The sequence below is a fragment of the Streptomyces boluensis genome, from assembly GCF_009908195.1.
Classification (GTDB): Bacteria; Actinomycetota; Actinomycetes; order Streptomycetales; family Streptomycetaceae; genus Streptomyces; species Streptomyces boluensis.
In genome coordinates this window covers 1-57,671 of the sequence record NZ_JAAAHS010000001.1, presented here as the reverse complement: position 1 = coordinate 57,671, position 57,671 = coordinate 1, and the positions used below count along the sequence as shown (strand labels likewise).

Genomic DNA, 57,671 nt, shown 5'->3' with positions numbered 1-57,671 from the left:
CCAGGGCGAGGGCGTAGAAGACCAGGCCGAAGAGCACGGAGTTGCCGAGGATGGCCGCGTAGCCGTGTTGTTCCACGTCGACGAAGGGGTACGGGTAGCGGGCCACCGAGCCAGGGGGCAGGAGAGCGCCGCGGGTGAGGGCGAAGATCAGGTAGGCCAGGGGGTAGAGCATCCACAGGCCCGAGTGGCGCGGGCGGAGGCCGCCGGGGTGGGTCAGGAGGAGCCAGATCAGGGCGGTGCCGATCGGCGTGACCGTGTGGAGGAGGTCGTTGGCCGCGGCGTGCAGGCCGGTCAGGGTCTCCGGGCCGTCGGTCGTCGCGAAATCGCTGGCTGAGTTGGCCAGGACCAGGTGGTAGACGAGGCCGGTGATCGAGATGAAGAGGGTCGTGCCCGCGGTGATCCACGGCGCCAGCGCCGGGCGCCCGGTCCAGGCGCGGTGGGCCGACGCGGCCAGTACCGCGGCGACCAGCACGTTGCTCTGGATCGTGAAATAGCTGAGCACCCGCAGCGGGCTGCCGAGGAACAGGTCGATGACGATGCCGGTCGCGGCGGCCAGGGCGATCAGCGCGCAGGCCCCGGCGACCAGCGGTCTGCGTACGGGGGGCCTGCGCACCGGCGGAGCGACCGCTTCCGAGGGCCTGGAGGCTCCGGCGTCAGCGTCAGCGTCCTCGTCCTCGGCAAAAGGGGTGATCATGCCCCAACCGTAAGCAAAGGTGCCGTGACAGGCCGCCGGAGAGCCGCCTCAGCGAACGACGCGCGAGACGGGCGATCCGTGTGAGCCGTGCAGACCGTCGCGCGGTACGAGGGTGAGGAGCGTGACCTCCGGCGGGCAGGCGAAGCGGACCGGGGTGTACCGGTTGGTGCCGCAGCCCGCGGAGACGTGCAGATACGACTCGTTGCCCCCGGCCGCGTGCCGTGACAGGCCCTTCACGCGCTCCGTGTCCAGGTCGCAGTTGGTGACCAGGGCGCCGTAGAAGGGGATGCAGAGCTGGCCGCCGTGGGTGTGGCCGGCGAGGACCAGGGGATAGCCGTCCGCGGTGAACGCGTCGAGGGAGCGGATGTACGGGGCGTGCACCACGCCGAGCGAGAAGTCGGCGCCCGCCTCCGGACCGCCCGCCACGCGCGCGTACCGGTCCCTCTTGATGTGCGGGTCGTCCAGGCCGGTGAGGCCGATCTCGTAACCGTCGATCTTCAGCGAGCCGCGGGTGTTGTTGAGGCCGACCCAGCCCGCGGCGTCGAACGCGTCGCGCAGATCTTCCCACGGGTTGTGGACGACGCCGACGGCGGGCGCGTTGCCGTTGAGGCCGTGCTTGCCCTGGAGCTTCTCGATCAAGTACAGGGCGGGGTTGCGGAGTTTGGGGCCGTAGTAGTCGTTGGAGCCGAAGACGTACGCGCCGGGGAACTCCATGAGCGGGCCGAGCGCGTCCAGCGCCTCCGGTACGCCCTCCGGGTCGGACAGGTTGTCGCCGGTGTTGATGACGAAGTCGGGGCGCAGGCCGGCGAGCGACTGGAGCCAGCGCTGCTTCTTGCGCTGGCCGCTCACCATGTGGATGTCGGAGACCTGGAGCACACGCAAGGGGCGCATCCCGGGCGGCAGTACCGGCACCGTGACCCGGCGGAGCCGGAAGGAGCGGGCCTCGAACCCGGCCGCGTACACCACACCGGCGGCTCCGGCCGCGGTGATTCCCAGAGGTACTCCGTATCGCGCGCGCATGCGCCCATCGTCGCAGAAGCCGTACCGCCGAGAAATCGGCGGGCGCCATCAGCCGCGCACCTGCGACACTTGGGCCATGACCACGCTCAAGTCCAGGCTGCACGACGACCTCACCACGGCGATCAGGCAGCGCGACGAACTGCGCTCCTCCACGCTTCGGCTGACCCTGACCGCGATCACCAAGGAGGAGGTCTCGGGCAAGTCGTCCCGTGAGCTCTCCGACGACGAGGTGCAGAAGGTGATCACCCGCGAGGCGAAGAAGCGCCGCGAGGCCGCCGACGCCTTCGCGCAGGGCGGGCGTGCCGAGCAGGCGGAGCGGGAGAAGGCCGAGGGCGAGGTGCTCGCGGAGTACCTGCCGAAGCAGCTCAGCGACGACGAGCTCACGGAGATCGTCACGCAGGCCGTGGCGGAGGCGAAGGCCGCCGGAGCCGAAGGGCCGCGCGCCATGGGCCAGGTCATGAAGATCGTGAACCCGAAGGTCGCGGGCCTGGCCGAGGGCGGCCGGGTGGCCGCGGTGGTCAAGAGCCTCCTCGCCGGCTGAACCGGCCGACAAATACACACGCTGAACCGGCCGACGGATACACACGCGGAACCGGTCCGCGCGGATACGTGAAAGTGGGCGCCCCCTGAGCAGGGGGCGCCCACTTTCACGTCAAGGTCAAGGCCGCGCAGCGAGCCTCATCGGCCCTGTGGCCACCGGCCGTTGCCGCCGCCGTTCCCGCCGTTGCCTCCGCCGCCGAGGACGTCCGGGGGCAACGTGATGTCGGGCCACGGGTCGCCGCCGCCGTCACCGCCGCCCGGCTTCGTCGGCTTCTCGTCCTCCTCGTGGTCGCCCTCGTCCTTGTCCTTGGGCTTGTCCTTCGGGATGTTGATGAGGTTGAAGTCCGGGGCGGGCTTGCCCATCAGGGCGCCCGACATGGCCGCCTTCCAGATGGGGCCGGGGACCTCACCGCCGTAGACCTTGTCGTAGTAGCTGCCGCCGATGGTGATGTCGGTCATCTGCCGCTTGTGGTGCGGGTCGCCGACCCAGACGGCGCCCGACATGTTCGGCGTGTAGCCGACGAACCAGGCCGCGTAACGGAAGTCGGTGGTTCCGGTCTTGCCCGCGCTCGGCCGGCTGCCGAGTCCGGCCTGCTTTCCGGTGCCGTCCTCGACCACACCCTTGAGCAGGGTGTTGACCGTGTCGGCGGTCTTCGGCGACATGGCCCGGTTGCACTTGCTCTGCGGCACCGGCATCGACTTGCCGTCGGCGTCGACGACCGCCTCGATCGCGATGGGCGTGCAGTACGTGCCCCGGCTGGCGAACGTGGCGTACGCCGACGCCATCGTCAGCGGCGACATCTCCTGGGTGCCGAGCGCGATGGACGGGGCCTGCGCGATCTGATTGCCGTCGGCGCGGTTGACGCCCATCTTCTCGGCCATGGAGGTCACCGGGCAGATGCCGATGTCGCTGATCAGCTCCACGAAGTAGGTGTTGACCGACTTCGCGGTCGCCTCCCGCATGCCGTAGGGGCCGACCTCTTCCTCGTTCTCGTTGGTGAGCTTCTCGTTCTGGGTGTTGGTCCAGTTGCCGGAGCAGGTGTTCACCGGGCTCGGATACGGCATCTCGTACGGCGAACCGTACTTCTGCGTCGGTGACTTGCCCTGCTCGATGGCCGCCGCGGCGACGATCGGCTTGAAGGTGGAGCCGGGCTGGTAGCCCGCGCCGCCGCCCATGCGCTTGTCCACGGAGAGGTTGATGGCCATCTCGTTGGGCCCGTAGCCGTACGGCCGGGACTGGCCCATGCCGAGGACCTTGCCGGTGCCGGGCTCGACGATGGAGACCGCGGTGGCCACCTGGTCGGACTGGTTGACGTTGTCCTTTATCGACGCCTGAACCGATTCCTGGGTCTGCGGGTCGAGTGTCGTCCTGACCTTCAGGCCGCCCTGGTTCCAGATCTTCGCGCGGTCCTTGCGGGTCTTGCCGAAGGTGGGGTCGCTCACGAAGGCGTTGTGGACGTAGTCGCAGAAGAAGCCGGCGCCGCGCACCGCGGTGATGCAGCCCTCCTTGGGCCTGCTGACCTGGAGGCCGAGCGGCTTCTTCTTCGCCGCGGCGGCCTCCTCCTGCGAGATGTCGCGGGTGGCGGCCATGCGCTGGAGCACGATGTTCCGCCGCTTCGTGGCCTCTTCCGAGTCGTTGACCGGGTCGTACCGGCTCGGGGACTGGACGATGCCGGCGAGCAGCGCGGCCTCCTGCAGCTTCAGGTCCTTGGCGGGCTTGGAGAAGTACCGCTGGGACGCGGCCTCGACGCCGTACGCCTGCTGTCCGAAGAACGTGATGTTGAGGTAGTTCTCCAGGATCTTCTTCTTGCCCAGCTCCTGCTCGACCTGGATCGCGTACTTCAACTCGCGGATCTTGCGGCCGAGGGTTTGCTGAGTGGCCTCCGCGACCTTCGTCGGGTCGTTGCCCGCCTCCTCGACGAAGACGTTCTTCACGTACTGCTGGGTGAGCGTGGACGCGCCCTGAGAGACGCTGCCCGACTGCGCGTTCTGGTTCACCGCGCGCAGGATGCCCTTGAGGTCGACCGCGCCGTGCTCGTAGAACCGTGAGTCCTCGATCGCGACGATCGCCTTCTGCATGTACGGCGAGATGTCCTTGAGGTCCACGAGCGTGCGGTCACGCGAGAAGACCGTGGCGATCGTGCCGCCCTTGTTGTCGAGGATCGTGGTGCGCTGACTGAGCGGTGGCCGCTTGAGGTTGGCGGGGATCTCGTCGAACTCCTCGACGGATCCCTTCGCGGCGAGTCCGAGCGCACCTGCCGCGGGCAGGGCGATACCGGCCAGCACAGCACCCGCGAGGGCGCTGACGCCGAGGAACTTGGCGGCCTGCTGAGTCGGCGACAGGCCTCCGCCCGAGCGCTTGTTTCCCATGGGGGCAGCCTAATCCGTACCCGCGTGCCTTCCGAGGCACGGTCGCTTCTCGGGATGTTCGGGCGGAACGGCGATGTGAGGCACGGACGTTCCGAATCGCCGGACAGGCGTAACGCCTTGGCCTAAGCTGGATTTCAGCTTCTTCAGCTGTCAATGCAGCGCGGTTCCGCATCAAGGCGCGTACGAGCACATCGAGACCGAGACCCTGAATCCTGAGTCCTCAGGACTCCGAGACCTCAAGACCTTGAGTTCTCAACGACCTTGAGTGGAGCCCGGCCCGTTCGGGTCGCTTCCGCCGTCCCCGAATCCGGCGGAGCGGGTGCCCGAATTCGCCTTGTACGTCACCGGAATTCCGGTGTGACTCAACTGAACTGTCCCAGTTTGCTGGGGATAGTCACGCATGTCGTCAGCTCACTCCGTCGGGTGATCTGCCGCTTACGCATAGTCCGTTCGGGCCATCCAGAATTGGGCCCGAAGGGGGTGTTGCGCTGTGCCCACCTTCCGTAACGTCCTCAACTGGCGGCGGTGAATATGCCGCTGCCGCCGTGGGGGAGCCTCGATTCGGGAGAGGACGGCGCCGGTATGGGCTGGGTAACCGACTGGAGTGCGCAGGCGGCCTGCCGCACTACCGATCCAGATGAACTGTTCGTTCAAGGAGCCGCGCAGAACCGCGCCAAGGCGGTGTGCACCGGATGCCCGGTGCGCACGGAATGCCTGGCCGATGCGCTGGACAATCGCGTCGAATTCGGCGTGTGGGGTGGGATGACGGAGCGGGAGCGCCGCGCACTGTTGCGCAGACGTCCCACCGTCACCTCGTGGCGCAGACTCCTTGAGACCGCGCGCAGCGAGTACGAACGCAGCGCGGGAATCCTTCCTGTGGGCGTGGACGATCTCGACGACCTTGACGAGGTCCACGAGCAGGAGCACTACGAGTACGAGACGTACGCCGCCGTGGGGTAGCCGATCAGGTGTGAACGGCCGGCCCGGGCGGGCTCGGCTCGGCAGGAGCTAGGGGACGTCTCCCCTAGGCGGCTCCCGCCGGGCGGATTCCGGACGCGAGCCGGTCGCCGATGTCGCGCAGCCCTGCGAGGTCATGGACATCGCCGGGCAGAGCGGCCACCTCGGTCACGGGCACCTCGGGGTGCAGCGCGGTGAAGCGGTCACGTGTGCGCTGTTCGCGAGCGAGCAAGTGCATGCGCTCGGCGTGCAACCGCAGGAGTCCGGCGGCCAGTTGGCGTGCGTCGGACGGCTGCGTCTGATCGCTCGAAGCACGGTCGCTCGAAGCCTGATCGCTCGAAGTCTGGTCGTTCATGGTCTCGTCGTGCTGTGTCGCGGGGGCGGAAACCGGGGGCTCGGGAGAAACCGAGGGCTCGGAAGAAGCCGTGGATGTGGGCGGTTCGGGAGAGCTACGCAATGCTTCTTTCCCGGCCTCCTGATCCACAATGCCGGGCTCGTCAAGATTTTCCGCAGCGGCGAGCGCCCGCTCGGCCGAAAGCCGGGCGGCGCCGCTGCCGTGCACCCGGTTCAACACAAGCCCGGCCAGCGGCATTTCCTCCGCGGCCAGCCGCTCCACGAAGTACGCGGCCTCGCGCAGCGCGTCCCGCTCCGGGGCCGCCACCACGAGGAACGCCGTGCCCGGCGCCTGAAGCAGCCGGTACGTGGCGTCCGCCCGCGTGCGGAAGCCGCCGAACATGGTGTCCATCGCGGCCACGAACGTCTGCACGTCCCGCAGGAACTGGCCGCCGAGCAGCTTGCCCAGGGTGCCGGTCATCACCGACATCCCGACGTTCAGGAACTTCATGCCGGCCCGGCCGCCCACCTTCGCGGGCGCCATCAGGACGCGGATGAACTTGCCGTCGAGGAACGAACCCAGGTTCTTCGGGGCGTCCAGGAAGTCCAGGGCCGAGCGGGACGGCGGGGTGTCGACGACGATCAGGTCCCACTCGTCGCGGGCCCGCAACTGGCCCAGCTTCTCCATCGCCATGTACTCCTGCGTGCCCGCGAAGCCCGCCGAAAGCGACTGGTAGAAGGGGTTGTTGAGGATCGCGTCCGCCCGCTCGGAGTCCGCGTGCGCCTCGACGATCTCGTCGAAGGTGCGCTTCATGTCGAGCATCATGGCGTGCAGTTCGCCCGTACCGTCCACGCCCGTCACCTTGCGCGGGGTGTTGTCGAGCGAGTCGATGCCCATGGACTGGGCGAGCCTGCGCGCCGGGTCGATGGTGAGCACCACGACCTTGCGGCCGCGCTCCGCCGCCCGCAGCCCGAGCGCCGCGGCCGTCGTGGTCTTGCCGACGCCACCCGCGCCGCAGCACACGATGATCCGGGTCCCCGGGTCGTCGATCAGCGGATCGACGTCGAGGGCCGGTACCGGATCCAGCGTCATGCGACCCCCTGCTTGCGCAAGTCCGTGGCCAGGCGGTAGAGCCCGGCCAGATCGATGCCTTCGGTGAGCAGCTCCAACTCCTGCACAGGCAGGCCCACTTCGCCGAGCAGCGCCCGCTGCCCGCGCTCCAGGGCGACCCGCTCCTCGTACTCCGCGGCCTGTGCGAGCAGCGGGTCCACCAGCTGCTCCGCGAGCCCGCCCTTGCGCGCCCCGCCGAGGCCGACACCGGAGAGCGCCTTCGCGAGGTCCGTACGGCGTACGTCGGTGGGTACGGGGCCTTCGAGTACCGCGGGCCGCACCATGTTCACCAGGATCCGGCCCACCGGGAGGTTCGCGTCCCGCAGTTCACCGATGCCGTCGACGGTCTCCTGCACCGGCATCTCCTCGAGCAGGGTGACCAAGTGCACCGCTGTCTCGGGGGACTTGAGGACCCGCATCACGGCCTGTGCCTGGTTGTGTATGGGGCCGATCTTGGCGAGCCCGGCCACCTCGTCGTTCACGTTCAGGAAGCGCGTGATGCGGCCGGTCGGGGGCGCGTCCATGACCACGTAGTCGTACGCGTACCGCCCCTTCTTGTCCTTGCGGCGGACCGCCTCGCAGGCCTTGCCGGTGAGGAGGACGTCGCGGACGCCGGGGGCGATGGTGGTGGCGAAGTCGATCGCGCCGAGCTTCTTCAGGGCACGGCCCGCGCTGCCGAGGCGGTAGAACATCTGGAGGTAGTCGAGGAGCGCCAGCTCGGCGTCGATCGCCAGCGCGTACACCTCGCCGCCGCCGGGGGCGACCGCGACCTTCCGCTCCCCGTACGGCAGCGCCTCGGCCTCGAATAGCTGCGCGATGCCCTGCCTGCCCTCGACCTCGACGAGGAGAGTCCGCTTGCCCTCGGTCGCGAGCGCGAGCGCGAGAGCGGCGGCCACCGTGGTCTTACCGGTACCGCCCTTGCCACTGACGACCTGGAACCTGCTCACGCATTCGAGCCTAATTCCTTTGCGTGCACTGCGGAGGCTTCGGGTGCGATCACCGTCGCGTTCGGGCAGTGAGGTCCGTTACGCCGCCTCGTGGAACCGTGCCCAGGGCTCCGGCGCGGGGCTGTCCGAGGCAGGCATTACAGTCGCCGTATGACCAAGTGGGAATACGCGACCGTGCCCCTTCTCGTGCACGCGACGAAGCAGATTCTGGACACCTGGGGCGAGGACGGCTGGGAGCTCGTCCAGGTCGTCCCCGGCCCCAACAACCCCGAGCAGCTGGTGGCCTACCTCAAGCGGGAGCGGCAGGCATGAGCGGCGCGGTAGAGGCGAAGCTCGCCGAGCTCGGCCTGACGCTGCCGGACGTCGTCCCGCCGCTCGCGGCGTACCAACCGGCCGTGACGACCGGGCCGTACGTCTACACCGCGGGCCAGCTGCCCATGGTGGACGGCAAGCTTCCGCGGGTCGGCAAGGTCGGCGCCGAAGTCACCCCGGAGGACGCCAAGGACCTGGCCCGCACCTGCGCGCTGAACGCCCTCGCGGCGGTCAAGTCGGTCGCGGGTGACCTGGACCGGATCAAGCGCGTCGTGAAGGTCGTCGGATTCGTCGCCTCGGCCGCGGACTTCACGGGCCAGCCCGCCGTGCTCAACGGCGCGAGCGAGCTGCTCGGCGAGGTCCTCGGTGACAAGGGCGTGCACGCGCGCAGCGCCGTCGGCGTCGCCGTGCTGCCCCTTGACGCACCGGTCGAGGTCGAGATCCAGGTCGAGCTCGAGGATGCGGCGGCGTAACGCCGACCGGACCGTATGGCGAGGGGCGACCGTGATCCACGGTCGCCCCTCGAACATCCGCGCCGCACCGGATAGCCTCCGCCCATGTCGAATGGGCAGTGGTATCCCCCCGAGTGGCCGGACCGCATTCGTGCTCTCGCGGACGGCACCCTGACGCCGGTGACACCGCGCCGGGCGGCCACGGTCATGCTCCTCAAGGACACCGCCGACGGCCCCGCCGTCCACATGCTGCGCAGACGCGCCTCCATGGCCTTCGCCGGGGGCGCGTACGCGTATCCGGGCGGCGGTGTCGACCCGCGCGACGACGAACGGCTCGTCGCCTGGGCCGGACCGAGCCGCGAGGAGTGGGCGGAGCGCCTGGGCGTCACCGCGGCCGAGGCGCAGGCCGTCGTGTGCGCCGCGGTGCGCGAGACGTACGAGGAGGCGGGCGTCCTGCTCGCCGGGCCGACGGCCGACTCGGTGGTCACCGACACCACGGGAGCCGACTGGGAGGCCGACCGCGCGGCCCTCGTCGCGCGCGAGCTCTCCTTCGCGGAGTTCCTCGACCGGCGCGGCCTGGTGCTGCGCGGCGACCTGCTCGGGGCGTGGACGCGGTGGATCACCCCCGAGTTCGAACCCAGGCGGTACGACACCTGGTTCTTCGTCGCCGCGCTCCCGGAGGGTCAGCGCACCCGCAACGCCTCGACGGAGGCCGACCGTACGGTGTGGATCAGACCCGCCGACGCGGCCGCCGGGTACGACCGCGGTGAGCTGCTGATGATGCCGCCGACCGTCGCGACGCTGCGCCAGCTCGGCCCGTACCCGACGGCAGCCGACGCGCTCGCCGCCGCGGCCGGCCGCGACCTGACCCCCGTACTGGCCCAGGCCCGCCTGGAGAACGGTGAGTTGGTGCTCGCCTGGCCCGGCCACGAAGAGTTCACCAAGCACCTCCCGGCCGCGCCGAGCGGCCCGAACGCCCAGGGAACCTCCGCATGACCGAAGCCGCCGCCCTGCCCGGACAGCCGCGTGGCGGGGTGCTCTCCGGCCCCGCCACGGCCCGTGCCGTCAACGTGCTCGCCCCCAACGCCTCGGCGATGACGCTCGACGGCACCAACACCTGGATCGTCGCCGAGCCCGACTCCGACCTCGCCGTGGTCATCGACCCCGGCCCGCTGGACGACGGCCACCTCCGGCACGTGATCGAGACCGCCGAGCGGGCGGGCCGACGGGTCGGTCTGACGCTTCTGACGCACGGTCACCCCGACCACGCGGAGGGCGCGGCCCGCTTCGCCGAACTGACCCGTACGAAGGTCAGGGCCCTCGACCCGGCGCTGCGCCTGGGCGACGAGGGGCTCGGGGCGGGCGACGTGATCACCGTGGGCGGACTCGAACTCCGCGTCGTACCGACCCCCGGGCACACCGAGGACTCGCTCAGCTTCCATCTGCCCGCCGACCGGGCCGTGTTGACCGGCGACACGATCCTGGGGCGCGGCACCACGGTCGTCGCCCACCCCGACGGTCGCCTCGGCGACTACCTCGACTCACTGCGGCGGTTGCGCTCCCTGACGGTGGACGACGGCGTGCACACGGTGCTGCCGGGCCACGGTCCGGTCCTGGACGACGCCCAGGGCGCCGTCGACTTCTACCTCGCCCACCGCGCCAACCGCCTCGCCCAGGTCGAGACGGCCGTGGAGAACGGCTACCGCACGCCGACCGAAGTGGTGGCCCGCGTCTACGCGGACGTGGACCGCTCCCTGTGGCCCGCGGCGGAACTGTCGGTACGGGCACAGCTGGAGTACTTGCGGGAGCACGGCTTGATCTGAGGCCGCGTGGCGCTCCGCAGGGGGGCGCCTGTTCAGGGGCGCGGGGAACTGCGCGAAAGCCCGGCCACGACGCGCCGTCAGAGGAACGACGGCCGGGACGGCATACGTGCGAGGGGTCCCGCCGAACGACCGGCGGGACCCCTCGTACGTACAAAAAGAACCGCGACTAGCGCGACCGCTTCGCCAGACGCTCCACGTCGAGCAGAATCACGGCGCGAGCCTCCAGGCGGAGCCACCCGCGGCCCGCGAAGTCCGCGAGGGCCTTGTTGACCGTCTCGCGGGAAGCGCCGACCAGCTGGGCCAGCTCCTCCTGCGTGAGGTCGTGCACGACGTGGATGCCCTCCTCGGACTGCACGCCGAAGCGACGCGACAGGTCGAGGAGCGCGCGGGCGACACGGCCCGGCACGTCGGAGAAGACCAGGTCGGACATCTGGTCGTTGGTCTTGCGCAGGCGCCGGGCGACGGCGCGCAGCAGCGCGGTGGCCACCTCGGGGCGGGCGTTCAGCCAGGGCTGGAGGTCGCCGTGGCCGAGGCCGAGGAGCTTGACCTCGGTGAGGGCGGATGCGGTGGCGGTGCGCGGGCCCGGGTCGAACAGCGACAGCTCGCCGATCAGCTCTCCGGGGCCGAGGACGGCGAGCATGTTCTCGCGTCCATCGGGGGAGGTGCGGTGCAGCTTCACCTTGCCCTCGGTGACCACGTACAGGCGGTCACCGGGGTCGCCCTCGTGGAACAGCGCTTCGCTGCGTGCGAGGGTCACCTCGCTCATGGAGGCGCGCAGCTCCGCAGCCTGCTCGTCATCGAGCGCCGCAAAGAGCGGGGCGCGCCGCAGAACGTCGTCCACGAGTTCTCTCCTATGTCGACCTGCTCAGGGGACCGTGGTCCCCATGATGCCGGACGGTCCAAACAGTGTGATCAGTCACAAGTTTGCCGTACCGGCGTGGCGTCCTGTGCGACAGGGGGCCCAATCGGGGGCTGTTCACCAGGGTCAGGGGCGGATGTCGGTGGCTGGCTTTACTCTGGCCGAGTGTCCAACAAGCCGGTGAGAGCGCAGGCCGAGGGGGCTGGGGCGGTGGTGGAGCACGGTGATTCTGCTGTGGGCGAACAGTCGTCAGCTACCGCAGAGAAAGCCGCAAAACGGACAACCGGGGAGGGTGTGGAGTCGGTGGCGCAAGCGCCCGCTAAGCGGAACCAGACGGCAACGAAGAAGACGGTAGCGAAGAAGACCGCGGCAGCGAAGACGGCGGCAAGAAATTCGGCTCCGTCGGCCAACTCGGTGACAGCCGCTGAGCCGACTCGTACGGAGACGGCAGGCGCGAAGAAATCCGCTGCGAAGCCTCAGGCCAAGTCGACAATCAAGCCCAAGTCGACAGGCAGCTCGTCGCGCGCCACCAAGGCCAAGGCCGAACCCGCCGAAACTGCCAAGCCGAACCAGAAGCAGAAGCCGAAGCAGACGCCGAAGCAGACGCCGAAGCAGACGCCGAAGACCTCCGCCACCGCCAAGAAGCCCGCCTCCAAGAAGCCCGCCGCCAAGGCGCCCGCGGTGCGGATCTCTCAGCCGGAGTCCCGTCTCTCGCTCGTCCGTCGCGCCCGCCGCATCAACCGCGAGCTCGCCGAGGTCTATCCGTACGCACACCCGGAGTTGGACTTCGAGAACCCCTTCCAGTTGCTCGTCGCCACGGTGCTCTCCGCCCAGACCACCGACCTGAGGGTGAACCAGACGACGCCGCGCCTCTTCGCCGCGTACCCGACCCCCGAGGACCTGGCCGCGGCCAACCCGGAGGAGGTCGAGGAGCTGATCAGGCCGACCGGGTTCTTCCGCGCGAAGACCAAATCGATCATGGGGCTCGCGGCCGCGCTGCGGGACCGGCACGGGGGTGAGGTGCCCGGCCGCCTGGAGGACTTGGTGAAGCTCCCGGGAGTCGGCCGCAAGACGGCGAACGTAGTCCTGGGCAATGCCTTCGGTGTCCCCGGCATCACGGTCGACACCCACTTCGGCCGCCTCGTGCGCCGCTGGAAGTGGACCGACTCCGACGACCCGGAGAAGATCGAGGCGCTGGTCTGCGACATCTTCCCGAAGAGTGACTGGACGATGCTGTCGCACCGGATCATCTTCCACGGCCGCCGCATCTGCCACGCCCGCAGACCGGCCTGCGGAGCCTGCCCCATCGCCCACCTCTGTCCGTCGTACGGCGAGGGCGAGACGGACCCGGAGAAGGCGGAGAAGCTCCTCAAGTACGAGAAGGGCGGCCTGCCGGGCCAGCGCCTGAAGCCCCCGCCGGACTACCCGGGCCGCCCCGCCGCCCAGTCCGCGGCCGGATGACCCGCCCCCGAGCGGCGGCGCACCGGAGCGCCGGGACCAGGCCCTGGCACGCGCACACCAAACCCGGATACGCCGGCAGCAGACGCGGATACGCCGGCAGCAGATCCGGAACCGAAGAAGCCCAGGGGCGGAACGCAGGGGACGCCCCTCGACGTTGTGCAGGCATGGATGGACGGGGGTGCCCATGACCCATGGGCGGCATACAAGCGATACGTACGGCGACGCGGTGGCGGTGACCGACGAGGGCCTGCCCGACTGGCTGATGCCGGTGGCCCGCGCGGCCGCCTCGGTACGGCCACAGGAGTTGAGCCGCTTCCTGCCGCCGGAGAGCGGTGAGGGGCGGCAGTCCGCCGTGCTCATCCTGTTCGGCGAGGGCACCCCGGAGACCGGGCCCGAGCTGCTCCTGATGGAGCGCTCCAGCGCGCTTCGCTCGCACGCGGGCCAGCCCTCCTTCCCCGGCGGCTCCCTCGACCCGGAGGACGGCGACCCGCACACCACGGGCCCGCTGCGCGCCGCCCTGCGCGAGGCGGAGGAGGAGACCGGCCTCGACCCGGCGGGCGTGCAGATCTTCGGCGTGCTGCCGAAGCTGTACATCCCGGTGAGCGGCTTCGTCGTCACGCCGGTGCTCGCCTGGTGGCGGGAGCCGAGCCCGGTCGGGGTGGTCGATCCGGCGGAGACCGCCCGGGTCTTCACGGTTCCCGTGGCACATCTCACGGACCCGGCGAACCGCGTCACGTCCGTGCACCCGCGCGGTCACAAGGGTGCGGCGTTCCTCGTGGGATCCGCGCTGGTCTGGGGTTTTACGGCCGGACTCATCGACCGCATCATGCACTTCGCCGGCTGGGAGAGACCCTGGGACCGCTCGAAGGAGGTCCCCCTCGACTGGCACGCATGACAGGCTTGGCCCTCGTCCATGGGGGCGGAGCCGGTCCGCGGCGCGGGACGAGGTCGAATTGATGCGAGGCGAGGTCTGAATCGGTGAACGTGCTCGACATACTGCTGCTCGTCGCCGCCGTGTGGTTCGCCATCGTCGGATACCGCCAGGGCTTCGTCGTCGGCATCCTCTCGGTGATCGGCTTCATCGGTGGCGGTCTCGTCGCGGTGTACCTGCTGCCGGTGCTCTGGGGTGCCCTCACCGACGACCAGGAAGTGAGCACCACGGCCGCCGTGGTCGCCGTCGTCGTGGTCATCGTCTGCGCCTCCATCGGCCAGGCCTTCACCACACACCTGGGCAACAAGCTCCGCAGATACATCACCTGGTCCCCGGCCCGCGCCCTGGACGCCACCGGCGGCGCCCTGGTCAACGTCCTGGCGATGCTCCTCGTCGCCTGGCTGATCGGCTCCGCCCTGGCCGGCACGACCCTGCCGACGCTCGGCAAGGAAGTGCGTAACTCCAAGGTGCTGCAGGGCGTCTCCACGGCGCTGCCCAGCCAGGCCAGCACCTGGTTCGCGGACTTCTCCTCGGTCCTCGCGCAGAACGGCTTCCCGCAGGTCTTCAGCCCGTTCTCCAACGAGCCGATCACCGAGGTCCAGGCGCCCGACCCGAAGCTGCGCAACAGCCCGGTCGCGGACCGCGCCAAGGACTCCATCGTCAAGGTGATGGGCACGGCGACCAGTTGCAACAAGGTCCTGGAAGGCACCGGTTTCGTCTTCGACGAGCGCCGCGTGATGACCAACGCGCACGTGGTCGGCGGTGTCGACGAGCCCACCGTCCAGATCGGCGGCGAAGGCCGGCGGTATGACGCGAAGGTCGTGCTCTACGACTGGGAGCGCGACATCGCCGTACTGGACGTGCCGAACCTGCGGGCGGATCCGCTGGAGTTCACCGAGCAGGACGCGGCGAGCGGCGACAGCGCGATCGTCGCGGGCTTCCCGGAGAACGGCGGGTACGACGTCCGCTCGGCCCGGGTCCGCGGCCGTATCAACGCCAACGGCCCGGACATCTACCACCGCGGCACGGTGCGCCGCGATGTGTACTCGCTGTTCGCGACGGTGCGTCAGGGCAACTCCGGCGGTCCGCTGCTCACCCCGGACGGCAAGGTGTACGGAGTGGTCTTCGCCAAGTCCCTCGACGACCCGGAGACCGGGTACGCGCTGACGGTCGACGAGGTCCGCAACGACATCCGGCTCGGCCGCACGGCGAACCAGCAGGTCGACACGGAAGGCTGCGCCCTGTGACCCGGGGCCGCCCGAAGACGCCGTGAACGGTAACCGGTAAGGCGTGAGCGGTAACCGGTAAGGCGCAAGCACCAAGCCGGAAGCCGCAGAGCGCGACGCCGTAGAACCGTAAGGCTCGGCTCCGGTGGTTCACGGGCTCTGGATGGGCCCGCCGGGTGTGCCCCGGCGGGCCGGGCCCGGTTCAGTCGCGGGTGTGCCGCAGCCGGGCGGAGACCCAGCGGGCTCTGCGCCGCAGGATGCGCGGAATTCCCACGCCCGCTTGCGCGGGGTGCTCGGGCGGGCCCGACGAGCCGCCCCTCTGATGCGTGCTCAGCGCTGCGGCCGAGCGGCGATTTCGTGCTGCGTCACTGTAGTCGTGCGTCCAGCCCATACCCGGACGTGTGCCCGTGGCTCATGGTCGGTAACCGCCCGCACGGCCCTCAATCGGCCTATGCGCCAGGCAAGTGGCCGTTCGAGGAACGGCAGTTCGCTTCCGGATCGTGGCAGTGCCACGACCGGCCCCAGGCGGCGGCTACCGGTCCGGCCCCAGGGGGCGGCTATCGGTCCGGTTCCGGGTCCTTCAGCCAGTTCACCAGCTCCGTGGAGAACGCGACCGGGTCCTCCTCGTGCGGAAAGTGCCCGAGCCCGTCGAACAGCCGCCAGCGGTACGGCGCTTCCACGTACTCCCCCGAGCCCGCAGCGCTCCGCGTCCGCATCACCGGGTCGAGGGAGCCGTGCAGATGCAGCGTCGGCACCCGCACCGGACGCTTCATGCGCCGGTTGAACTGGATGCCGTCGGGCCGTGCGAGGGACCGCACCATCCACCGGTACGGCTCGATCGAGCAGTGTGCCGTCGACGGAATGCACATCGCCCGGCGGTACGTCTCCACCGCCTCGTCCTCCGGGAGCCGCGGCCCCGACCAGTCCCGGATGAGCTCGCCGACCAAGGCCCCGTCGTCCGCGACGAGTTGACGCTCCGGCAGCCACGGCCGCTGGAAGCCCCACACGTACGAACCCGCCGCGGTCTGCTTGAAGTCGGCGAGCATCGCCGAGCGCCAGCGGCGCGGGTGCGGCATCGACGAGACGGCAAGGCGGCGCACCAGCTTGGGCCGCATCACGGCCGCCGTCCACGCCAGATAGCCGCCGAGGTCGTGGCCGACGAGCGCGGCGTCCGGCTCACCGAGGGAGCGCACCACACCGGTGATGTCGAGCGCGAGGTTCGCCGGGTCGTACCCGCGCGGGGTGCGGTCGCTGCCGCCGACCCCGCGCAGGTCCATGGCGACCGCGCGGAAGCCCGCGTCGGCGAGCGCCGTGAGCTGGTGCCGCCAGGTCCACCAGAACTGCGGGAAGCCGTGCAGCAGCAGCACGAGCGGCCCTTCGCCGACCTCCGCGATGTGGAAACGCGCGCCGTTGGCGGCCACGTCCCGGTGGAGCACTTCCCGGTCGCCGGGGATGCCGATCCGTACGACCGAAGGGGGCGGACCGGAGGCGGTGGGAGGTGTGGCGGGTTCCGTCATGAGGACGAGCGTGCCACAGCCGCGGTGTCGGCCGGCTTCTCGATGCTCAGGCCCGTGGTCGAAGCGGTGACCGGACGCGGATGCGGCTTGACGTTCTGCAGCACGGCGGCCGTCTCCTTGGCCGAAGCGACCGTCTTCTGCGGCCCCTTGCCCTTCTTGGCCTTCTTGGCGAACGCGACGCCGATCAGCGCGAGCAGCACCGCGACGAGGACATTGGCCGCGAAGGAGAGCAGGAAGCAGACCGACAGGTGCCAGCCGCTCCAGGACTGGATGCCGTACGCGAGGGCGAAGCTCAGCATCGGCAGCGAGAAGATCAGTACGGCCCCGGCCGCGAGGAACGCGCCGCTGCCGATCCCGGCGCGCTTGACGTCCTGCCGCAACTGCGCCTTGGCCAGCGCGATTTCGTCGTGCACCAGCGCGGACATCTCGGCGGTCGCCGAGGCGACCAGCTGCCCGAGGCTGCGGTCGGCGCCATCGGCTGCGCTCATCGTGGTCTCCCTCTGCTCTTCTGGCTCTGTTCCGGACGGTGGCGCCGCGTGCCGGTGGCGCTCTGCGCGCGCGGCGGCCTTCTGTCAGATCATGCCGGACTGTCGTCGCGGCCGCTTCCCCCGGTGGGCAGTTCGGAGAGACGACGGTGTTCGGCGGCCTTCTTCTCGTAGATCTCGGCCATCCGGAGGTGGTACTCCGGGTTGTCCTGCTCGTAGATGTCCGGAATGCCGTCGAGGTCCTCGTCGCGCTCCTCTTCCTCCCACATCCGGCGGTACTTGGCGTTCCGCAGCTTGAGCAGGAAGCCCGCGAGTACGGCCGCGATCAGGGAGCCCATGAGCACGGCCGCCTTGATCTCGTCCGTCATGGCCTGGTCGCCCTGGAAGGCGAGTTCGCCGATGAGCAGGGAGACGGTGAAGCCGATACCGGCGAGCGAGGCGATCGCGAAGACATCGGGCCAGGCCAGCTCGTCGCTGAGCGAGGCACGGGTGAAGCGGGCGGCGAGCCAGGTGCCGCCGAAGATGCCGACGGCCTTGCCGACGACCAGGCCGAGTACGACGCCGAGCGTCTCGGGCTGGGTGAACACGTCCGACAGCGCGCCGCCGGAGACCGCCACCCCGGCGGAGAACAGCGCGAACAGCGGCACCGCGAGCCCGGCCGAGAGCGGCCGCACCAGGTGCTCGATGTGCTCGCCGGGGGAGTGCTCCTCGCCGTCCCGCCTGGAGCAGCGCAGCATCAGGCCCATGGCGACACCGGCGATGGTGGAGTGGACGCCGCTGTTGTACATCAGCCCCCAGATGACCACGGCGAGCGGCACGTAGATGTACCAGCCGCGTACGCCCTTGCGGAGCAGCAGCCAGAAGACCGCGAGGCCGATGAACGCGCCGCCCAGGGCGGCGAAGTTCAGCTCGCTGGTGAAGAACACCGCGATGATCAGGATGGCGAACAGGTCGTCGACGACGGCGAGGGTGAGCAGGAACGCCCGCATCGCCGACGGCAGCGAGGTGCCGAGCACCGCGAGCACGGCGAGCGCGAACGCGATGTCGGTGGCGGTCGGTACGGCCCAGCCGTCCGTCGATCCGCTGCCGACGACATTGGTGAGGACGTAGACGAGAGCCGGGACGGCCATGCCGCAGATCGCGGCGACCACCGGCAGGATCGCGGCCTTGGGGTCGCGGAGGTCTCCGGCGACCAGTTCGCGCTTGAGCTCGATGCCCGCGACGAAGAAGAAGATCGCCAGTAGTCCGTCGGCCGCCCAGTGCTGGAGGCTCAGGTCGAGGCCGAGCGCCCCGGGGCCTATGTGGAACTCGCGGACCGTCGCGTAGCTGTCGCTGAGGGGGGTGTTCGCCCAGATCAGGGCGGCGACCGCGGCGATCAGGAGGAGCACTCCGCCGACGGTCTCGGTGCGCAGGGCTTCGGCCACGAAGGTCCGCTCGGGGAGCGAGAGCCGACCGAAAACCTTGCTGCTGTCCCTGTCCCTGCCTCTGTCTCTGCTGTTACTGCTCTTGCTGTTCTGCGGTGCGGGCGCGGGCACGGAGAAGACCTCCCGGTCTCGTTCGGCAACTGGGGTCGCTGAAGCGATTGCCGACCAGACTTCCCGGCGCACCATTTGTGTCGTTTTCGGTTGTCGCGTTCTTGACGCGGCCACCACTCTACCGGGCGGTCCTACAGGTGCATCGGGTGATCATCACCCTACGTACAAAGAGGGCACCCGGCGCGTTGCCGGGTGCCCTCTGGGGTACGTGCGCGGGTGCTGCGTCAGTCCTCGGAGCCCGCCGAGGGGAGTTTCGTCTGGATCAGGTCCATCACGGACGAGTCGGTCAGCGTGGTCACGTCACCGAGCTCCCGGTTCTCCGCGACGTCCCGGAGGAGGCGCCGCATGATCTTGCCGGAGCGGGTCTTGGGCAGCTCCGCGACCGGCAGGATCCGCTTGGGCTTGGCGATCGGGCCGAGGGTCGCGCCCACGTGGTTGCGCAGCTCGCCCACCAGGGCCGTGTCGTCCGCGGCCTTGGCGGCGTCGCCGCGCAGGATCACGAAGGCCACGATGGCCTGGCCGGTGGTCTCGTCGGCGGCGCCCACCACGGCGGCCTCCGCGACCGAGGGGTGCGAGACGAGCGCCGACTCCACCTCGGTGGTCGAGATGTTGTGGCCGGACACCAGCATCACGTCGTCCACCCGGCCGAGCAGCCAGATGTCGCCGTCGTCGTCCTTCTTCGCCCCGTCACCGGCGAAGTACTTGCCGTCGAAACGCGACCAGTACGTGTCGAGGAAGCGCTGGTCGTCGCCCCAGATGGTGCGGAGCATCGACGGCCACGGCTCGGTCAGGACGAGATAGCCACCGCCGCCGTCCGGCACCTCGCGCGCCTCGTCGTCGACGACGGTCGCCGAGATTCCGGGCAGCGCGCGCTGCGCGGATCCGGGCTTGGTCTCGGTCACGCCGGGCAGCGGCGAGATCATCATGGCGCCGGTCTCGGTCTGCCACCAGGTGTCCACGATGGGGCAGTTGTCGGCGCCGATGTTCTTCCGATACCACATCCACGCCTCGGGGTTGATCGGCTCACCGACCGACCCCAGGACCCGAAGGCTGCTCAGGTCGAACTTCGCGGGGATGTCGTCGCCCCACTTCATGAACGTACGGATCGCCGTCGGCGCCGTGTAGAGGATCGTGACGCCGTACTTCTGCACGATCTCCCAGAACCTGCCCTGGTGCGGGGTGTCCGGGGTGCCCTCGTACATGACCTGCGTCGCGCCGTTCGCCAGCGGCCCGTAGACGATGTACGAGTGGCCGGTGACCCAGCCGACGTCGGCCGTGCACCAGTAGACGTCCGACTCGGGCTTCAGGTCGAAGACCGCGTGGTGGGTGTACGCGGCCTGGGTGAGGTAGCCGCCCGAGGTGTGCAGGATGCCCTTCGGCTTACCTGTCGTACCCGAGGTGTAGAGGATGAACAGCGGCTGCTCCGCTTCGAAGGCCTCAGGGGTGTGCTCGGCGCTCTGCCGCGCGACCGCGTCGTGCCACCAGACATCGCGGCCCTCGGTCCACGCGACGTCCTGGCCCGTACGCCGCACCACGAGGACGTGCTCGACGTTGTCCACGCGCGCGATGGCGTCGTCCACGGCGGGCTTGAGGGCGGCGGGCTTACCGCGGCGGTAGCCACCGTCGGAGGTGATGACGACCTTGGCGTCGGCGTCCTCGATGCGCTTCGCGATCGCGTCGGCGGAGAAGCCGCCGAAGACCACGGAGTGCGCGGCGCCGATCCGGGCGCAGGCCAGCATGGCGACGGCCGTCTCCGGGATCATCGGCATGTAGACGGCGACCCGGTCGCCCTTCTGAACTCCCAGCTCGAGCAGGGCGTTTGCGGCCCGCGAGACCTCGTCCTTGAGCTCGGCGTAGGTGATCGCACGGCTGTCGCCGGGCTCGCCCTCGAAGTGGATGGCGACCCGGTCGCCGTTGCCGGCCTCGACATGGCGGTCGACGCAGTTGTACGCGACGTTGAGCCGGCCGTCGGCGAACCACTTCGCGAACGGCGGGTTCGACCAGTCGAGCGTCTCGGTCGGTTCGGTCGCCCAGCTCAGCCGACGGGCCTGCTCGGCCCAGAAGCCCAGCCGGTCAGCCTTGGCCTGTTCGTACGCCTCCGCCGTGACATTGGCGTTCGCGGCCAGATCCTCCGGCGGTGCGAAGCGGCGCTCCTCCTTCAAGAGGTTGGCCAGGCTTTCGTTGCTCACGACATCTCCCTTACGGTGCTTTGCCGGGGCGCGACCGTTGTGTCCCAGGCCACAGCTCATCAGACGGACCCCGCCGATGACAAGGGCAGACGAGAAATTGGTTTAGACCTGTGTGGGTGCCTGTATGGGGGCGCCCCGGGCAGGACGGGACCGCACCCGGTACGCGGACGGCGGAAGAACAGCCTCCGCCGTCAACGCGACAACTGCCCCCGCTCACACGGGAGAACGCTCCAGACCCATCGGCACCCCGGCCACCGAACCGCCGGCCACCGAACCGCCGGCCGCCGACCTGTCGGACTCCGAACCGCCGGATGACTCCGAACTGCCGGGTGCCACCCGGTCGAAGAGGTGCTCGCTGTCGGCAAGCAGATACGCCTGCGCCTCACCGACGTGGAAGTACATCCCGTGCAGCGCGACCCGCCCCTCCGCGACCGCGCGCCGCACCGCCTCGTGCTGCCCCAGGTGCTCCAACTGCTGCACCACATTGGTCAGGCACAGCTGCTCCGCCGCGTCGGCCGGGGCTCGCCCCGCGATCCGCGCCCAGGTGTGCCCGGCTTCCGCCAGTCGCTCCAGACTCGGCTTGCCGTGCCGCAGCCAGCGCCCCAGCGGCGTCTGCCCGCCCACGGACGGCGAGTTGAGCAGTGCCTGCATCGCCCCGCACCCGGAATGCCCGCACACGGTGATCGACTCCACGCGCAGGATGTCCACCGCGTACTCGATGGCCGCCGCCACCGAATCGTCCCCGCTCTCCGCCCCCGGCAGTGGGACGAGGTTGCCCACATTGCGTACGACGAAGAGGTCGCCGGGGCCGCTCGACGTGATCATCGAGGTCACCAAGCGGGAGTCCGCGCAGGTGAGGAAGAGTTGCGAGGGCTGCTGCCCTTCCCGGGCCAACCGCGCCAACTCGCCGCGGACCAGCGGCGCGGTGTTCCGCTGGAACGAGCTGATGCCGTCCGCGAGCCGCCGCCCACCGCGCACGACCGGGGTCGACTCCTGGCACGTGTGGTTCCGCCACGGCGTCCAGGGGCGGCAGCAGGAGTGCGCGGCGGAGAAGGGCTCGGCGATCCGGCCGCCGCTCCGCCCGGTCCGCTCGACCGAGCCGCCGTGCGTGGTGTGCGAGACCTCCCAGTCCTGGAGCGTCTCGAACGCGGCATGGTCCATGAAGGAGCCGTCCAACTCGACGACGGCATCGGCCCCGTGGGGCACCAGGTGCAGCGCTCTGCTCAGCCGCGGAACGGCCAGGAACGTCAACTGCCCCCGCACCCGCACGTGGTGCACGCCGTCCGTCACCTCGTGCGTGATCCGCGTACGAGCGAGGCGCTGCAGGGCGACACCCACGGCGACGGCGATACCGAGGGCCACCCCTTCCAGGACGCCGAGCAGAATGACGCCGAGCGTGGTCACCGAGTAGACGAGCACTTCGCGGTGACGGGTCACTGTTCGGATGTGGTTGAGGCTGACCATCTGGATGCCGACGGCCATGACGAGTGCGGCGAGTGCGGCGAGCGGGATCAGTTCAAGGACGGACGCCAGGGCGAGGGCGGCCACTACTACCCAAACGCCGTGCAGCATCGTGGAGTTCCGGCTGACCGCACCCGCTCGCACATTGGCCGTGCTGCGCACAGCGACCCCGGCGACCGGCAGCCCGCCGAGCGCCCCGGAGGCGATGTTGGCCGCGCCCTGAGCCAGCAGTTCCCGGTCGAGATCGGCGCGCTGCGGCGGTGAGGAAAGCCCGGACTGCCCGGCCGTCAGCTTGTCCACGGCGACGGCGCCGAGCAGTGACTGCACGCTGCACACCAGCGTGGTCGTCAGGACAGCGGCGACCAGAGCGAGCACGGGCCCCTCGGGCAGCCCGGCCAGCGCGTGGCTCTTCCAGGACGGCAGATCGACCTTGGGCAGGCTCAGCCCGGCCAGCGCGGCGACGGCAGTGGCACCGGCTACCGCGACGAGCGGCGCGGGCACCTTGCGGGCGAGGCGGCCGGCCCGGCCCGGCATCCGGGGCCACAGCAGCAGGAGCGTGATCGTCAGCGCGCTCATCGCCAGCGCGGCCGGGTGCAGATGAGCCAACTGGGCCGGCAGCTCCCGCACGTTGCCCAACACCGAGCTGTGCGGATTGCCGCCGAGCACGATGTGCAGCTGCGCCACCGCGATGGTGACGCCGATACCGGCCAGCATGCCGTGCACGATCGCCGGGCTGACGGCGAGCGCGGACCGGGCCACCCGCAGGCAGCCCAGGCCGAGTTGGGCGAGCCCGGCGATGACGGTGATGGCGCAGGTGGTGCGCCAGCCGAACTGCTGGATCAGGTCGGCGGTGACCACGGTGAGCCCGGCCGCGGGCCCGCTCACCTGCAAGGGTGCACCGCCGAGACGCCCGGCCACGAGTCCGCCGACGGCTGCGGCGACGAGTCCGGCCTGGAGCGGTGCCCCGGTGGCGAGAGCGATGCCGAGGGACAGCGGCAGCGCGATCAGGAAGACGGCGATCGATGCGGACAGATCGGCGCCGGCGATCTTGAAACGGCGCCTGGGGGCGGGCGGCGGGCCGTGTGGTCGCCGGTCGTCCGCCGGTTCTGAAGAGTCGTCGGTGCGGGTGTGGACGTAGGCAGTCATGGTTCCCGTCTCCTCCGGGGCTTACGCGGTCGCTCGGACTCCCCGGGGCGGTACCGGGGCAGGGGGACGCGGCCGTGGGTCACGGCGTACAGCGGCGGGATTAATCAACTCTCGGTAAACAAACCGTAATGGAGAGTAAAGGCAAGGGTCGGATATTCCGGGCGAATGGGGTAAGTATTCACTCCGGAGAGTGATTAGTCCTTTCGTGCGGCTTGTCGTTCCGGCTGGTTCGGGCGGGCATGCGACTTTGACGGCACCGTCGGTTATAGGACGAAATTTCTGGGTTGGGTGTTTCATCCCTTCATGTCGGAATTCCCGGCGAATTCAGGCGCGCCCGGCCCCCTCCACGCCGAAGAATCACGACCCGAAGGAAGAGGTGGGCGGATGATGGCCGCCACCAAGAAGCTCGCCGCGGGCGTCGCCGTCGCGGCCTGCGCCGTCGCACTGGCCGGTTGCGGAAGCGCTGCGACCGGCGTCAAGGAAGGCGCGCACGGCCCGAAGAAGGCGCAGCCCGCGCCCGCCCCCAAGAGCGCGGTCCGGCTCATCGGCGACGGATCCACCGCGTACACCGGAACCCAGCCGCATCTGCCCACGGCAGAACGGCTGAAGCCGGGTCAGAAGCCGCCGCAGTTCGTGGTGTTCTCCTGGGACGGCGCGGGCGAGGACAGCCAGAAGCTGTTCTCGCACTTCCGCAAGGTGGCGAAGAAGAACAACGCCACCATGACGTACTTCCTCAGCGGCGTGTACATGCTCCCCGAGGACAAGAAGGACCTCTACGAGCCGCCGCAGCACTCGGCAGGCCGCTCCGACATCGGCTTCAACGACACCGAGGGCATCGAGAACACCGTGACCCAGCTGCGCGGCGCGTGGCTGGAGGGCAACGAGATCGGCACGCACTTCAACGGCCACTTCTGCGGCAAGGGCGGCGGGGTCGGCGAGTGGTCGGTCGAGGAGTGGAAGTCGGAGATCGAGCAGGCCAAGTCCTTCGTGAAGCGCTGGAAGACGAACACCGGCGCCAAGAAGGCCGCGGCACTGCCCTTCGACTACGAAAAGGAGCTCATCGGCGCCCGCACGCCCTGCCTCGAGGGGCAGAAGAACTTCACCCGCGCGGCCCGCGAGCTCGGCTTCCGCTACGACACCAGCGGCGTCAACAACCAGGTCTGGCCGAAGAAGAAGGCCGGCCTGTGGGACCTGTCGATGCAGCTGGTCCCGGTCCCCGGGCGGAAGTTCGAGACGCTGACCATGGACTACAACTTCATGGTCAACCAGTCCGGCACCAGCTCACAGGGTGACCCGTCGAAGCACGAGTACTGGGGCGACCAGATGCGCGACGGCCTGATCCAGGGCTTCGACCGCGCCTACAAGGGCAACCGCGCCCCGCTGATCATCGGCAACCACTTCGAGTCCTGGAACGGCGGCACCTACATGCGTGCCATCGAGGAGACCATCGAGCGGGTCTGCACCAAGAGCGAGGTCCGCTGCGTCTCCTTCCGCCAGCTCTCCGACTGGCTGGACGCCCAGGACCCGAAGGTCCTGGCGAAGCTCGCCGACCTGCCCGTGGGCAAGGCGCCGAAGGAGGGCTGGCCGGCCTTCTTCTCCGGCCGTCCCGCTCCGGCGCCCAAGGGCGTTCCGGGCGCCCCCGCCGTCAAGCCGGCTGAGGAGCACCCGCAGCACTGACCCCGACCGTCTCGGGGTTCTCACGCAGTACGAAGTCGGGGTCGACCTGGTCCGCCAGGTCGGCCCCGGTCTTCGCGTTCCCCCAACTCGCCGCGTTCTTCAGGTGGAAGTGCACCATCTGCCGGGTGTACCGCTCCCAGTCGCGGTGCCCGTATGTGGCGTCGGCGGCGGTGAACATCGTCGCCAGGGCGTGCCGGTTGGCGTTCTCGAGCAGCTCGAAGCGGGGCGGCCGACCCTTCTCCATCGCCCGTACCCAGTCCGAGTGTCCGACCGTGACGAGCAGGTCGTCGCCCACCTCCGCGCGCAGGAAGTCGATGTCGTCCTGCCCCTGCACCTTGTTCCCGACGACCCTGAGGGCGACGCCGAAGTCCCGTGCGTACTCCTTGTACTGGCGGTAGACGGACACGCCCTTACGGGTCGGCTCGGCCACCAGGAACGTCATGTCGAAGCGGGTGAACATGCCGGAGGCGAACGAGTCGGAGCCCGCCGTCATGTCGACCACGACGAACTCGTCGCGGCCGTCCACGAGGTGGTTGAGGCACAACTCCACGGCGCCCACCTTGGAGTGGTAGCAGGCGACGCCGAGGTCTGATTCGGTGAAGGGGCCGGTGACCATCAAACGGATGGCGGCGCCGTCGAGTTCCAGCGTCCGCGCACACGCGTCGTACACCGGGTTGTCCTCGCGCACCCGCAGCAGTCGCGAACCGCTGCCGGGGGGCGTGGTCTTGATCATTGTCTCGGCGGAGGCGATCCGCGGGTTGCTGCCGCGCAGATGGTCCTTGATGAGCGGCAGCTGCGCGCCCATCGCGGGCAGCGCCGCGGCCTCTTCGTCGTCGAGACCGAGGGCGGGACCCAGGTGCTGGTTGATGTCGGCGTCGACCGCGACGACGGGCGAGCCGGTGGCGGCGATGTGTCGGATGAAGAGCGAGGACAGCGTGGTCTTGCCGCTGCCGCCCTTCCCCACGAAAGCGATCTTCATGTTCACGAAGAGTAGTGCGATGGTCGCGGTACGCGGTCACTCCACGTGAAGAAGACCACTCCATCGTGGGGTGGCGGGGCCCAGTGCGTAGGCTGCTTACCTATGAGTACGACAGCCGATCCGCTCTCCGCGCTGGCCTCGCTGCCGGGCGTCCCCGAGTCCGTGGAGTCCGTGCGCAAGAGCGTCGACCGGGTCTACGGCCACCGCGTCATGCGCCGCCGCAGCGCCGAGATCACCGCCGAGGCGGCGCTCCGTGGAGCCCGTGGTTCCGCCGCGCTGTCCGGCGCCGACTGGGCGCTCGAAGAGGTGCGCAGGCGCAGTGACTTCAGCGGTGACGCGGAGTCCCGCGTGGTGGGCGGCGCGCTCCGGCTCACCGCCGAGGCGGGACAACTCCTGTCCATCTGGCGGCAGTCCCCGCTGCGCGTCCTGGCCCGCCTGCACCTGGTCGCGGCCGGCGTGCAGGAGGACACGGTGGGGCGGCCGCGGCTCGCGGGCGAGCCGGTCGATGAACCGGTCGTGGAGCTTCCGGTGCCCACCGCGGACGAGGTCGCCGGGCGCCTGGAGGGCCTGTCGGAACTGATCATCGCCGGGAGTTCCGCGCCCGCCCTGGTGACCGCGGCGGTGGTGCACGGCGAGCTGCTCGCGCTGCGCCCCTTCGGCTCGTACAACGGCCTGGTCGCGCGGGCGGCGCAGCGCCTCGTGCTGGTCGGCAGCGGCCTCGACCCGAAGGCGATCTGCCCGGCCGAGGCCGGTCACGGGGAGCTGGGACGCGCCGCCTATGTGGCCGCGCTCGACGGGTACGCATCCGGTACGCCGGAGGGCATGGCGGCGTGGATCGCGCACTGTGGCAAGGCGGTTGAGCTCGGGGCGCGGGAGTCGACGGCGGTCTGCGAGGCGCTTCAGCGCGGAGCGGCCTGACGGCGACTTTCGGGGCGATGTCCCGGGAACTTCAGAAAAGGAAGCTTCGAAAAAGTCCCTGAACAGGGTTGCGGCGGTACCAGTCCTGGTACCGCCGCTGGCATGTTCACCCAGTTACCATGCGTCCTCGAAATATTGCCCATCAGGTCGGGGACTTTGCCCGTTGCCTGGTGCGGCTGGCCCGTAATCGACGGGTCGACGTCGCGTGGGTGCTTGGCGTCCATGCTTCGGTCCGTGGGGCCTTCAGTTGCGTTTAAAGGTGATCCTCTCGGATGTCCTTGGTCTCGCGGGCCGTTGACTCCTTTGTACTCCTGTCATGGGGTATGCGAAAGCCCTGGGCTCACATCTTTACTTTTAGGTTCAAATACGGGCGAACCGGCGCCCTTGTGTTTCCGCTGGGGCCGACCCGAATTCACGAGGCGAGTGCACGCCGCCGACTCGCGAACCAGACGAGCCCCGCGGTTGCCGCTGCCGCCCCGACCGCGGCCGCCGCGACCAGCGCGGGTCGCGGCGGAGCCGACAGGGCAGGTACCCGCTGCTTCAGGCGGACCGGCCGGTGGAAATCCAGCACCGGCCAGTCCCGGGCGAGCGCCTCACGCCGCAGCGCGCGGTCCGGGTTGACCGCGTGCGGGTGGCCGACCGTCTCCAGCATGGGTACGTCGGTCGCCGAGTCGCTGTACGCGTAGCAGCGGTCCAGGTCGTACCCCTCCGACCTGGCAAGTTCCCGGATCGCCTCGGCCTTCGTCGGGCCGTACGCGTAGTACTCCACCTCGCCCGTGAAGCAGCCGTCCTCGCCGACCACCATGCGGGTCGCCACCACCCGGTCCGCGCCCAGGAGTTCGCCGATCGGCTCGACGACCTCGGCACCCGAAGTGGAGACGATCACGACATCGCGGCCGGCTGTGTGGTGCTCCTCGATGAGGGAGGCGGCCTCGTCGTAAATGATCGGGTCGATGAGGTCGTGCAGCGTCTCGGCGACGATCTCCTTGACCTGTTGCACGTTCCACCCGCGGCAGAGTGCCGACAGGTATGCGCGCATACGCTCCATCTGGTCGTGATCGGCGCCACCCGCGAGAAACACGAACTGCGCATATGCGGTGCGCAGTACGGCCCTGCGGTTGATCAGTCCGCCTTGGTAGAAGGACTTGCTGAAGGTGAGCGTGCTCGACTTCGCAATGACCGTCTTGTCCAGGTCAAAGAAGGCAGCTGTGCGGGGCAAGGAGTGGTTTTCCACGAGCCCGAGCATAGGCGCCAACCATTCGGCGTAAGGTGTGGCGCGTGGGTTTGCCTGAGAAGGCTCTCGGGTACACCATGGAAGTCACGGATCGTTCGCGACCGTGCTAACCCGGTCTGGCTCCTCCCCCCCCGAGTCGGACCGTGGGGACGACCCCCGCTCTCCCCCCCGGCGGGGGTCGTCGCATGTCCGGGCCCGGTTGGGCCCCTTTTTCTTGCCCTCTCCAGCCCTCCCTGGCCCTGGTCACGCCTGTCCGGCGTGTGCCTGCCGCATCCCAAGATCCGTGACTGTGCGTAGTGGATGCGCTGCTCTGCGGGAGATTTCTGTGGCGTCACCGGTTTGGGTGACGAAGTTATTCACAACCGCTGAGTTGTCCACAGTTTTTGACCAAGATCCACACGATTTCCCGCCTCGCCTCATCGTGATTCCAGCCGCGAAGTCCGTGCCCCGTTCATCGGCGCCATCGCGGCTGCCGGATTCACATCGTTCGCAACGTTCACAAGCGAGAGGGGGGGCCGCGTCATGACGGGTTCGATCACGCATGACCGGGGATCGGCCGAGGAAGAGGAGCGGGCCGGGCCGCTGATCGTCACCGAGGATCCGCGGTTGCTCGACGATCTGCTGAAGCTGTGTGCCGCCGCGGGGGCGAGGCCCGAGGTCCATCACGGGGTGCCGGAGCGCAGGGGCGGCTGGGAGGCGGCGCCGATGGTCCTGGTCGGCGACGACGCGGTGCACCGGGTGCGCGGCGCCGCCCGGCGACGTGGCGTCGTCCTCGTCGGCCACGACCAGGACGACCCCGATGTCTGGCAGCGGGCGGTGGAGATCGGCGCCGACCATGTGCTGCGGCTGCCGGACGCCGAACCGTGGCTCGTCGACCGCATCGCGGATGTCGCCGAGGGCGTGGGAGAACCGGCGCTGACCATCGGCGTGGTCGGAGGCAGGGGCGGCGCGGGGGCTTCCTCGCTCGCGTGCGCCCTGGCGCTGACCTCGGCGCGGTCCGGTACGCGCACCATGCTCATCGACGCGGACCCCTTGGGCGGCGGCCTGGACGTACTGCTCGGCGGTGAGACCACGAAGGGGCTGCGCTGGCCCGCGTTCGCCGAGTCCAAGGGGCGCGTCGGGGCCAGGGCGCTGGAGGAGTCGCTGCCCCGCCTGCACGACCTGCGGGTGCTCAGCTGGGACCGGGGCGACACGGTGACGGTGCCTCCGGGTGCCATGCGGGCCGTACTCGCGGCTGCCCGCCGCCGCGGCGGTGTGGTCGTGGTGGACCTGCCGCGCCGCGTGGACGAGGGCATCGCGGAAGCGCTGGCGCAGGTCGATGTCGGCCTCCTCGTGGTTCCGGCCGAGCTGCGCGCGGTGGCGGCGGCCGGCCGGGTCGCCTCGGCGGTCGGGATGGTGCTGCGGGACCTGCGTGCCGTGGTCCGAGGCCCCGGCACCGCGGGTCTCGACGGCGAACAGGTCGCCCGGCTGCTCGGCCTCCCGCTCGCGGGCGAGGTTCCGGAGGAGCACGGCCTCACGAAGGGCGAGCGGCCACCGGGTGCCGACGCGCGTGGTGCGCTCGCCCGGTTCTGCGCGGGCTTCTGGGAGCGCGTTCCGGTGGAGGGCGCGTCATGACGGCCGAACTGCTCGACGGAGTACGACAGTGGCTCGCCGCGTCCGGCGCCGATCCGACACCGGCAGGGGTGGCGCGGGCACTGCGGGAACAGGGCCGGGTCCTGGGCGATGCCGAACTACTGCGTGTGGTGCGGGACTTGCGCTCAGAGCTGGTCGGAGCGGGGCCGCTGGAGGCGCTGCTCGCCGACCCCGAGGTGACCGACGTGCTGGTGTCCGGGCCCGACCAGGTGTGGGTGGACCGGGGCAGTGGCCTTGAGCTCACCCGGGTGTCGTTCACGGACGCGGGCGCGGTGCGACGGCTCGCCCAGCGGCTCGCCGCGGTTGCCGGGCGCCGTCTTGACGACGCCCGGCCCTGGGTGGACGCCCGGCTGCCCGACGGGACGCGGTTGCACGCGGTGCTTACACCGGTGGCCGTCGGCTCGACCTGTCTGTCGCTGCGGGTGGTGCGGCCGAAGGCCTTCTCGCTCACGGAGTTGGTCGAGGCGGGCACGGTGCCGCCCGGCGGTGACCGGGTGCTGCGCGCGCTGGTCGACGCCCGGATCTCGTTTCTGATCAGCGGGGGTACGGGCTCGGGCAAGACCACCTTGTTGTCGGCTCTCCTCGGTCTGGTCGGACCCGACGAGCGGATCGTGCTGGCCGAGGACTCCGCCGAGCTGCGCCCTGACCATCCGCACGTGGTGCGGCTTGAGACCCGGCCCGCCAACCAGGAGGGCGCGGGCCGCGTCACCCTGCGGGACCTGGTCCGTCAGGCCCTGCGTATGCGGCCCGACCGGCTGGTCGTCGGCGAGGTGCGCGGAGCGGAGGTCGTGCACCTCCTCGCCGCGCTGAACACCGGCCACGAAGGAGGGTGCGGCACGCTCCACGCCAACGCCGCCACCGACGTGCCGGCCCGCCTCGAGGCCCTCGGCACCGCGGCGGGTCTGGACCGGGCGGCGCTGCACAGCCAGGTGGCCGCGGCGGTCTCGGTGGTGCTCCATCTCGTACGGGACCGAGCGGGGCGGCGGCGGATCGCTGAGGTGTGTGTCATCGACCGGAGTTCCACGGGCCTCGTGGTGGCGGTGCCGGCCCTGCGGTGGGGTGCGGAGTCGTTCGCCTACGAGCGTGGCTGGCCGAGGTTGCAGCGACTGCTGGAGGGGGCCGCGTGAACGGGGAGTTGGGCGCGATGGGTGGACAGGCCGCACCGGTGTACGCCGCGGCAGTGTGCGCGGGCGCGGCGGCGTGGCTGCTCGTCGGGCAGGACCGTGGACTGCGGCGGGCGCGGTTTGTGCTCGCCGGGGCGGCGGCGTACGAGCCGATGGCGGTGCCGCCGTGGGAACGGCTGCTCGCGCGGGTGCGGGCACGCGTAGGGCGCGAGTGGTGGTGCCTGGCCGTCGGAGCGGTGGTGGCGGTCGTCGGGGAGTCGGTGCTGCCGTTGCTCGCGGGTGCGCTCGGGGTGCCGCTCCTACGGCGGGTGTTGCGGAGCCGGGAGCGGCGCAGGACGCGCCAGGTGCGGGCCGACGCGGTGATCACCCTGTGCGGCGCGGTCGCGGCCGAGGTGCGCGCCGGACGGCAGCCGGGGGCGGCGATGCTGGCGGCCGTCCGCTCGGTCGAGGGTGAGTCGGGGCTGGGCGAGGCGGAGGGTGCGGTGCTCGCGGCGGCACGGTTCGGCGGGGACGTGCCGGGGGCGTTGCGGGCCGCGGGCGCCGAACCCGGGGCTGAGGGCCTGCTCGGCATCGCCGCGTGCTGGCGGGTCGCGGTCGACAGCGGTGGCGGGCTCGCCGCGGGGCTCGGCCGGCTGGAGGGTGCGCTGCGCGCCGAGCGGGACCAACGTGCCGATCTGCGGGTGCGGTTGTCGACGGCGCGGTCCACCGCGGTTCTGCTTGCCGCGTTGCCGGTGGTGGGGCTCCTCATGGGCATCGGACTCGGCGCCGACCCCTTGGGCGTCCTGCTGCACACCCCTGCCGGGGTCGGCTGTCTGGCGCTCGGCGGTGTGCTGGAAGGGGCGGGCATCTGGTGGGCGGTGCGCATCGTGCGCCGCGCGGAGGGGCGGTGACGTGGTGGATACGGGTGCGGGGCTCGCGTTTCTGGGGCGAAGCGGTGCAGGGCCCGAGGTTATCCACAGGCTGGGGGCGTCGATGGCCCTGGCTGCCATGCTGGTGGTCGTCGCGTTCGCGGTGGCGGCGGACCGCCGGGCGCGCAGGGCACGAAGGCGGACGCGCGAACTGTTCGGCGAGGAGCCTGCGCCGCGCAGGCGCCCGTTCCGGGTGGCTGAACTGGCCGGGTGGGCCCCGGTGTTGGGGTCTGCCTGTGGTGGCTTCGTGCTGGTGGGCGGAGTCCTCGGCGCTGTTGTCGGTGGTCTCGCGGGGTACGGCGGGCGGCTGTGGATGCGTCAACGTGAGCGATCGGCGGCTGAGGCCTCGGACGGTGCCGTAAGCCCTGCTGAGCTGGCCGAGGCGGAGCGTCAACTTCCGCTCGCCGCCGACCTGGTGGCGGCATGCGTGACAGCGGGCGCCGGTCCCGTGGCCGCCGCCGAAGCGGTGGGGGAGTCGTTGCGCGGCCCGGTGGGCGACCGGCTCGCGCGGGCTGCCGTGGAACTGCGGCTCGGTGGCGAAGTGACCCAGGTATGGGGCCGGTTGGAGGCGATACCGGGTGCGCACCCGCTGGCCCGCTGCCTCGGCCGGGCCTGTGAATCGGGGGCGCCGGCGTCCGAGGAGCTGGAGCGGATCGCCGGTGACTGCCGAGCGGAATGGGCGCGCACGGCGGCGGCGCGGGCACATCGGGCGGGTGTGCTCATCGCCGCCCCGGTGGGGCTGTGCCTGCTGCCCGCGTTCCTCACGGTCGGCGTGGTCCCGGTGGTCATCGGGCTCGCCGGTGGAGTGCTCGGCACCGACTGAAAGTGAAGATCAACTGAGTTGGAGAGTACGGGGGTTGTGATGCGGTATGTGATGGATCGGGGTCGAGAGGGCTGCGGCGTACGCGGCCTGACGGGCGCCGCGCTGCGAGCGGTACGGGCCCGGATGCGGGCGGGCGACGCGGGCATGACGACGTCCGAGTACGCCTTGGGCACGGTCGCGGCGTGTGGCTTCGCCGCGCTGCTCTACAAGATCGTGACGTCCGACGGGGTGAAAGCGGCCCTGGAGTCGGTGATCGGGAAGGCGCTCGGTGTCCAGGTGTGAGGGGCTGTTGCCGTACCCGGAACGCACTTGCGTGGGACCGGACTTCGACGAGGCCGACTTCGACGAGCCGGACTCCGGCGGGCACGACTTCGACGAGCCGGAGTCGGAGGTGGCCCGTGCCGCGCGGTCGCCCTTCGGCGGGGAGCGTGACGGTGGCTATGTGACCGCCGAGGCCGCCACCGCGATTCCGGTGCTCCTGATCTTCGGAGTGGCCCTGTTGTGGGGGCTGATGGCCGCCATGGCGCAGATCCAGTGTGTGGACGCGGCCCGTGCGGGAGCGCGGGCGGCGGCCCGGCAGGAACCGGACCACGCGGCGATCAGAGCGGCGGAGCAGGCCGCTCCGAAGGGCGCCCGGGTCGTGGTGCGCAGGGAGGGCGACCTGGTCCGCGTGACGGTCGAGGCCCATGCGCCGGGCCCGCGGGCGCTGACGCTCGACCTGGAGGCCGAGGCGGTCGCGCTGGCGGAGGAGAGCGTGGGGCCATCGTGACGGGAGGGGTGAAGGCCTTACGGGGCAAGGGCGTTGAGGTGTGGCGGAAGGGCAGGGCGCCCAGGGGCGAGGGGATCGGCGGGGTCGACGGTGAGCGGGGCTCGGCGACGATCTGGGTGGTGATGGTGGCCGCGGCGTTGTGTGCCGTCTTCGGTGCCGTACTGCTCCTGGGGCAGGCGGTGTTGGTCCGGCACCGGGCCGGTGGCGCCGCTGACCTGGCGGCGCTCGCTGCCGCCGACGGGGCTCTGCGGGGGCGGCAGGAGGCCTGCGCCAGGGCCGTGCGGGTGGCTCGGGCGCAGGGCGCCGAGGTCGTGCGGTGCGCCGTGCGTGGGGAGATCGCCGATGTGACGGTGCGGGCGCAAGCGGGTGCGTTCCGGGCGCGGCAACGGGCGCTCGCCGGGCCACCCAGCGCTGGACCACCCAGAGCCGGGCCACCGAGCGCTGGGCCGCTGGGTGTTGGCCCGCCGGGTGCGGGATCTGCCTTGCCGCCCGGTCCTACGGTGCGGGCGCCGCCTTCAGGAGTTCCGTGAGAAGGCGGACGGCTCCGCGCTTGTGCAGGGGGTCGTTGCCGTTGCCGCACTTGGGGGACTGCACGCAGGACGGGCAGCCGGCGTCGCACTCGCAGGACGCGATGGCCTGCCGGGTGGCGGACAGCCACTCGCGGGCGGTGTGGAAGGCGCGCTCGGCGAAGCCGGCCCCGCCGGGCTGACCGTCGTAGACGAAGACGGTGGGCAGCAGGGTGTCGGGGTGCAGGGGCACGGACACGCCGCCGATGTCCCAGCGGTCGCAGGTGGCGAAGAGCGGCAGCATGCCGATGGAGGCGTGTTCGGCGGCGTGCAGGGCGCCGCCGAGGATCTCCGGGTTGATGCGCGCCGCGTCCAGCTGGTCCTCGGTGACCGTCCACCACACGGCGCGGGTGCGCAGCGTACGAGGAGGGAGGTCGAGCTTGGTCTCGCCCAGGACCTCGCCGGTGATGAGGCGTCGGCGGAGGAAGGAGACGACCTGGTTGGTGACTTCGACGGAGCCGTAGCAGAGGCGGGCCTGGCCCCAGGGGACCTCCACGTCGGTCTCCAGGACGGAGATGGCGGTGGTGTCGCGGGCGGTCGTGGAGTAGGGCGGGTCGGCCTGCTCCACGAGGGCGACCGAGTCCTCCAGGTCCAGTTCGCGCACCAGATACGTACGGCCCTGGTGGAGGTGGACGGCCCCGGCGTGCACGGCGGTGTGGGCGGCGGAGGCGTCGACGGTGCCGAGGAGCGTGCCGGTCCCGGCCTCGACGACCTGGACGGGGGTGCCGCCCTCGCCCCGGATGTCGGCCAGGTCGGCGGCGCGTTCGCGGCGGGTCCAGTGCCAGGCCTTGGCGCGGCGGCGCAGCAGCTTCGCGGCCTCCAGCTGCGGCATGAGCTCCTCGGTGGTCGGCCCGAAGAGGTTCAAGTCATCGTCGGTGAGGGGGAGTTCGGCCGCCGCCGCGCACAGGTGGGGCGCCAGGACGTACGGGTTGTCCGGGTCCAGGACGGTCGACTCGACGGGCTGCTGGAAGAGCGCCTCGGGGTGGTGGACGAGATACGTGTCCAGCGGGTCGTCCCGGGCGACGAGGATCGCGAGCGCGCCCTGCCCCGAGCGGCCGGCGCGGCCCGCCTGCTGCCAGAGGGAGGCGCGGGTGCCTGGGTAACCGGCGATGACGACGGCGTCCAGGCCGGAGACGTCGACGCCGAGTTCGAGGGCGGTGGTGGCGGCGAGGCCGAGCAACTCGCCGGAGTGCAGGGCGCGTTCAAGGGCGCGCCGCTCGCCGGGAAGGTAGCCGCCCCGGTAGGCGGCGACGCGGTGCACCAGGGAGCGGTCGACCTCGGCGAGCCGTTCCTGCGCGATCAGGGCGATCAGCTCGGCGCCCCGGCGGGACCGTACGAAGGCGACCGTTCGCACGCCCTGGACGGTCAGGTCGGTGAGGAGGTCGGCGGTCTCGGCGGTGGCGGTACGGCGGACGGGGGCGCCCTTCTCGCCGTGCAGCTCGGTGAGCGGAGGCTCCCACAGGGCGAAGACGAGTTCGCCGCGCGGGGAGGCGTCGTCGGCGACCTCCTTCACGGGCAGACCGGTGAGCCGGCCCGCGGCTATGGACGGGTCGGCGGCGGTGGCGGAGGCGAGGAGGAAGACCGGGTCGGAGCCGTAGCGGGCGCAGAGGCGGCGCAGTCGGCGCAGCACCTGGGCGACATGCGAGCCGAAGACACCGCGGTAGGTGTGGCACTCGTCGATCACGACATAGCGCAGCGCGCGCAGGAAGGAGGACCAGCGGGGGTGGGACGGGAGTATGCCGCGGTGCAGCATGTCCGGGTTGGTGAGGACGTAGTTGGCGTACTGACGTACCCATTCGCGTTCCTCGACGGGGGTGTCGCCGTCGTAGACCGCGGGTCGCACGGCGTGTCCGAGTGGGGCGGCCAGCTCCTTCACGGCCCGGCACTGGTCGGCGGCGAGGGCCTTGGTGGGCGCGAGGTAGAGGGCGGTCGCGCCTCGCCCGTTCGGCGCCTCGGAGCCGTCCAGGAGCGCGGAGAGGGTCGGCACCAGGTAGGCGAGGGACTTGCCGGAGGCGGTGCCGGTGGCGACGACGACCGACTCGCCGTCGAGGGCGTGCTCGGCGGCTTCCGCCTGATGGGCCCAAGGATGCTCGATGCCCGCTTGATGAACGGCTGAGATCACTTCTGTCCGGATGCGATCAGGCCAGACGGCATGGCGGCCCTCCCTGGGGGGCAAGTGCTCCGTATGAGTGATGCGCGAAGCCCGGCTTCCCCCGGAGGCGAGCCGGTCCAGGACCGCACGTGGAGAGGGGCGCTCCGGGGTGCCCGCCGAGGGGTGATCGGGTCGGTGATTCTTGGCCATCGGCACCGAGTGTGTCACTGGCGTGACGGACAATGGTCGTAAGGCGTCGTGCACGCCCGCCGGTAAGTGATTGAATGCCATCGCGGCTGGCGACCGTCCCAGGCCTGATGACAGGTGTCCGAGGGGCGAGCGCTCGATAGCAAGGTGCTGGAGGATCCGTGGACCTGTCCCTGTCGACCCGTACCGTCGGCGATCGTACGGTCGTCGAGGTCGGTGGCGAAATCGATGTATATACCGCGCCCAAGCTGCGCGAGCAGCTGGTCGAGCTGGTGAATGACGGCAGTTTCCACCTTGTCGTAGACATGGAGGGCGTGGACTTCCTCGACTCCACCGGGCTCGGCGTGCTGGTTGGCGGTCTCAAGCGAGTGCGGGCCCATGAGGGCTCGCTGCGACTGGTGTGCAACCAGGAGCGCATTTTGAAGATCTTCCGCATCACCGGCCTGACCAAGGTGTTCCCCATTCACACCTCGGTCGACGAGGCGGTGGCGGCCACCGACTGACGGCCGACGCCCCGGGTCTCGGCCCGGGGCGGTTGGAGCAGAGGGATGCCGGGCCGTTGTCGGCCCGGCACCTTTGAAAACACGCTCACTCGTCTGAGGGGGATGCATGGCCACCGTTGAACTCCGCTTCAGCGCGCTGCCCGAGCACGTCCGGACCGCCAGGCTCGTGGCGGCCGCAGTGGCACGCAGAGCCGGAGTGGACGAGGCCGTACTCGACGAGGTGCGACTCGCGGTCGGCGAGGCCTGTTCGCGCGCCGTCGGTCTGCACCAGAGCAACGACATCAGAGAGCCCGTGCGGGTGGTCCTCGTCGAGGAGGAGAAGCTGTTCTCCATCGAGGTGGGTGACCAGGTTCCGCACCCCGAGAGCCAGTCCGGGGCGGACTCAGGGCCGGGCGCGCACGGCGCGGCGGAGCTGGACGCCGAGGGCGAGGACGATATGGGGCTCGCGGTCATCAGCGGCCTTGTCGACGACGTGGAAGTCACGGCGGGAGCCGATGGCGGACTCATCAAGATGAGCTGGCCCACGGCACCGTCGACACCCCTTCCCTGAACAAACACCTCCCTGAACAAACACGTTCGTTGAGCGACAACGCTCGCTGAACGTCGCACAGCGATCTTTTCCCGAGGCCCTGTCCAACAGGGCCTTTTCGCTGTCCGGGCATATTTCTGGATCACTCGCCGGTTCGGCCAAAGGTATTGACATCCGGCTGTTGAACAAAACTGATCAAGCGTCAATGCCTTTGAAGCATTACCACTTTCGAGGGCAATCATCGGACGCGATCATTTGCTGATGGGCAAGAGCAGGCCAATTCCGTTTGTCGCGCACTGTTTTGATCAGGTTCCGCTCCCTACAATCCGTCCACATCTTGAGCTCAGCCCAAGCGCCAAGGAGGACGAATGGCGGGGCTTTCTACCCCTCATCAGTTTGACCACCCCTCAACCTTCGCAGCCGCGGTACTGACCTCCGACAACCGCCTCATCGTGCTGGCGATCGGTGTTGTCGGGCTCGCGGCGCTCGCCGTGGCCGGGGTCCTGGTACGCCAGGTACTCGCCGCGGGCGAAGGAACCGACAGCATGAAGGAGATCGCGACCGCGATCCAGGAAGGTGCGAACGCGTATCTGGCACGGCAGTTGCGAACCCTCGGCGTATTCGCCGTCGTGGTGTTCTTCCTGCTCCTGCTACTGCCCGCGGACGACTGGGATCAGCGCGCAGGACGTTCGATCTTCTTCCTGGTCGGAGCACTTTTCTCGGCGGCCACCGGCTATATCGGCATGTGGCTCGCCGTCCGCAGCAATGTGCGGGTGGCGGCGGCCGCTCGTGAAGCGACGCCGGCCGAAGGAGAACCGGCAAAGGATCTGACGGACGTTTCACACAAGGCGATGAAGATCGCTTTTCGTACGGGTGGCGTCGTCGGCATGTTCACGGTGGGGCTCGGCCTCTTCGGAGCTGCCTGCGTGGTCCTCGTGTACGCCGCCGACGCGCCCAAGGTGCTCGAAGGATTCGGCCTCGGTGCCGCGCTGATCGCGATGTTCATGCGAGTCGGCGGCGGCATCTTCACCAAGGCCGCCGACGTCGGCGCCGACCTGGTCGGCAAGGTCGAGCAGGGCATTCCGGAGGACGATCCGCGTAATGCCGCGACCATCGCCGACAACGTGGGCGACAACGTCGGCGACTGTGCGGGTATGGCCGCCGACCTCTTCGAGTCGTACGCCGTCACGCTGGTCGCCGCGCTCATCCTCGGCAAGGCGGCCTTCGGTGACGCCGGACTCGCGTTTCCGCTGATCGTGCCCGCGATCGGGGTGATCACGGCGATGATCGGCATCTTCGCCGTGGCGCCGCGGCGCAAGGACCGCAGCGGGATGAGCGCCATCAACCGTGGCTTCTTCATCTCCGCGGTGATCTCGCTCGCCCTCGTGGCGGCGGCGGTCTACGTCTATCTGCCGTCCACGTACGCCGAGTTGGAGGGCGTCACCGACGCGGCGATCCAGTCCAAGAGCGGGGATCCGCGGGTGCTCGCCGTGGTCGCCGTGGCCATCGGCATCGTGCTCGCCGCCCTGATCCAGCAGCTGACCGGCTACTTCACCGAGACCAACCGGCGCCCCGTCAGGGACATCGGCAAGACCTCGCTGACCGGACCGGCCACGGTGGTGCTCGCCGGTATCTCCATCGGGCTCGAATCGGCCGTCTACACCGCCCTGTTGATCGGCTTCGGCGTGTACGGGGCGTTCCTGCTCGGCGGTACGTCGATCATGCTGGCGCTGTTCGCGGTGGCCCTGGCCGGCACCGGGCTGCTCACCACGGTCGGCGTCATCGTCGCCATGGACACGTTCGGGCCGGTCTCCGACAACGCGCAGGGCATCGCCGAGATGTCCGGTGACGTCGAGGGCGCGGGCGCGCAGGTGCTCACCGACCTGGACGCCGTCGGCAACACCACCAAGGCCATCACCAAGGGCATCGCCATCGCGACGGCGGTCCTCGCGGCCTCGGCCCTCTTCGGCTCGTACCGCGACGCCATCGCGGGCGCGGCCAGGGACGTGGGCGAGAAACTCGGTGACGGGGCTCCGATGAACCTCGTCATGGACATCTCGCAGCCCAACAACCTGGTGGGCCTGATCCTCGGCGCCGCGGTCGTCTTCCTCTTCTCCGGGCTCGCGATCAACGCGGTCTCGCGGTCGGCGGGAGCGGTGGTCTTCGAGGTGCGTCGGCAGTTCCGCGAGCACCCCGGGATCATGGACTACACGGAGAAGCCGGAGTACGGACGCGTCGTCGACATCTGCACCAAGGACGCGCTGCGCGAGCTGGCCACCCCCGGTCTGCTCGCGGTGCTCACGCCGATCGCCGTCGGGTTCACGCTCGGCGTCGGCGCGCTCGGCTCGTTCCTCGCGGGCGCCATCGGCACCGGCACGCTGATGGCGGTCTTCCTCGCCAACTCCGGTGGCGCGTGGGACAACGCCAAGAAGCTCGTCGAGGACGGCCATCACGGCGGCAAGGGCTCCGAGGCGCACGAGGCGACCATCATCGGTGACACCGTCGGCGACCCGTTCAAGGACACCGCGGGCCCGGCGATCAACCCGCTGCTCAAGGTGATGAACCTGGTGGCGCTGCTGATCGCTCCGGCGATCGTGCAGTTCAGTTACGGCGACGACGCCAGCGTCGGCGTACGGCTGATCATCGCGCTGTTCGCGATCGTCGTGATCGTCGTCGCGGTGTACATCTCCAAGCGGCGCGGGATCGCCGTGGGAGACGAGTCCGAGGCCGACCGGGTGGCGCAGCAGACCGATCCGGCGGTGGTGTCCTGACCGGAGACAACCGCTCAACAGGCGGGCGGGCGGCGCTTCTTGACGCGCCGTCCGCCCGCCTTGTTGCGCCATACGTCCGCTTTTTGTTTCAGTGACTCTCCTCTCCCTTGGTGCAAATGGCTTTAATAGGGCGGTAATCGGACGCACGACCCGAGGTTGTCGCCCACTTGGCGTGTATGTTCCGGGGCCGAGAGCCATGGAAGGGACCAATCCGGTGAACAAGAAGCTTGCAGCCGCACTGTCCGGCGGTGCGGTACTGGTACTGGCCTTGTCGGGGTGTGGAGACAGCGACGAAGACAAGCTCAACGACTGGGCCAAGTCGCTGTGCGGCCAGATCCAGCCGCAGCTCGAGAAGAGCGTGAAGGCGCAGCAGACCATCGTTTCCACGGCCGCGGACGGCAAGCCCGAGGAGATCCAGAAGGCCGACTCGGAGGCGTTCCAGGCCATCGCCGACGCCGACAAGGCGATCGCCCAGGCCCTGGAGAAGGCCGGGCCGCCGCCCGTGGACAACGGCGAGAAGATCCAGACGGACGCCGTGAAGGACCTCAACGAGGCCTCGAAGTCGTACGAGGAACTGAAGAAGAACATCGACGGCCTGGACGCCAAGGACCAGTCGCCCGAGGGCCTCAAGGAGTTCTCGGAGGGCCTCCAGAAGGTCGCCGACGACCTCGGCAAGATCCAGAAAGAGGGCGACGGAGCCCTGGACACGCTGCTCAGCGGCGAGGTCGGCGACGCCATCAAGAAGCAGGACGGCTGCAAGGCCACCCCGTCGAACGGCTCCGAGCCGTCCACGGCGTGACGCTCACGCGGCGGGCCGGGGCGTAACGCCTTTGGCCCAGGAACACCAGGAACACCGAAAGGCCCGGCACGCGTGCGTGCCGGGCCTTTTCGACGCCCACGCGCGGTGCGTGGCGCGGGTGGGCGCGAAGGAGCGCGCCGGGAAGAGGAGAATGGCCGGGTGCGTACGACAAGCCTGCCCACGACCGACCGCCCCGAAGTCGCCGCCCGCCTCAGGGAGGCGTTCCTCGACGCGGACTTCACCGCTGACGGACTGCTCGAACTCCTCGGCGCCCCCGCGTACGCCGCGCTCGCCCGGAGCGAGACGGTGCCCGCGCTGCGGGCCACGCGTGGCGACGAGCCACTGGCCGCGCTCGTCCGCCTCTTCCTGCTCCAACAGGCCGTACCGCACGCGCGCGTGGCGTCGGTTCTGCCCGTCGACGCGTGCCTCGCCGACGGGTGGCTCACCCAGGACGGCGACGCGGTACGGGCCACGGTGGACGTGCGTCCGTACAGCGGGACCGACGGTGCGGACTGGTTCATCGTCTCGGACCTCGGCTGCGCCGTCGGCGGCGCGGGCGGCATCGGGAGCCACGACGAAGGCGTAGTGCTCGGCGTGGGCGGGGCGTCCACGACGCTCGCCGGGATCACCGTGCGTACCCCCGTCGGCCGTGCGCTCGACCTCGGCACCGGCTCCGGGATCCAGGCCCTGCACGCCGCCCAGCACGCGACGCGGGTCACCGCGACCGACCTCAACCCCCGTGCGCTGAGCGTCACCGGGCTCACTCTTGCGCTGTCCGGCGCGCCCGCGGCGGAGCTCAAGGAGGGCTCGCTGTTCGAGCCGGTCGGCGACGAGACGTACGACCTGGTCGTCTCCAACCCGCCGTTCGTCATCTCGCCCGGCGCGCGCCTGACTTACCGCGACGGCGGGATGGGCGGGGACGATCTGTGCCGCTCGCTCGTTCAGGAGGCGGGGGCACGGCTGAACGAAGGGGGGTACGCCCAGTTCCTCGCCAACTGGCAGCACGTGGAGGGGGAGGAGTGGCAGGACCGGCTCCGTTCCTGGGTGCCGCGTGACTGCGACGCCTGGATCGTGCAGCGCGAGGTGCAGGACATCACGCAGTACGCCGAACTGTGGCTGCGCGACGCGGGGGACCACCGCCAGGACCCCGACGAGTACGCGGCCCGGTACGAGGAGTGGCTCGACGAGTTCGAGGCCCGCGAGACCAAAGCCGTGGGCTTCGGCTGGATCACGCTCAGGAAGTCCGGCTCGGCGAACCCCTCGGTGACCGTCGAGGAGTGGCCGCACCCGGTCGAGCAGCCCCTCGGTGACGAGGTGCGCGCGCACTTCGAGCGCCTTGACTACCTGCGGGACACGGACGACGCGGCGCTGCTCGCCGGGCACTTCAAGCTGGGCGCCGAGGTCGTGCAGGAGCAGGTCGGGCTCCCGGGCGCAGAGGACCCGGAGCACGTCGTGCTTCGCCAGCACCGCGGTATGCGCCGGGCCACCAAGGTGGACACCGTCGGTGCGGGCTTCGCCGGGGTGTGCGACGGCACGCTCAGCGCGGGCCGCATCCTGGACGCCATCGCGCAACTGGTCGGCGAGGACCCGGTGTTGCTGCGCGACCGCACGCCGCAGCAGATCCGGCTCCTGGTCGAGCAGGGGTTCCTGGAGCCGGTGGCGCGACCGGCGTAGGTGGTCGGGGTGCGATCCGCGTGGGCCGACGGGGCGTGACCCGCGTGACCCGCTTCGGCGCGGCGGGTGCGGGGTCGGCTCGCGCGACGGTCCCCGTTCACCCGTGGTTCGCGCCCGGGACGCCCGGACGTGTGGAGGTCGTGTTCCGCACGTGTCAGCGTCCGAGCCCTGGGCACCCGGGCGGGAGGATGCGGACATGGAGAGCGGACCAGCGATCTTCGCGGGAGCGGTGTTCACCCTGTTCGGGGTCGGGCTGCTGGCATGGACCGGAACGAGAGCGCTGCACCGCGCCCCGGTGGCGCAGGGTGTGAACCCGGTCGCATCGGTGGCCTTCGGTGCCGGGGTCGGCGTGGTCGCCCTGGCGCTCGGGGTGTGGTGTTTCACGCGACTGTGAGCCGTCCCACGGAAGGCCACGGCGATCGGGCCGCGTACGGGCTCCCGCGAGCAGCGGTGAGCGGACACCTGGCAGGGCTTCTGGCAGGGCTCTAGAACGGGCCCGGCGACGGCACGACTGTGGCCGGCCCGCGAGCACCCGTGACCAGCGCGGGGAGCGGAAAACCGGGGTGGCGGACAGTGGTGGACGGCAGGGTGACCTGGGGATGATCCAGGTGTGGCTCCGGTGTGACCGCCGGGTGGAATCTGAGAGGCACGATTCCGGATATTGCCGAAAGGGCAGGTAGACACTCCGGGCGGCAGGAATGACGGTAGTCGGGTTACCGTTCGAGTGGCCGTTGCGGGCTTTTCCCGTTTGACACGGGGGCGGGCTGTACCGTCACACTCCGCAGCGTCACCGTATGAACGCGTACGGCGTCACCTGATGAAGGTGCACGAACCGCCGTGCGAGGGCGTACGGGGACCGCAGAACAGCGATTCGCGGAGCCACCGCAGAGCCACCGAGCGTCGACCGGAGAGAAGAGCAAACGTTGTCCCCGACCAGCGAGACCGCACACGGCGGCCGCCGACTCGTCATCGTCGAGTCGCCTGCCAAGGCGAAGACGATCAAGGGCTACCTCGGCCCTGGTTACGTCGTCGAAGCGAGCGTCGGGCACATCCGCGACCTCCCCAACGGCGCCGCCGAGGTACCCGACAAGTACACCGGCGAGGTGCGCCGCCTCGGGGTGGACGTCGAGCACGACTTCCAGCCGATCTATGTGGTCAACGCTGACAAGAAGGCCCAGGTCAAGAAGCTCAAGGACCTCCTCAAGGAGTCCGACGAACTCTTCCTCGCCACCGATGAGGACCGCGAGGGCGAAGCCATCGCGTGGCACCTCCTCGAGGTCCTGAAGCCCAAGGTCCCGGTCCACCGGATGGTCTTCCACGAGATCACCAAGGACGCGATCCGCAGCGCCGTGGCCAACCCGCGCGAGCTCAACAAGCGCATGGTCGACGCCCAGGAGACCCGCCGTATCCTCGACCGCCTCTACGGCTACGAGGTCTCGCCGGTCCTGTGGAAGAAGGTCATGCCGCGCCTGTCGGCGGGCCGTGTGCAGTCCGTCGCCACCCGCCTCGTCGTCGAGCGTGAGCGCGAGCGCATCGCCTTCCGCTCCGCCGAGTACTGGGACCTGACCGGCACCTTCGGCACCGGCCGCGGCGGGGACGCCTCCGACCCCTCGCAGCTGATCGCCCGGCTCACCACGGTCGACGGCAAGCGCATCGCGCAGGGCCGCGACTTCAACTCGGTCGGACAGCTCAAGTCAGACACGCTGCACCTGGACGAGGCCAACGCCCGCTCGCTCGCCGCGGCCCTGGAGAACACCCGGTTCGCGGTCCGCTCCGTCGAGTCGAAGCCGTACCGCCGCTCGCCGTACGCCCCGTTCCGTACGACGACGATGCAGCAGGAGGCGTCGCGCAAGCTCGGCTTCGGCGCGAAGGCCACCATGCAGGTCGCGCAGAAGCTGTACGAGAACGGCTTCATCACCTATATGCGTACGGACTCCACGACGCTGTCGGACACCGCCGTGTCCGCGGCCCGTGCGCAGGTCACGCAGCTCTACGGCAGCGACTACCTGCCGGACAAGCCGCGTACGTACGCCGGCAAGGTCAAGAACGCGCAGGAGGCGCACGAGGCGATCCGCCCCTCGGGCGACCGCTTCCGCACCCCCGCCGAGACCGGTCTGACCGGCGACCAGTTCCGGCTCTACGAGCTGATCTGGAAGCGGACCGTCGCCTCCCAGATGAAGGACGCGACCGGTAACTCCGTCACGGTCAAGATCGGTGGCACCGCCGCCGACGGCCGCGACGCCGAGTTCAGCGCCTCCGGCAAGACCATCACCTTCCACGGCTTCATGAAGGCCTACGTCGAGGGCGCGGACGACCCGAACGCCGAGCTCGACGACCGTGAGCGCAGGCTTCCGCAGGTCAGCGAGGGCGACGCGCTCTCCGCCGACGCGCTGTCCGTCGACGGCCACGCCACCAAGCCGCCGGCCAGGTACACCGAGGCGTCCCTGGTCAAGGAGCTCGAAGAGCGCGAGATCGGCCGCCCGTCGACGTACGCGTCGATCATCGGCACCATCCTCGACCGCGGGTACGTCTTCAAGAAGGGCACGGCGCTCGTGCCGTCCTTCCTGAGCTTCGCCGTGGTCAACCTGCTCGAGAAGCACTTCGGGCGGCTCGTCGACTACGACTTCACGGCGCGCATGGAGGACGACCTCGACCGCATCGCGCGGGGCGAGGCGCAGGCCGTGCCGTGGCTGAAGCGGTTCTACTTCGGCGAGGGCGAGGCGGAGGGCTCCGCCTCGGACGCCGGGAACGGCGACGGGGACCACCTCGGCGGCCTCAAGGAACTCGTCACCGACCTCGGTGCGATCGACGCCCGTGAGATCTCCTCCTTCCCGGTCGGCGAGGGCATCCTGCTCCGCGTCGGGCGGTACGGCCCGTACATCGAGCGGGGCGAGAAGGGCGAGGAGAGCCACCAGCGCGCGGACGTTCCGGACGACCTGGCTCCGGACGAGCTGACGGTGGAGTTCGCGGAGGAGCTGCTCGCCAAGCCCAGCGGCGACTTCGCGCTCGGCAAGGACCCGGTCGGCGGCAACGAGATCGTCGCCAAGGACGGCCGGTACGGCCCGTATGTCACCGAGGTGCTCCCCGAGGGCACCCCGAAGACCGGCAAGAACGCGGTGAAGCCGCGGACCGCCTCCCTCTTCAAGTCGATGTCCCTGGACACGGTGACCCTCGACGACGCCCTGAAGCTGATGTCCCTGCCACGCGTGGTGGGCACGGACGCCGAAGGCGTGGAGATCACCGCGCAGAACGGCCGGTACGGCCCGTATCTGAAGAAGGGCACCGACTCGCGCTCCATCGACGCCGAGGAGCAGCTGTTCACGATCACGCTGGAAGAGGCCCTGGAGATCTACTCCAAGCCGAAGCAGCGTGGCCGCGCGGCCGCCAAGCCGCCGCTCAAGGAGCTCGGCGACGACCCGGTCAGCGGGAAGCCGGTGGTCGTCAAGGACGGTCGCTTCGGCGCGTACGTCACGGACGGCGAGACCAACGCCACTCTGCGGGCGGCTGACTCCGTCGAGGACATCACCCCGGAGCGCGGCTTCGAGCTGCTCGAGGAGAAGCGCGCCAAGGGCCCGGCGAAGAAGAAGACCGCCAAGAAGGCGCCCGCGAAGAAGGCTCCGGCCAAGAAGACCGCCGCTAAGAAGACGGTCGCCAAGAAGACCACCGCCAAGAAGACGGCGGCGAAGAAGACCACAGCCAAGACCGCGGCCGCGAAGAAGGCCCCGGCCAAGAAGACGGCCTCCGCGAAGGTGTCGTCGGAGGCGTCGTCGGAGGACTGAGACTCACCTCCGTCACTCTCCTCCGCGCCTCTGTGGAGCGCGTGGCACTAACCCGCGGGGCGGGCCGAGCAATCGGCCCGCCCCGCGGTCGTACGGGCGGGCCGCCGGGCGCGGTCGCGTGCGGCCGTATGTTCGGCCAGGCCTCCGGGGACACCACGCTTGCCGATAGGCTGACAGGATGACGCGTGCCGAGCAGCCAACGGTCGTGAACCACGACCCCGACGACGCCCTGGTCGCCGACTCCCGCGAACGCGCCGTCCGTGCGCTGCTGCGCTTCCCCCCGCTCAAGCGGCTGTGGAGCGCACAACTGGTGGGCAGTATCGGTGACGCCCTCGCCCTCCTCGTTCTCGTGGTGCTGTCGCTCCAGGCGGCGGTCGCGGAGAGCACGTTCGGCGGCGGATACCGCGGAGCGGCCTTCGCCGTGGCGGCGGTCTTCGGTGTGCGCGTCCTCGCCACGCTGCTTTTCGGCGCGGTCCTGCTCGGCCCGCTCACCTCGCTCACCTCCGCGCAGGGCCCGCTCGACCGGCGCTGGACGATGGTCACGGCCGACGCCCTGCGGGCCGTGCTGCTGATCGTCGCGCCGCTGTGGATCGACTGGACGCCCGACAACGCCCTCGCGGTGCTGCTCATCACCGGCTTCGTCATCGGTGTCGCCGAGCGCTTCTGGACGGTGTCCCGCGAGAGCGCCGCGCCCGCCCTGCTGCCCGCGCCGCCGCCCGAGGGCGCCACGGTGCGGCCGCTCCCCGACCACTTGGACGCGCTGCGCCGGCTCTCCCTGCGCACTGGGTTCGTCGCCCTGCCGCTGGCCGCGCTCTCCCTGATCGCCGTGACGCTCGTGGGCAATCTGCTCGGCGCCGGGATCGACTGGTTCGCCCAGCACCAGGCGGCACTCGGCTCGTACGTGGCGGCCGGTCTTTTCGCGGCGTCGTTCTCCGTCGTGTACTTCATCGAGCTGCCCGACACCCAGACCCCGCGCCCCCGCTCGCCGCTGGAGGGCATGCGCCGCCCGAAGACCGGGTCCGGCGTGGACAAGGGGCGCACCGGTGCCATCCCGCTGTTCGTGCTCGCCTGCGCCGCGGTCGCCGGCGCGATCTCGGCCGCGGTCGCCGTGGCCGTGCTGCACGCCGTGGACCTGGACGGCGGTCCGGTCCTCTTCGGCCTGCTCGTCGCCGGGCTGACCGGCGGCACCGTCATCGGCATCCGCTCGGCGCCGTCCGTACTGCCCGGCCTGTCCCGCCGCCGACTGCTGGCCCTGGCCATCGCGATCACCGGCATCGGCCTGCTCGCGGCCGGTCTGGTGCCCGACCCGACGACGGTCCTGCTCATCGTCGCGCTCTCCGGCTTCACCGCCGGAGTCGCCGCCAACACCGGGCACGCCCTGCTCGACCTGGAGGTCGAGGACTTCCGGCGGGCCCGTACGACAGAACACCTGCAGGCGGTCGTACGCGTCCTCGTGGCGCTCGGCGCGATCTCCGCTCCGCTGCTGGCCGCGGCGATCGGGCCGCACCGCCTTGAGAGCGGCAAGTTCGTGTTCGCGCACGGCGGCGCCGCCTTCACGCTGATGCTGGCCGGTGCGCTGCTGCTTCCGGTCGCCGCTCTCGTACTCGCGAAGGCCGACGACCGGTCCGGGGTGCCGCTGCGGCGCGACCTGAGCGAGGCGCTGCGTGGCGCAGAGCCGGTGCAGGCGCCCGCCACCACCGGGTTCTTCATCGCCCTCGAAGGCGGCGACGGAGCGGGCAAGTCCACCCAGGCCGAGGCGCTCGCCGAGTGGATCAGGGCCAAGGGGCACGAGGTCGTCCTCACCCGCGAGCCGGGCGCGACGCCGGTCGGCAAGCGGCTGCGCTCGATCCTGCTCGACGTCTCGTCGGCCGGACTCTCGCACCGCGCGGAGGCGCTGCTGTACGCCGCGGACCGCGCGGAGCACGTCGACACCGTCGTACGGCCCGCCCTTGAGCGCGGTGCCGTCGTGATCAGCGACCGGTACATCGACTCCTCGGTCGCGTACCAGGGCGCCGGTCGTGACCTGTCGCCGACCGAGATCGCCCGGATCTCGCGGTGGGCGACGGACGGCCTGGTTCCGCATCTCACGGTGCTGCTCGATGTCTCCCCGGAAGCGGCGAGGGAACGGTTCACCGAGGCGCCCGACCGCCTGGAGTCGGAGCCTGCCGAGTTCCACGCGCGCGTACGGGCGGGTTTCCTGACGCTCGCCGCCGCCGACGCGGGCCGCTACCTGGTGGTGGACGCGGGCCAGGAGCCCGAAGCGGTCACCACGGTCGTACGCCACCGCCTCGACCAGATGCTGCCGCTGTCCGACGCCGAGCTGAAGGCGCAGGACGAGGCGCGCAAGGCGGCCGAGGAAGAGGCCCGGCGCAAGGCCGAGGAAGAGGCCGCGCGGAAGGCCGAGGAAGAGCGCCTGGAGCGTGAACGGCAGGAGCAGCTCGCCAAGTTGCGCGCCGAGGAGGAGGAGCGCAAGCGCCGCGAGCTGGAGGAGGCGCGCCGCCGCGAGGCTGAGCGCCAGGCGGAGGAGGCCAGGCAGCGCGCCGAGGAGGCCCGCCGCCTCGCCGAGGAGGAGCGCAAGCGCCGCGAGGCCGAGGAGCAGGTCCGCGCGGCCGAGGAGGAGCGCCGGCGCCGCCAGGCCGAGGAAGAGGCGCGGCTGCGGGCGGAGGCCGAGGAGCGGCGCCTGGAGAAGCAGCGCAAGGCGGAGGAGGCGCTGCTGCGCGCGGAGCAGGCTCGGCGCGCTACTTCGCCGGGTGCGGGTGCGGGTGCGGGTGCTTCGGCTCCGGCTGCGGATTCTGCTTCGGTGGAGTCCGGGGCTCCGGTGGAATCGGACAGCGAGACGACGGTGCAGACGCCCATGGTCAGGCCGCAGCAGGTCGAGCCGGTGCGGCAGCCGGGCGGTTCCGGCGCCTCCGACGAGACCACCGTGCTGCCCGTACCGGGCGGCCAGGACTCCGAGGAGACGGCCGTACTGCCGCAGCCGCCCGCCCCTCAGGGCGCGGCCGAGGAGACTGCGGTACTGCCTCCGGTACGCGACGCGGGCCCCGCGCAGGACCCGGCCGACCGGGTGCCGCACGGCACCTTCCGGGACGAGCGGTCGCAGGCTCCCGCCCCGGAGCGGGCGCCGGACGACGAGACCCGTGAACTCCCGCAGATCGACCCGGAGTCGCTGTCTCCGCGCCGCGGCGCCCGCCCCCGCCCGGACTGGGCGGAAGAGACCCCGCTCGACGACCTGCCGACGCTCGCCGATGAACTGCTCGGGCCGCGGGACGACGAGGACGGCCGCGGCGGCAAGCGGCGTGGCGGGCGGTAGCGATCGTGGTCGTGGGCCCGGTCGTGGGCCCGGGCGCGGGCGTGGGTAGCGGTCGCGCATAGCGGTCTGCCGGGGCGGTACGAGAGGTTCCGTTCCGGCGGGCGGCGTCGACTGTCAGACCCCTGCCGCACAATGGACGTCGCAGCGTAAGCAGCAGGAATGCGGCGCCCGGAGCAGCGGGGTGTCGCGGAGAGGCAGGGGCGCCATGCCCGTATGGGACGACCTGGTCGGACAGGAGCGCGTCGGCACGCAGCTCGCCGCCGCCGCCCGGGACGCCGACGCCCAGGTGACCGCGCAGGCGGCGGGCGAGGCCGTTCCCGAGGCCTCCAAGATGACGCACGCCTGGCTGTTCACGGGCCCGCCCGGCTCCGGCCGCTCCACCGCCGCCCGTGCCTTCGCCGCCGCCCTCCAGTGCGTCAGCCCGGACCGCGCCCTGGGCGGAGTCCCCGGCTGCGGTTTCTGCGACGGCTGCCACACGTCCCTGATCGGCACGCACGCGGACGTCGAGATCGTACGTACGGACATGCTCAGCATCGGCGTCAAGGAGACCCGCGAACTGGTGCGCAGGGCCCAGCTCTCGCCGGCCACAGGACGCTGGCAGGTCATCGTCCTCGAAGACGCCGACCGCCTCACCGAAGGCGCGGGGAACGTCCTCCTGAAGGCCGTGGAGGAGCCTGCTCCGCGCACTGTGTGGCTGCTGTGCGCGCCGTCCCTCGAGGATGTGCTGCCCACGATCCGCTCCCGCTGCCGCCACCTGACGCTGCGCACCCCGCCGGTGGACGCGGTCGCGGACATCCTGATCCGCAGGGACGGCATCGAGCCGGAGGTCGCGGCCGCCGCGGCCCGCGCCACCCAGGGCCACATCGGCCGGGCCCGCCGCCTGGCCACCGACGAGCGCGCCCGCGCGCGCAGAGCGGCCGTGCTCAAACTCCCGCTGCGGGTGGACGACATCGGCGGCTGCCTGAAGGCCGCGCAGGAGCTGATCGACGCGGCGTCGGAGGACGCCAAGCAGGTCGCCGAGGAGATCGACACCAAGGAGACCGAGGAGCTGAAGGCGGCGCTCGGCGCGGCGCAGGGCGGCCGGATGCCGCGTGGCACCGCCGGCGTGATGAAGGACCTGGAGGACAAGCAGAAGCGCCGCAGAACGCGCACGCAGCGCGACAGCCTCGACCTCGCCCTGGTCGACCTCACGGCCTTCTACCGCGATGTGCTCGCGCTCCAGCTCGGCTCCAGCGTCGCCCTCGCCAATACGGAGATGCGCGACGCCCTCGACCGCATCGCGCGCGGCACCTCGCCGGAGACGACGCTGCGCCGTATCGAGTCGATCGCCGCCTGCCGTACGGCACTTGACCGCAATGTGGCCCCGCTGCTCGCGGTGGAGGCGATGGCCGTGTCCCTGAGACGGGGCTGAGGGACGCCCACTCGGGTCGTGGGCCTCGGGGACCTGGGCTCTCGGGATCACTCGTACGGGCCTCGCGGCCACGGAATGTGCACGTCCTGCCACGCTCCGGATACGCTCGCCGGATGGACACCAGGCGTCACATCATCCGCACCGGCGGCACTCTCCTCACCGCGGCCGCGCTGCTGGTCTCGGGCTGCTCGTCGGGCAGTTCGCCGTCCAACGCCTCGGAGTCCGCGCTGCCGACGCAGACCCCGAAGGCCCTGGCGGGGTACTACGAGCAGAAGTTGAACTGGCGCGAGTGCGGTGTGCCGGGGTTCGAGTGCGCGTCGATGAAGGCGCCGCTCGACTACGAGAAGCCGCAGGAGGGCGACATCAAGCTCGCCGTCGCCCGCAAGAAGGCCACGAGCCCCGGCAAGCGGCTCGGCTCGCTGATGGTCAACCCGGGCGGACCGGGCGGCTCCGCGATCGAGTACCTCCAGGCGTACGCCGCGATCGGCTACCCCGAGCCGGTCCGCGCGCAGTACGACATGGTGGCCGTGGATCCGCGCGGCGTGGCCCGCAGCGAGCCCGTCGAGTGCCTCGACGGCAAGCAGATGGACGCGTACACCCAGACCGACGTGACCCCCGACGACCAGGCGGAGACGGATCAACTCGTCACCGCCTACAAGGGGTTCGCGAAGGGCTGCGAGCAGAAGTCCGGCAAGGTCCTGCCGCATGTCTCCACGGTGGCGGCGGCCCGCGACATGGACGTGCTGCGCGAGGTCCTCGGTGACAAGAAGCTCCAGTACGTGGGCGCTTCGTACGGCACGTTCCTGGGCGCCACATACGCGAGCCTCTACCCGTCGCGCACCGGGCGGCTGGTGCTCGACGGCGCGATGGACCCGTCGCTGCCCGCGCGGCAGATGAACCTGGAGCAGACGGAGGGCTTCGAGACCGCGTTCCAGTCCTTCGCCAAGGACTGCGTGGCCCACAAGGACTGCCCGCTCGGCACGGGCACCCCGGCGGAGGCGGGCAAGCGCATGAAGCAGTTCTTCCGCACCCTGGACAAGGCCCCGATCCCGACCGGCATGGACCGTGAGCTGGGCGAGTCCCTGGCCACGACCGGGGTGATCGCCGCGATGTACGACGAGGGCGCCTGGCCGCAGCTGCGCGACAGTCTCGCGACGGCCATCCAGGACAAGGACGGCGCGGGCCTGCTCTCACTCGCCGACAGCTACTACGAGCGGGACGGCGACGGGAAGTACGCGAACCTGATGTTCGCCAACGCCGCCGTGAACTGCCTTGACCTGCCTGCCGCGTTCACGTCCCCGGACGAGGTGGAGAAGGCGGTGCCGGAGTTCGAGAAGGCCTCCCCGGTCTTCGGCGAGGGCCTCGCCTGGGCCTCCCTGAACTGCGCGTACTGGCCGGCCAAGGCGACCGGCGAGCCGCACTCCATCAAGGCCGAGGGCGCGGCCCCGATGGTCGTGGTCGGCACCACCCGCGACCCGGCCACCCCGTACAAGTGGGCCGAGTCCCTCGCCGACCAGCTGGACACCGGCCGCCTCCTCACCTACGACGGCGACGGCCACACCGCGTACGGCCGGGGCAGCGACTGCATCGACGGCGCGATCAACAGCTACCTCTTGGAGGGGAAGGCTCCGGCGGAGGCGAAGAAGTGTTGAGGGAGGCGCTGCGCTGCGCTGTTGCGGGGCGCCGGTGCTGCCGCTGAGCCCGGCTGAGGCCTGCGCGGGCGGCGTTCCGGGCTTCCGTGGGCCGGGCGCGGGGCCTCGATCAGGGGTGGTCAGGGGCACCCCTTCTAACCCTGTAGACTTATCGCCGCTGCTGATGCGAACCTCTCCCTGCGGGAGAATCCCTCATCTCCGCAGCTTGCCGCCTTAGCTCAGATGGCCAGAGCAACGCACTCGTAATGCGTAGGTCTCGGGTTCGAATCCCGAAGGCGGCTCGGATCAGCCCCAGGACTCACTCGCCGTGACCTGGGGCTTTTTCATGTCGGAACCCGGCAGGGGCGGAACGCGATGATCTTCGCGTCCTCATGTGTGGCCGTTGCGTGGCCATCCTGATTTGCAACCGCCTCGGCAGGCTTCCCGGCAACGTGAGCGAGAGCAATCTGTGCGACCTGCTCGACTCATGGATCGGCGGCCATCCCTCGGCCGACGGCGGGGACTCGATCGCGAGCAGCAGCTCGCCCCACAACGTCCGTACGGTGGCGAGGGATTCGGCGGTCTCATGGCGGGCTCCCCGGGGGCGAAGGCGGCGACGCGCGGGCCCGAGCCCACATCGCAGCCCTCGCCGAACTGATCGAAGCGACCGCGCAGCGCGCCCCTGAAGGCCTGCGAGCCGAACTCCCCGCCGCATCAGGGGCGTTCGCCCGAGCCCAGCGCTCCCAGGTCCGAGCCGAAGACCGATCCGCCGACGCTGTACGCATCGCAGCCCGAGACGTCATCACCGGCCGCCACCCCGTACCCAACCAGAGACCGGGCCCCCATCGACACACCAGTACCCCGGTGGTCCCGGAACAGAATCCAGTTGCTCAACCTGCGGCGGCTGCCCAACACTCCCCGCGCCGACCGAACTTGGGCAAGACGGGTGCCCTGTCGGATCAGCGCGGCCGCTCACGGGCACTCGCTACGGCTACCGCATTCGGCTGAACTTGTAATTCATGGAAACGGGGTCCGCTGGGAGCGGTTGGTGGCTAAATCCGTAGACACGCCAAGGGAAATCCCGGCGAGGGAGTCGATTCTCCGGCCATTCGGCGCGGCGAGCCCGGCATTTTGAACCTTTCCAACCGTGCTACATATTTCGCGAGTTCACGCTGACGCGAGAACTCTTCGAACGAGCGAGTAGGAAAAACTGTGCGTAAGAAGATCGCAGTGGCCGCGATTTCAGTCGCGATGCTCGGAATGGCCGGCGTGGGAAACGCCGCCTCACAGGGGGACGCCTCGACAGCGCGGAAGGTTCCGATTGACCCGTCGATCGGGGTTCCGCACCTGGTGAGGGGACAGGTTTCGACGATTCCGGCGCCGAGCGGCGGCTACCCCGGCCGGGCCGTGTCCGTAGCCGAGTGCCCCGATGGCGAGGTCCTCACCGGGGGCGGCGCCAACGTCACGGCAGGCAGCTCGCGTGCCGACCTGTACCAGCTCACCTCATCCCAGCCGATCAGCGGGCAGAAGTGGTGGGCCTTCGCCACCAACATGGACTCCGGTAATTCCGGAACGCTCCATTCGTACGCGATCTGTGCGAAGGTCATCAGCGTCCACACCTTCTCCAACTGAATGGGCTTAGTTAAGGGATCAGGAACAGCAGTGAATCCCGAAACTCTCTGAAGCCGCCGCAGTCCCGTCAGTCCCCAGGGCTGACGGGACTGCGTTTTAGGTCGACGGAAATCTGATCCCGAAGTGCGAAGCTTCCGCACATTGCCGTTGACCCGCTGTCGCGGGCCGCGCGGCGCGGCGCGAGCTCAAGATTCGGTGACACCGGACACATGCACTGGTCTGTTGTGTTTGGACGTTTGGTGGACCCAAGCGGAGTAAATGTCCGACACGGACTGATTACTTGATCGTTTCGCCTGGTCGCTTATTCCGCAGATCCCTCTGATGATCGCGAGCGTCTCACTCACACAACCGAAGCAGGAAGCAACGCGATGCTCCTGAAGAACCTCACCGCGCGCGTCATCGCAGTCCTGACGACCGCACTGGTGGCCCTCTCCGTGTTCCAGGCCCCGGCCGCCCTCGCCGTACCCGGGCCGGCGGACACGATCGAGAACCTGGAGACCAGCTACGTCCTGGAGATCGCCCCGGGCTCCAGCGGCCAGCGGGTCAACGTCACGCTCTGGCACGACCCGAACAACACGGCCAGCAACCTCAAGTGGACGTACGACCCGCAGACCCAGCACATCAAGAACGTCGCCACGGGCCATGTCCTTGAGCACGCTCCCGGCCAGACGGACAACCGGGTGCAGCTGACGGCCTGGCACGACTCGAACAACACCTTCGCCCGCAACCTCAAGTGGACGTACGACCCGGCGACCAAGCTGATCAAGAACGTCGCCACGGGCTATGTCATTGAGCACGCGCCCACCACGACGGGCAGCCGCGTGCAGGCTTACCTGTGGCACGGCTCGAACAACACCTTCGCCAGGAACCTCAAGTGGAACTCGGAGGCCTTCCCGCCCCCGGCCCCCAAGGGGATGTGCCTGGACATCGGCAATACCCGCAACTCCGACGACAACGCCCGGATCTACGACTGCCTCGACCACACCAACCAGCGGTTCGTGATCGAAGGCGGTCAGATCAAGGTCGAGGACACGATCGGCACCGGCAGCGAGATGTGTCTGAGCGTCGCGGGCGGTCGCACCAACGGCCAGAACGTCCGTATCCGCGGATGTGTGGCTTCCAGCAACCAGCAGTGGGTCGCCCGCGAAGGGCAGATCGTGGTGAAGGACACGATCGGCACCGGCAATGAGATGTGCCTGGATGGCGGCGGCACCCGCAACAACAACGACAACGTCCGCATCTACCGGTGCACCAGCACCAACACCAACCAGCAGTGGGTTGTCCAGCGCGGCTTCCTGAAGCTCAAGGACACCCTCTCCTGAGGTCCACTTCCTCAGCCCCAGGACACACTCGCCGTGACCTGGGGCTTTTTCATGTCCTGGGTCTGCCGAGCCGGGCGGCGAGGGTGGCTGTCGGGACCGCAGGCGGCCGCGGCGCACCAGGCGGGGTGCCGTGCGGCCGAGGGCGGCCACGGGGGAGAGCCGGGCGAGGTCCTCCTGCGGTGATGCTCCGAGGAGTACGGGGTGCCGATGGACGCCGCGTACTACGTGACGCTGGAGTGGTCACCGACCACGCAGTCGGCCGCGATCAGAGCCTGGCGCCGGCCTTCGAGCGGAGGGATCGCGTCGAGACCCGCCAGCCGCTCGCGGTCCACCAGACGCGCTAGCTGTTCGGGGTGCGAGAGGACGGTGGCCGAGGCGAGCGGACGCCCGTCTTCCAGGAGCCAGTCCGGCGACGACCCGAAAACCGGGGCCGAGGACCGGCGTTCGGCGTTTGCAGCCCTCACCGCAGCCGACACCATGGGGCAATACGGCCAAGTCGCCCTGGGTCGCGCCCAGTTCACCGCCGTAGCTCGCCGATACCGCCAGGTCGTACGTCGTCTGCTTGGCCTGTTCCCAGGGCAGGACGCGGCGGCAGCCGGTGCGGGTGACTCAGCGTTCCGCGTCCTCGCCCACGGGTACGCGCCAGGTTACGAGGAGACCGCCCGTAGCAGCAGCGCGTGCAGCCGGTCCTGTTCCTGCTGGGTGAGCGGGGCGAGCGGGGAGCCCTCGGCGAAGCGCGCGAGGAGTTGTTCGCGCAGCTCTGTGCCCTTGTCCGTGAGGACGAGTTGCTTGGCGCGGCGGTCCTGGGGGTGCGGGCGGCGCTCGACCAGGCCCTGTTCCTCCAGGCGGTCCGAGACGAACGTCGCGTTGGACGGCTCGCAGCCCATGCGCCCGGAGAGCTCGCGCAGGGTCAGCGGGCCCGTCAGCTCGCGCAGTGCGATGGCCTGCGACGCGGTCAGGCCGAGCGTGCCGGCGCGGTCGCGCACATGCGCCTCGATCTGCCGGGCCAGTCCGGTGACCAGTCCGCAGAGCTGCCGTTCGGTTGCCATGCGTCCCATCGTACGCAAGCGGGAAGCGAAAGCGTTCAGCTGAAATAGTTGCAGCTCTAATGATTCGAGCTATAACCTTTTTCCATGCCTGCCACTACCGTTCAGGGCGAGCGGCTGCGCCGCCCTTCCCGTGCCCGTACCTTCCACCTCGGCGATCTCCGAATCAGCCATGTCCCGGACGGCGCCGTGCAGTTGAGGCCGCGCGGCTGGTTCCCCGCGTCGACCGCCGAGGACTGGGTGCGGTACGCCGACCATCTCGACCCCGAGGGCTACCTGGTCGCCGGGATCGGCGGACTCCTCGTGGAGTACGGGGACCGTGCGCTGCTCATCGACTCCGGCTTCGGCCCCGACGCCGCGCCCGCCGACCCGGAGAACCCCTGGATCGGTGCCATCCACGGCGGCCGACTCCTTGACAACCTCGCGGAGTTGGGGCGGGTGCCGGGTGAGATCGAGGCCGTGGCGGTGACCCATCTGCACACCGACCACATCGGCTGGGCCTGGCATCCCGCGCCGGGCGGCGACGGCCGGCCCGCCCTCGCCGGCGCCGCGTACCTCTTCGGCGCCGACGAGTGGAACGGCCGCCACCGCATCCCCGCCGAGCACGGGATCACCGAGGAGATACTCGCGGCCCTCGAACCCCGCGCCCGTACCGTCGTCGACGGGGAGGAGATCTTCCCGGGCGTACGGGTCCTCGCGACGCCCGGCCACACCGTCGGCCACACCGCGTACGTCATCGAGTCCGGCGGGCGCAGGCTGATCGCGTTCGGCGACGCCCTGCACTCGCCCGTGCAGATCGGCCGGCCGGAGTGGTCCGCGGGGCCCGATGTCGACGCCGACCGCTCCGCCGAGCACCGCCGCCGCCTCGTCGCCGAACTCGCCGAGCCCGGCACCCTCGGCTACGGCGTCCACTTCGCCGATGTCGTCTTCGGGCGGGCGGAGTTCGTGGCGGCGGGGGAGGGGGAG

General features: G+C 70.3%; 47 protein-coding genes, 1 tRNA gene and 3 pseudogenes (1 of these 51 running past the window's edge). 34 read left to right on the top strand and 17 right to left on the bottom strand.

Translation table 11 applies throughout. The features are described 5' to 3' along the window. Together GUY60_RS00245 and GUY60_RS00240 are read right to left on the bottom strand one after the other, a co-directional pair. Positions 1-694 carry the 5' portion of a Pr6Pr family membrane protein gene (locus GUY60_RS00245; protein WP_187369893.1) on the bottom strand. The gene continues 86 nt to the left of window position 1, outside the view, so 694 of the gene's 780 nt are visible here — the first part of the coding sequence; the start codon lies at positions 692-694; the stop codon falls past the left edge of the window. 48 nt (positions 695-742) lie between these two features. Further along, positions 743-1,714 carry a metallophosphoesterase gene (locus tag GUY60_RS00240; protein WP_161692757.1) on the bottom strand — a complete coding sequence of 324 codons (972 nt, stop codon included), beginning with the start codon at positions 1,712-1,714 and terminating at the stop codon, positions 743-745. A gap of 76 nt (positions 1,715-1,790) precedes the next feature. Between GUY60_RS00240 and GUY60_RS00235 the strand changes: the two genes are divergently transcribed. Continuing rightward, positions 1,791-2,255 (top strand): GatB/YqeY domain-containing protein, encoded by a 465-nt coding sequence (locus GUY60_RS00235; RefSeq protein ID WP_161692756.1) that lies wholly within the window; start codon positions 1,791-1,793, stop codon positions 2,253-2,255. Between the two features lie 137 nt (positions 2,256-2,392). Here GUY60_RS00235 and GUY60_RS00230 read toward each other — a convergent pair whose 3' ends face one another. Continuing rightward, on the bottom strand, positions 2,393-4,624 hold the full coding sequence (locus GUY60_RS00230; protein WP_161692755.1) for a transglycosylase domain-containing protein: 2,232 nt from the start codon (positions 4,622-4,624) through the stop codon (positions 2,393-2,395). 582 nt (positions 4,625-5,206) lie between these two features. Between GUY60_RS00230 and GUY60_RS00220 the strand changes: the two genes are divergently transcribed. Beyond that, positions 5,207-5,584 (top strand): WhiB family transcriptional regulator, encoded by a 378-nt coding sequence (locus tag GUY60_RS00220; RefSeq protein ID WP_187369896.1) that lies wholly within the window; start codon positions 5,207-5,209, stop codon positions 5,582-5,584. Positions 5,585-5,648: 64 nt separating this feature from the next. Here GUY60_RS00220 and bagB read toward each other — a convergent pair whose 3' ends face one another. Next, complete coding sequence (gene bagB / locus GUY60_RS00215) at positions 5,649-7,007, bottom strand: ATPase BagB (RefSeq protein ID WP_161692754.1); 1,359 nt, start codon at positions 7,005-7,007, stop codon at positions 5,649-5,651. Next, positions 7,004-7,972 (bottom strand): ATPase BagA, encoded by a 969-nt coding sequence (gene bagA / locus GUY60_RS00210; RefSeq protein ID WP_161692753.1) that lies wholly within the window; start codon positions 7,970-7,972, stop codon positions 7,004-7,006. The genes bagB and bagA overlap by 4 nt, the downstream gene beginning before the upstream one ends. A 150-nt stretch (positions 7,973-8,122) precedes the next feature. Between bagA and sp36 the strand changes: the two genes are divergently transcribed. The 5 genes and pseudogenes from sp36 to GUY60_RS39860 form a co-directional block, all read left to right on the top strand. Beyond that, entirely contained in the window at positions 8,123-8,284 is a 162-nt protein-coding gene (gene sp36 / locus GUY60_RS00205) for a Sp36 family protein (protein ID WP_010986011.1), read from the top strand. Further along, positions 8,281-8,757, top strand: coding sequence for a RidA family protein (locus tag GUY60_RS00200; protein ID WP_161692752.1), 477 nt, complete (start codon positions 8,281-8,283; stop codon positions 8,755-8,757). Before sp36 ends, GUY60_RS00200 begins: the two co-directional genes overlap by 4 nt. 84 nt (positions 8,758-8,841) lie before the next feature. Further along, complete coding sequence (locus tag GUY60_RS00195; RefSeq protein WP_161692751.1) at positions 8,842-9,732, top strand: NUDIX hydrolase; 891 nt, start codon at positions 8,842-8,844, stop codon at positions 9,730-9,732. Further along, positions 9,729-10,328 (top strand): annotated as a pseudogene (locus GUY60_RS00190) (MBL fold metallo-hydrolase); the annotation flags it as partial. The gene GUY60_RS00195 and the pseudogene GUY60_RS00190, both read left to right, overlap by 4 nt. Positions 10,329-10,445: 117 nt before the next feature. Continuing rightward, positions 10,446-10,541 (top strand): annotated as a pseudogene (locus GUY60_RS39860) (MBL fold metallo-hydrolase); the annotation flags it as partial. Between the two features lie 184 nt (positions 10,542-10,725). Here the strand turns inward: GUY60_RS39860 and GUY60_RS00185 are convergent. After that, positions 10,726-11,400: a Crp/Fnr family transcriptional regulator gene (locus GUY60_RS00185; protein ID WP_161692749.1), complete on the bottom strand. Its 675-nt coding sequence runs from the start codon at positions 11,398-11,400 to the stop codon at positions 10,726-10,728. Between the two features lie 510 nt (positions 11,401-11,910). Between GUY60_RS00185 and nth the strand changes: the two genes are divergently transcribed. From nth to GUY60_RS00170, 3 genes are all read left to right on the top strand, one after another. After that, positions 11,911-12,879 (top strand): endonuclease III, encoded by a 969-nt coding sequence (gene nth, locus GUY60_RS00180; protein ID WP_376771136.1) that lies wholly within the window; start codon positions 11,911-11,913, stop codon positions 12,877-12,879. A 184-nt stretch (positions 12,880-13,063) separates the two neighbouring features. Continuing rightward, on the top strand, positions 13,064-13,774 hold the full coding sequence (locus GUY60_RS00175) for an NUDIX hydrolase (protein ID WP_161692748.1): 711 nt from the start codon (positions 13,064-13,066) through the stop codon (positions 13,772-13,774). 83 nt (positions 13,775-13,857) lie between these two features. Continuing rightward, positions 13,858-15,057, top strand: coding sequence for a MarP family serine protease (locus GUY60_RS00170; RefSeq protein WP_161692747.1), 1,200 nt, complete (start codon positions 13,858-13,860; stop codon positions 15,055-15,057). Between the two features lie 181 nt (positions 15,058-15,238). Here the strand turns inward: GUY60_RS00170 and GUY60_RS38650 are convergent, their stop codons facing one another. The 6 genes from GUY60_RS38650 to GUY60_RS00145 all read right to left on the bottom strand — a co-directional run bounded on the left by GUY60_RS38650 (position 15,239) and on the right by GUY60_RS00145 (position 23,369). Further along, complete coding sequence (locus tag GUY60_RS38650) at positions 15,239-15,427, bottom strand: hypothetical protein (RefSeq protein ID WP_246234079.1); 189 nt, start codon at positions 15,425-15,427, stop codon at positions 15,239-15,241. Between the two features lie 166 nt (positions 15,428-15,593). Next, positions 15,594-16,553, bottom strand: coding sequence for an alpha/beta fold hydrolase (locus tag GUY60_RS00165; protein ID WP_161692746.1), 960 nt, complete (start codon positions 16,551-16,553; stop codon positions 15,594-15,596). Further along, complete coding sequence (locus GUY60_RS00160; protein WP_161692745.1) at positions 16,550-17,041, bottom strand: phage holin family protein; 492 nt, start codon at positions 17,039-17,041, stop codon at positions 16,550-16,552. Before GUY60_RS00160 ends, GUY60_RS00165 begins: the two co-directional genes overlap by 4 nt. 89 nt (positions 17,042-17,130) lie before the next feature. Beyond that, positions 17,131-18,621 carry a Na+/H+ antiporter NhaA gene (nhaA, locus tag GUY60_RS00155; RefSeq protein ID WP_376771135.1) on the bottom strand — a complete coding sequence of 497 codons (1,491 nt, stop codon included), beginning with the start codon at positions 18,619-18,621 and terminating at the stop codon, positions 17,131-17,133. 176 nt (positions 18,622-18,797) lie between these two features. Next, a complete protein-coding gene (gene acs / locus GUY60_RS00150) occupies positions 18,798-20,822 on the bottom strand; it encodes an acetate--CoA ligase (RefSeq protein WP_161692743.1) in 2,025 nt (674 codons plus the stop codon). Positions 20,823-20,975: 153 nt separating this feature from the next. After that, positions 20,976-23,369 (bottom strand): SulP family inorganic anion transporter, encoded by a 2,394-nt coding sequence (locus GUY60_RS00145; RefSeq protein ID WP_161692742.1) that lies wholly within the window; start codon positions 23,367-23,369, stop codon positions 20,976-20,978. 387 nt (positions 23,370-23,756) lie between these two features. On the opposite strand from GUY60_RS00145, the gene GUY60_RS00140 reads away from it, so the two are divergent. Then, complete coding sequence (locus GUY60_RS00140) at positions 23,757-25,046, top strand: polysaccharide deacetylase family protein (protein ID WP_161692790.1); 1,290 nt, start codon at positions 23,757-23,759, stop codon at positions 25,044-25,046. Here the strand turns inward: GUY60_RS00140 and GUY60_RS00135 are convergent. Next, entirely contained in the window at positions 25,015-26,025 is a 1,011-nt protein-coding gene (locus GUY60_RS00135) for an ATP-binding protein (protein ID WP_161692741.1), read from the bottom strand. The two genes, GUY60_RS00140 and GUY60_RS00135, sit on opposite strands and share 32 nt — an antisense overlap. A 102-nt stretch (positions 26,026-26,127) precedes the next feature. Here GUY60_RS00135 and GUY60_RS00130 point away from each other — a divergent pair, with 102 nt between their 5' ends. Next, positions 26,128-26,943 carry a Fic family protein gene (locus GUY60_RS00130; protein ID WP_161692740.1) on the top strand — a complete coding sequence of 272 codons (816 nt, stop codon included), beginning with the start codon at positions 26,128-26,130 and terminating at the stop codon, positions 26,941-26,943. Between the two features lie 412 nt (positions 26,944-27,355). On the opposite strand, the gene GUY60_RS00125 is transcribed toward GUY60_RS00130, so the two are convergent. After that, the gene (locus GUY60_RS00125; RefSeq protein WP_161692739.1) at positions 27,356-28,189 is read right to left on the bottom strand and encodes an HAD family hydrolase; all 834 of its coding nucleotides are present in this window, start codon (positions 28,187-28,189) and stop codon (positions 27,356-27,358) included. Between the two features lie 510 nt (positions 28,190-28,699). Here GUY60_RS00125 and ssd point away from each other — a divergent pair. From ssd to GUY60_RS00090, 7 genes are all read left to right on the top strand, one after another. Continuing rightward, complete coding sequence (ssd, locus tag GUY60_RS00120; protein ID WP_161692738.1) at positions 28,700-29,791, top strand: septum site-determining protein Ssd; 1,092 nt, start codon at positions 28,700-28,702, stop codon at positions 29,789-29,791. Then, positions 29,788-30,936, top strand: coding sequence for a TadA family conjugal transfer-associated ATPase (locus GUY60_RS00115; protein WP_161692737.1), 1,149 nt, complete (start codon positions 29,788-29,790; stop codon positions 30,934-30,936). The genes ssd and GUY60_RS00115 overlap by 4 nt, the downstream gene beginning before the upstream one ends. 17 nt (positions 30,937-30,953) lie before the next feature. After that, positions 30,954-31,823 (top strand): type II secretion system F family protein, encoded by an 870-nt coding sequence (locus GUY60_RS00110; RefSeq protein WP_161692789.1) that lies wholly within the window; start codon positions 30,954-30,956, stop codon positions 31,821-31,823. Between the two features lie 82 nt (positions 31,824-31,905). Then, positions 31,906-32,664, top strand: coding sequence for a type II secretion system F family protein (locus tag GUY60_RS00105; protein WP_161692736.1), 759 nt, complete (start codon positions 31,906-31,908; stop codon positions 32,662-32,664). A 51-nt stretch (positions 32,665-32,715) separates the two neighbouring features. Beyond that, positions 32,716-32,946, top strand: a complete 231-nt coding sequence (locus GUY60_RS00100; protein WP_161692735.1) for a DUF4244 domain-containing protein — start codon at positions 32,716-32,718, stop codon at positions 32,944-32,946. A gap of 109 nt (positions 32,947-33,055) precedes the next feature. Further along, positions 33,056-33,433 carry a TadE family type IV pilus minor pilin gene (locus tag GUY60_RS38645; RefSeq protein WP_161692788.1) on the top strand — a complete coding sequence of 126 codons (378 nt, stop codon included), beginning with the start codon at positions 33,056-33,058 and terminating at the stop codon, positions 33,431-33,433. A 122-nt stretch (positions 33,434-33,555) separates the two neighbouring features. Beyond that, positions 33,556-33,963: an Rv3654c family TadE-like protein gene (locus GUY60_RS00090; protein ID WP_188132031.1), complete on the top strand. Its 408-nt coding sequence runs from the start codon at positions 33,556-33,558 to the stop codon at positions 33,961-33,963. Here the strand turns inward: GUY60_RS00090 and GUY60_RS00085 are convergent. After that, on the bottom strand, positions 33,929-36,382 hold the full coding sequence (locus tag GUY60_RS00085; protein WP_187369892.1) for a DNA 3'-5' helicase SftH: 2,454 nt from the start codon (positions 36,380-36,382) through the stop codon (positions 33,929-33,931). The genes GUY60_RS00090 and GUY60_RS00085 overlap by 35 nt on opposite strands. 77 nt (positions 36,383-36,459) lie before the next feature. Here GUY60_RS00085 and bldG point away from each other — a divergent pair, with 77 nt between their 5' ends. The 14 genes and pseudogenes from bldG (at position 36,460) to GUY60_RS00020 (ending at position 55,659) form a co-directional block, all read left to right on the top strand. Then, positions 36,460-36,801 carry an anti-sigma factor antagonist BldG gene (gene bldG / locus GUY60_RS00080; RefSeq protein WP_005475923.1) on the top strand — a complete coding sequence of 114 codons (342 nt, stop codon included), beginning with the start codon at positions 36,460-36,462 and terminating at the stop codon, positions 36,799-36,801. A 106-nt stretch (positions 36,802-36,907) separates the two neighbouring features. Next, the gene (locus GUY60_RS00075; protein WP_161692734.1) at positions 36,908-37,351 is read left to right on the top strand and encodes an ATP-binding protein; all 444 of its coding nucleotides are present in this window, start codon (positions 36,908-36,910) and stop codon (positions 37,349-37,351) included. A gap of 347 nt (positions 37,352-37,698) precedes the next feature. Then, complete coding sequence (locus GUY60_RS00070) at positions 37,699-40,101, top strand: sodium-translocating pyrophosphatase (RefSeq protein WP_161692733.1); 2,403 nt, start codon at positions 37,699-37,701, stop codon at positions 40,099-40,101. A gap of 214 nt (positions 40,102-40,315) precedes the next feature. Further along, a complete protein-coding gene (locus GUY60_RS00065) occupies positions 40,316-40,900 on the top strand; it encodes a small secreted protein (protein WP_312866126.1) in 585 nt (194 codons plus the stop codon). Positions 40,901-41,059: 159 nt separating this feature from the next. After that, positions 41,060-42,574, top strand: a complete 1,515-nt coding sequence (locus GUY60_RS00060; RefSeq protein ID WP_161692731.1) for a DUF7059 domain-containing protein — start codon at positions 41,060-41,062, stop codon at positions 42,572-42,574. Between the two features lie 196 nt (positions 42,575-42,770). Continuing rightward, on the top strand, positions 42,771-42,968 hold the full coding sequence (locus GUY60_RS00055; RefSeq protein ID WP_161692730.1) for a hypothetical protein: 198 nt from the start codon (positions 42,771-42,773) through the stop codon (positions 42,966-42,968). Positions 42,969-43,497: 529 nt separating this feature from the next. Further along, the gene (gene topA / locus GUY60_RS00050; RefSeq protein ID WP_161692729.1) at positions 43,498-46,353 is read left to right on the top strand and encodes a type I DNA topoisomerase; all 2,856 of its coding nucleotides are present in this window, start codon (positions 43,498-43,500) and stop codon (positions 46,351-46,353) included. A 178-nt stretch (positions 46,354-46,531) separates the two neighbouring features. Continuing rightward, positions 46,532-49,663, top strand: a complete 3,132-nt coding sequence (gene tmk, locus GUY60_RS00045; protein WP_161692728.1) for a dTMP kinase — start codon at positions 46,532-46,534, stop codon at positions 49,661-49,663. A 205-nt stretch (positions 49,664-49,868) separates the two neighbouring features. Next, on the top strand, positions 49,869-51,074 hold the full coding sequence (locus GUY60_RS00040; RefSeq protein WP_161692727.1) for a DNA polymerase III subunit delta': 1,206 nt from the start codon (positions 49,869-49,871) through the stop codon (positions 51,072-51,074). 113 nt (positions 51,075-51,187) lie between these two features. After that, positions 51,188-52,726: an alpha/beta hydrolase gene (locus GUY60_RS00035; protein WP_161692726.1), complete on the top strand. Its 1,539-nt coding sequence runs from the start codon at positions 51,188-51,190 to the stop codon at positions 52,724-52,726. Positions 52,727-52,933: 207 nt separating this feature from the next. Beyond that, a tRNA-Thr gene (locus GUY60_RS00030) sits at positions 52,934-53,007 on the top strand. Positions 53,008-53,311: 304 nt separating this feature from the next. Beyond that, a pseudogene (locus GUY60_RS38640) lies at positions 53,312-53,509 on the top strand (mobilization protein); the annotation flags it as partial. Between the two features lie 546 nt (positions 53,510-54,055). After that, positions 54,056-54,337, top strand: coding sequence for a hypothetical protein (locus GUY60_RS00025; RefSeq protein ID WP_161692725.1), 282 nt, complete (start codon positions 54,056-54,058; stop codon positions 54,335-54,337). 368 nt (positions 54,338-54,705) lie between these two features. Next, positions 54,706-55,659: an RICIN domain-containing protein gene (locus GUY60_RS00020; protein WP_161692724.1), complete on the top strand. Its 954-nt coding sequence runs from the start codon at positions 54,706-54,708 to the stop codon at positions 55,657-55,659. Between the two features lie 221 nt (positions 55,660-55,880). Here GUY60_RS00020 and GUY60_RS39625 read toward each other — a convergent pair whose 3' ends face one another. Then, on the bottom strand, positions 55,881-56,123 hold the full coding sequence (locus GUY60_RS39625; RefSeq protein WP_312866125.1) for a hypothetical protein: 243 nt from the start codon (positions 56,121-56,123) through the stop codon (positions 55,881-55,883). Between the two features lie 183 nt (positions 56,124-56,306). Then, a complete protein-coding gene (locus GUY60_RS00010; RefSeq protein ID WP_161692723.1) occupies positions 56,307-56,717 on the bottom strand; it encodes a MarR family winged helix-turn-helix transcriptional regulator in 411 nt (136 codons plus the stop codon). A gap of 75 nt (positions 56,718-56,792) precedes the next feature. Between GUY60_RS00010 and GUY60_RS00005 the strand changes: the two genes are divergently transcribed. After that, positions 56,793-57,671, top strand: an 879-nt coding sequence (locus GUY60_RS00005; RefSeq protein ID WP_161692722.1) for an MBL fold metallo-hydrolase, incomplete at its 3' end; no start/stop codon positions are given.

Coding starts and splice junctions, on each gene's coding strand:
- GUY60_RS00230 (WP_161692755.1), bottom strand. CDS start 4,624: ATGGGAAACAAGCGCTCGGGCGGAGGCCTGTCGCCGACTCAGCAGGCC.
- GUY60_RS00085 (WP_187369892.1), bottom strand. CDS start 36,382: ATGGCATTCAATCACTTACCGGCGGGCGTGCACGACGCCTTACGACCA.
- GUY60_RS00145 (WP_161692742.1), bottom strand. CDS start 23,369: ATGACTGCCTACGTCCACACCCGCACCGACGACTCTTCAGAACCGGCG.
- sp36 (WP_010986011.1), top strand. CDS start 8,123: ATGACCAAGTGGGAATACGCGACCGTGCCCCTTCTCGTGCACGCGACG.
- GUY60_RS00110 (WP_161692789.1), top strand. CDS start 30,954: ATGGGTGGACAGGCCGCACCGGTGTACGCCGCGGCAGTGTGCGCGGGC.
- GUY60_RS00175 (WP_161692748.1), top strand. CDS start 13,064: ATGACCCATGGGCGGCATACAAGCGATACGTACGGCGACGCGGTGGCG.
- GUY60_RS00055 (WP_161692730.1), top strand. CDS start 42,771: ATGGAGAGCGGACCAGCGATCTTCGCGGGAGCGGTGTTCACCCTGTTC.
- GUY60_RS00075 (WP_161692734.1), top strand. CDS start 36,908: ATGGCCACCGTTGAACTCCGCTTCAGCGCGCTGCCCGAGCACGTCCGG.
- bagB (WP_161692754.1), bottom strand. CDS start 7,007: ATGACGCTGGATCCGGTACCGGCCCTCGACGTCGATCCGCTGATCGAC.
- GUY60_RS00160 (WP_161692745.1), bottom strand. CDS start 17,041: ATGAGCGCAGCCGATGGCGCCGACCGCAGCCTCGGGCAGCTGGTCGCC.
- GUY60_RS00240 (WP_161692757.1), bottom strand. CDS start 1,714: ATGCGCGCGCGATACGGAGTACCTCTGGGAATCACCGCGGCCGGAGCC.
- GUY60_RS00220 (WP_187369896.1), top strand. CDS start 5,207: ATGGGCTGGGTAACCGACTGGAGTGCGCAGGCGGCCTGCCGCACTACC.
- tmk (WP_161692728.1), top strand. CDS start 46,532: ATGACGCGTGCCGAGCAGCCAACGGTCGTGAACCACGACCCCGACGAC.
- GUY60_RS00135 (WP_161692741.1), bottom strand. CDS start 26,025: ATGAAGATCGCTTTCGTGGGGAAGGGCGGCAGCGGCAAGACCACGCTG.
- GUY60_RS00140 (WP_161692790.1), top strand. CDS start 23,757: ATGGCCGCCACCAAGAAGCTCGCCGCGGGCGTCGCCGTCGCGGCCTGC.
- acs (WP_161692743.1), bottom strand. CDS start 20,822: ATGAGCTGTGGCCTGGGACACAACGGTCGCGCCCCGGCAAAGCACCGT.
- ssd (WP_161692738.1), top strand. CDS start 28,700: ATGACGGGTTCGATCACGCATGACCGGGGATCGGCCGAGGAAGAGGAG.
- GUY60_RS00070 (WP_161692733.1), top strand. CDS start 37,699: ATGGCGGGGCTTTCTACCCCTCATCAGTTTGACCACCCCTCAACCTTC.
- GUY60_RS00010 (WP_161692723.1), bottom strand. CDS start 56,717: ATGGGACGCATGGCAACCGAACGGCAGCTCTGCGGACTGGTCACCGGA.
- GUY60_RS00165 (WP_161692746.1), bottom strand. CDS start 16,553: ATGACGGAACCCGCCACACCTCCCACCGCCTCCGGTCCGCCCCCTTCG.
- GUY60_RS00040 (WP_161692727.1), top strand. CDS start 49,869: ATGCCCGTATGGGACGACCTGGTCGGACAGGAGCGCGTCGGCACGCAG.
- GUY60_RS00020 (WP_161692724.1), top strand. CDS start 54,706: ATGCTCCTGAAGAACCTCACCGCGCGCGTCATCGCAGTCCTGACGACC.
- GUY60_RS00115 (WP_161692737.1), top strand. CDS start 29,788: ATGACGGCCGAACTGCTCGACGGAGTACGACAGTGGCTCGCCGCGTCC.
- GUY60_RS00130 (WP_161692740.1), top strand. CDS start 26,128: ATGAGTACGACAGCCGATCCGCTCTCCGCGCTGGCCTCGCTGCCGGGC.
- GUY60_RS00125 (WP_161692739.1), bottom strand. CDS start 28,189: ATGCTCGGGCTCGTGGAAAACCACTCCTTGCCCCGCACAGCTGCCTTC.
- GUY60_RS00235 (WP_161692756.1), top strand. CDS start 1,791: ATGACCACGCTCAAGTCCAGGCTGCACGACGACCTCACCACGGCGATC.
- GUY60_RS00200 (WP_161692752.1), top strand. CDS start 8,281: ATGAGCGGCGCGGTAGAGGCGAAGCTCGCCGAGCTCGGCCTGACGCTG.
- GUY60_RS00100 (WP_161692735.1), top strand. CDS start 32,716: ATGGATCGGGGTCGAGAGGGCTGCGGCGTACGCGGCCTGACGGGCGCC.
- GUY60_RS00105 (WP_161692736.1), top strand. CDS start 31,906: ATGGCCCTGGCTGCCATGCTGGTGGTCGTCGCGTTCGCGGTGGCGGCG.
- GUY60_RS00035 (WP_161692726.1), top strand. CDS start 51,188: ATGGACACCAGGCGTCACATCATCCGCACCGGCGGCACTCTCCTCACC.
- GUY60_RS00090 (WP_188132031.1), top strand. CDS start 33,556: ATGGTGGCCGCGGCGTTGTGTGCCGTCTTCGGTGCCGTACTGCTCCTG.
- GUY60_RS00195 (WP_161692751.1), top strand. CDS start 8,842: ATGTCGAATGGGCAGTGGTATCCCCCCGAGTGGCCGGACCGCATTCGT.
- GUY60_RS38650 (WP_246234079.1), bottom strand. CDS start 15,427: ATGGGCTGGACGCACGACTACAGTGACGCAGCACGAAATCGCCGCTCG.